Annotated in this window: 55 protein-coding genes, 1 tRNA gene and 1 pseudogene (1 of these 57 running past the window's edge); 8 read left to right on the plus strand and 49 right to left on the minus strand. The window is 44.7% G+C overall.

The features are described 5' to 3' along the window. From WAO38_RS11570 to gap, 3 genes are all read right to left on the minus strand, one after another. On the minus strand, positions 1-449 hold a 449-nt coding region (locus WAO38_RS11570; RefSeq protein ID WP_422237260.1), incomplete at its 3' end, for a triose-phosphate isomerase. A 124-nt stretch (positions 450-573) separates the two neighbouring features. Continuing rightward, positions 574-1,764 (minus strand): phosphoglycerate kinase, encoded by a 1,191-nt coding sequence (locus WAO38_RS11575; RefSeq protein ID WP_422237262.1) that lies wholly within the window; start codon positions 1,762-1,764, stop codon positions 574-576. A 65-nt stretch (positions 1,765-1,829) separates the two neighbouring features. Then, complete coding sequence (gap, locus tag WAO38_RS11580; RefSeq protein ID WP_422237264.1) at positions 1,830-2,834, minus strand: type I glyceraldehyde-3-phosphate dehydrogenase; 1,005 nt, start codon at positions 2,832-2,834, stop codon at positions 1,830-1,832. Between the two features lie 78 nt (positions 2,835-2,912). Between gap and nadD the strand changes: the two genes are divergently transcribed. Further along, positions 2,913-3,446 carry a nicotinate (nicotinamide) nucleotide adenylyltransferase gene (gene nadD, locus WAO38_RS11585; RefSeq protein ID WP_422237266.1) on the plus strand — a complete coding sequence of 178 codons (534 nt, stop codon included), beginning with the start codon at positions 2,913-2,915 and terminating at the stop codon, positions 3,444-3,446. Beyond that, positions 3,443-3,778 (plus strand): ribosome silencing factor, encoded by a 336-nt coding sequence (gene rsfS / locus WAO38_RS11590; protein WP_422237268.1) that lies wholly within the window; start codon positions 3,443-3,445, stop codon positions 3,776-3,778. Before nadD ends, rsfS begins: the two co-directional genes overlap by 4 nt. 181 nt (positions 3,779-3,959) lie before the next feature. Here the strand turns inward: rsfS and WAO38_RS11595 are convergent. From WAO38_RS11595 to mqnP, 4 genes are all read right to left on the minus strand, one after another. Next, a tRNA-Arg gene (locus WAO38_RS11595) sits at positions 3,960-4,036 on the minus strand. A gap of 59 nt (positions 4,037-4,095) precedes the next feature. Next, on the minus strand, positions 4,096-4,611 hold the full coding sequence (locus WAO38_RS11600) for a hypothetical protein (protein WP_422237269.1): 516 nt from the start codon (positions 4,609-4,611) through the stop codon (positions 4,096-4,098). After that, positions 4,608-5,129 carry a hypothetical protein gene (locus tag WAO38_RS11605; RefSeq protein WP_422237271.1) on the minus strand — a complete coding sequence of 174 codons (522 nt, stop codon included), beginning with the start codon at positions 5,127-5,129 and terminating at the stop codon, positions 4,608-4,610. Before WAO38_RS11605 ends, WAO38_RS11600 begins: the two co-directional genes overlap by 4 nt. Further along, the gene (gene mqnP, locus WAO38_RS11610) at positions 5,126-5,986 is read right to left on the minus strand and encodes a menaquinone biosynthesis prenyltransferase MqnP (protein ID WP_422237273.1); all 861 of its coding nucleotides are present in this window, start codon (positions 5,984-5,986) and stop codon (positions 5,126-5,128) included. The genes WAO38_RS11605 and mqnP overlap by 4 nt, the downstream gene beginning before the upstream one ends. A gap of 124 nt (positions 5,987-6,110) precedes the next feature. Between mqnP and miaA the strand changes: the two genes are divergently transcribed. Next, complete coding sequence (gene miaA, locus WAO38_RS11615) at positions 6,111-7,013, plus strand: tRNA (adenosine(37)-N6)-dimethylallyltransferase MiaA (RefSeq protein WP_422237275.1); 903 nt, start codon at positions 6,111-6,113, stop codon at positions 7,011-7,013. Here the strand turns inward: miaA and WAO38_RS11620 are convergent. The 28 genes and pseudogenes from WAO38_RS11620 to WAO38_RS11755 form a co-directional block, all read right to left on the minus strand. Continuing rightward, positions 6,999-9,356 (minus strand): tetratricopeptide repeat protein, encoded by a 2,358-nt coding sequence (locus tag WAO38_RS11620; protein ID WP_422237277.1) that lies wholly within the window; start codon positions 9,354-9,356, stop codon positions 6,999-7,001. The genes miaA and WAO38_RS11620 overlap by 15 nt on opposite strands. A gap of 23 nt (positions 9,357-9,379) precedes the next feature. Further along, positions 9,380-10,885: an NADH-quinone oxidoreductase subunit NuoN gene (gene nuoN, locus WAO38_RS11625; protein ID WP_422237278.1), complete on the minus strand. Its 1,506-nt coding sequence runs from the start codon at positions 10,883-10,885 to the stop codon at positions 9,380-9,382. Further along, positions 10,885-12,432 carry an NADH-quinone oxidoreductase subunit M gene (locus WAO38_RS11630; protein ID WP_422237280.1) on the minus strand — a complete coding sequence of 516 codons (1,548 nt, stop codon included), beginning with the start codon at positions 12,430-12,432 and terminating at the stop codon, positions 10,885-10,887. Before WAO38_RS11630 ends, nuoN begins: the two co-directional genes overlap by 1 nt. Positions 12,433-12,441: 9 nt before the next feature. After that, on the minus strand, positions 12,442-14,331 hold the full coding sequence (gene nuoL / locus WAO38_RS11635) for an NADH-quinone oxidoreductase subunit L (protein ID WP_422237281.1): 1,890 nt from the start codon (positions 14,329-14,331) through the stop codon (positions 12,442-12,444). 3 nt (positions 14,332-14,334) lie between these two features. Further along, entirely contained in the window at positions 14,335-14,640 is a 306-nt protein-coding gene (nuoK, locus tag WAO38_RS11640; RefSeq protein ID WP_422237283.1) for an NADH-quinone oxidoreductase subunit NuoK, read from the minus strand. Then, positions 14,640-15,218, minus strand: a complete 579-nt coding sequence (locus WAO38_RS11645) for an NADH-quinone oxidoreductase subunit J (RefSeq protein WP_422237285.1) — start codon at positions 15,216-15,218, stop codon at positions 14,640-14,642. The genes nuoK and WAO38_RS11645 overlap by 1 nt, the downstream gene beginning before the upstream one ends. Before the next feature lie 11 nt (positions 15,219-15,229). Beyond that, complete coding sequence (gene nuoI, locus WAO38_RS11650) at positions 15,230-15,850, minus strand: NADH-quinone oxidoreductase subunit NuoI (protein ID WP_422237287.1); 621 nt, start codon at positions 15,848-15,850, stop codon at positions 15,230-15,232. A 13-nt stretch (positions 15,851-15,863) separates the two neighbouring features. Next, complete coding sequence (gene nuoH / locus WAO38_RS11655; protein WP_422237289.1) at positions 15,864-16,853, minus strand: NADH-quinone oxidoreductase subunit NuoH; 990 nt, start codon at positions 16,851-16,853, stop codon at positions 15,864-15,866. Positions 16,854-16,856: 3 nt separating this feature from the next. Beyond that, the gene (locus WAO38_RS11660) at positions 16,857-19,343 is read right to left on the minus strand and encodes an NADH-quinone oxidoreductase subunit G (RefSeq protein WP_422237291.1); all 2,487 of its coding nucleotides are present in this window, start codon (positions 19,341-19,343) and stop codon (positions 16,857-16,859) included. Further along, complete coding sequence (locus WAO38_RS11665) at positions 19,340-21,592, minus strand: 2Fe-2S iron-sulfur cluster-binding protein (protein WP_422237293.1); 2,253 nt, start codon at positions 21,590-21,592, stop codon at positions 19,340-19,342. Before WAO38_RS11665 ends, WAO38_RS11660 begins: the two co-directional genes overlap by 4 nt. An 11-nt stretch (positions 21,593-21,603) precedes the next feature. Next, positions 21,604-23,640 (minus strand): FAD-dependent oxidoreductase, encoded by a 2,037-nt coding sequence (locus WAO38_RS11670; protein ID WP_422237295.1) that lies wholly within the window; start codon positions 23,638-23,640, stop codon positions 21,604-21,606. Positions 23,641-23,649: 9 nt separating this feature from the next. Then, complete coding sequence (locus WAO38_RS11675; protein WP_422237297.1) at positions 23,650-23,874, minus strand: NADH-ubiquinone oxidoreductase subunit E family protein; 225 nt, start codon at positions 23,872-23,874, stop codon at positions 23,650-23,652. A 13-nt stretch (positions 23,875-23,887) separates the two neighbouring features. Beyond that, complete coding sequence (nuoD, locus tag WAO38_RS11680) at positions 23,888-25,114, minus strand: NADH dehydrogenase (quinone) subunit D (protein WP_422237299.1); 1,227 nt, start codon at positions 25,112-25,114, stop codon at positions 23,888-23,890. Between the two features lie 9 nt (positions 25,115-25,123). Beyond that, entirely contained in the window at positions 25,124-25,930 is an 807-nt protein-coding gene (locus WAO38_RS11685) for an NADH-quinone oxidoreductase subunit C (protein WP_422237301.1), read from the minus strand. Further along, positions 25,930-26,439 (minus strand): NuoB/complex I 20 kDa subunit family protein, encoded by a 510-nt coding sequence (locus WAO38_RS11690; RefSeq protein WP_298691925.1) that lies wholly within the window; start codon positions 26,437-26,439, stop codon positions 25,930-25,932. Before WAO38_RS11690 ends, WAO38_RS11685 begins: the two co-directional genes overlap by 1 nt. Beyond that, the gene (locus WAO38_RS11695; RefSeq protein ID WP_295055046.1) at positions 26,421-26,810 is read right to left on the minus strand and encodes an NAD(P)H-quinone oxidoreductase subunit 3; all 390 of its coding nucleotides are present in this window, start codon (positions 26,808-26,810) and stop codon (positions 26,421-26,423) included. Before WAO38_RS11695 ends, WAO38_RS11690 begins: the two co-directional genes overlap by 19 nt. A gap of 316 nt (positions 26,811-27,126) precedes the next feature. Then, a complete protein-coding gene (locus tag WAO38_RS11700; RefSeq protein ID WP_422237360.1) occupies positions 27,127-27,534 on the minus strand; it encodes a CZB domain-containing protein in 408 nt (135 codons plus the stop codon). A gap of 45 nt (positions 27,535-27,579) precedes the next feature. Beyond that, positions 27,580-27,813, minus strand: a pseudogene (locus WAO38_RS11705) (methyl-accepting chemotaxis protein); the annotation flags it as partial. Positions 27,814-28,335: 522 nt separating this feature from the next. Then, positions 28,336-30,072, minus strand: a complete 1,737-nt coding sequence (locus WAO38_RS11710; RefSeq protein WP_422237304.1) for an ATP-binding protein — start codon at positions 30,070-30,072, stop codon at positions 28,336-28,338. Further along, on the minus strand, positions 30,069-31,616 hold the full coding sequence (locus WAO38_RS11715; protein WP_422237306.1) for a long-chain-fatty-acid--CoA ligase: 1,548 nt from the start codon (positions 31,614-31,616) through the stop codon (positions 30,069-30,071). The genes WAO38_RS11710 and WAO38_RS11715 overlap by 4 nt, the downstream gene beginning before the upstream one ends. After that, positions 31,613-32,800, minus strand: coding sequence for an OmpP1/FadL family transporter (locus WAO38_RS11720; RefSeq protein ID WP_422237308.1), 1,188 nt, complete (start codon positions 32,798-32,800; stop codon positions 31,613-31,615). The genes WAO38_RS11715 and WAO38_RS11720 overlap by 4 nt, the downstream gene beginning before the upstream one ends. Next, positions 32,797-33,648: a deoxyribonuclease IV gene (gene nfo / locus WAO38_RS11725; protein WP_422237310.1), complete on the minus strand. Its 852-nt coding sequence runs from the start codon at positions 33,646-33,648 to the stop codon at positions 32,797-32,799. Before nfo ends, WAO38_RS11720 begins: the two co-directional genes overlap by 4 nt. After that, positions 33,638-35,476 carry a P-loop NTPase fold protein gene (locus tag WAO38_RS11730; protein WP_422237312.1) on the minus strand — a complete coding sequence of 613 codons (1,839 nt, stop codon included), beginning with the start codon at positions 35,474-35,476 and terminating at the stop codon, positions 33,638-33,640. The genes nfo and WAO38_RS11730 overlap by 11 nt, the downstream gene beginning before the upstream one ends. Positions 35,477-35,571: 95 nt before the next feature. Then, the gene (locus tag WAO38_RS11735; protein WP_422237314.1) at positions 35,572-36,717 is read right to left on the minus strand and encodes a pyridoxal phosphate-dependent aminotransferase; all 1,146 of its coding nucleotides are present in this window, start codon (positions 36,715-36,717) and stop codon (positions 35,572-35,574) included. 34 nt (positions 36,718-36,751) lie between these two features. Then, positions 36,752-37,984: a hypothetical protein gene (locus WAO38_RS11740; RefSeq protein ID WP_422237316.1), complete on the minus strand. Its 1,233-nt coding sequence runs from the start codon at positions 37,982-37,984 to the stop codon at positions 36,752-36,754. Between the two features lie 36 nt (positions 37,985-38,020). After that, positions 38,021-38,548, minus strand: a complete 528-nt coding sequence (locus WAO38_RS11745) for a hypothetical protein (protein WP_422237318.1) — start codon at positions 38,546-38,548, stop codon at positions 38,021-38,023. A gap of 67 nt (positions 38,549-38,615) precedes the next feature. Then, positions 38,616-39,467, minus strand: a complete 852-nt coding sequence (locus WAO38_RS11750) for a patatin-like phospholipase family protein (RefSeq protein ID WP_422237319.1) — start codon at positions 39,465-39,467, stop codon at positions 38,616-38,618. A 49-nt stretch (positions 39,468-39,516) separates the two neighbouring features. Further along, on the minus strand, positions 39,517-40,533 hold the full coding sequence (locus tag WAO38_RS11755; RefSeq protein WP_422237320.1) for an aldo/keto reductase: 1,017 nt from the start codon (positions 40,531-40,533) through the stop codon (positions 39,517-39,519). 103 nt (positions 40,534-40,636) lie between these two features. On the opposite strand from WAO38_RS11755, the gene WAO38_RS11760 reads away from it, so the two are divergent. Together WAO38_RS11760 and WAO38_RS11765 are read left to right on the plus strand one after the other, a co-directional pair. Then, positions 40,637-40,969 carry a hypothetical protein gene (locus tag WAO38_RS11760; RefSeq protein ID WP_422237322.1) on the plus strand — a complete coding sequence of 111 codons (333 nt, stop codon included), beginning with the start codon at positions 40,637-40,639 and terminating at the stop codon, positions 40,967-40,969. Between the two features lie 62 nt (positions 40,970-41,031). After that, positions 41,032-41,931, plus strand: coding sequence for a DUF234 domain-containing protein (locus WAO38_RS11765; RefSeq protein ID WP_422237324.1), 900 nt, complete (start codon positions 41,032-41,034; stop codon positions 41,929-41,931). On the opposite strand, the gene WAO38_RS11770 is transcribed toward WAO38_RS11765, so the two are convergent. Continuing rightward, a complete protein-coding gene (locus WAO38_RS11770; protein WP_422237326.1) occupies positions 41,924-42,712 on the minus strand; it encodes a J domain-containing protein in 789 nt (262 codons plus the stop codon). The two genes, WAO38_RS11765 and WAO38_RS11770, sit on opposite strands and share 8 nt — an antisense overlap. A 52-nt stretch (positions 42,713-42,764) precedes the next feature. After that, positions 42,765-43,613 carry an N-carbamoylputrescine amidase gene (gene aguB, locus WAO38_RS11775; protein WP_422237327.1) on the minus strand — a complete coding sequence of 283 codons (849 nt, stop codon included), beginning with the start codon at positions 43,611-43,613 and terminating at the stop codon, positions 42,765-42,767. Between the two features lie 145 nt (positions 43,614-43,758). Between aguB and WAO38_RS11780 the strand changes: the two genes are divergently transcribed. Beyond that, on the plus strand, positions 43,759-44,505 hold the full coding sequence (locus tag WAO38_RS11780; RefSeq protein WP_422237329.1) for a flagellin: 747 nt from the start codon (positions 43,759-43,761) through the stop codon (positions 44,503-44,505). 55 nt (positions 44,506-44,560) lie between these two features. Here WAO38_RS11780 and argS read toward each other — a convergent pair whose 3' ends face one another. The 4 genes from argS to WAO38_RS11800 form a co-directional block, all read right to left on the minus strand. Beyond that, positions 44,561-46,141 carry an arginine--tRNA ligase gene (gene argS, locus WAO38_RS11785; RefSeq protein WP_422237330.1) on the minus strand — a complete coding sequence of 527 codons (1,581 nt, stop codon included), beginning with the start codon at positions 46,139-46,141 and terminating at the stop codon, positions 44,561-44,563. Between the two features lie 3 nt (positions 46,142-46,144). Then, complete coding sequence (locus WAO38_RS11790; RefSeq protein WP_422237332.1) at positions 46,145-46,384, minus strand: Sec-independent protein translocase subunit TatA/TatB; 240 nt, start codon at positions 46,382-46,384, stop codon at positions 46,145-46,147. A gap of 73 nt (positions 46,385-46,457) precedes the next feature. After that, positions 46,458-47,078 carry a guanylate kinase gene (gene gmk, locus WAO38_RS11795; RefSeq protein ID WP_422237333.1) on the minus strand — a complete coding sequence of 207 codons (621 nt, stop codon included), beginning with the start codon at positions 47,076-47,078 and terminating at the stop codon, positions 46,458-46,460. Beyond that, the gene (locus WAO38_RS11800; protein ID WP_422237335.1) at positions 47,075-48,664 is read right to left on the minus strand and encodes a hypothetical protein; all 1,590 of its coding nucleotides are present in this window, start codon (positions 48,662-48,664) and stop codon (positions 47,075-47,077) included. The genes gmk and WAO38_RS11800 overlap by 4 nt, the downstream gene beginning before the upstream one ends. 77 nt (positions 48,665-48,741) lie before the next feature. Between WAO38_RS11800 and WAO38_RS11805 the strand changes: the two genes are divergently transcribed. Next, the gene (locus WAO38_RS11805; protein WP_422237337.1) at positions 48,742-49,218 is read left to right on the plus strand and encodes a hypothetical protein; all 477 of its coding nucleotides are present in this window, start codon (positions 48,742-48,744) and stop codon (positions 49,216-49,218) included. On the opposite strand, the gene fliR is transcribed toward WAO38_RS11805, so the two are convergent. From fliR to rpsB, 8 genes are all read right to left on the minus strand, one after another. Then, positions 49,210-49,974, minus strand: a complete 765-nt coding sequence (gene fliR / locus WAO38_RS11810) for a flagellar biosynthetic protein FliR (RefSeq protein WP_422237338.1) — start codon at positions 49,972-49,974, stop codon at positions 49,210-49,212. The genes WAO38_RS11805 and fliR overlap by 9 nt on opposite strands. 4 nt (positions 49,975-49,978) lie before the next feature. Continuing rightward, positions 49,979-50,620, minus strand: coding sequence for an ABC transporter ATP-binding protein (locus WAO38_RS11815; RefSeq protein WP_422237340.1), 642 nt, complete (start codon positions 50,618-50,620; stop codon positions 49,979-49,981). Positions 50,621-50,663: 43 nt separating this feature from the next. Then, positions 50,664-52,703, minus strand: coding sequence for a CHASE2 domain-containing protein (locus WAO38_RS11820; RefSeq protein WP_422237341.1), 2,040 nt, complete (start codon positions 52,701-52,703; stop codon positions 50,664-50,666). A gap of 2 nt (positions 52,704-52,705) precedes the next feature. Then, on the minus strand, positions 52,706-53,302 hold the full coding sequence (locus WAO38_RS11825; RefSeq protein ID WP_422237343.1) for an OmpA family protein: 597 nt from the start codon (positions 53,300-53,302) through the stop codon (positions 52,706-52,708). Continuing rightward, on the minus strand, positions 53,303-53,731 hold the full coding sequence (locus tag WAO38_RS11830) for a FecR family protein (RefSeq protein WP_422237344.1): 429 nt from the start codon (positions 53,729-53,731) through the stop codon (positions 53,303-53,305). A 19-nt stretch (positions 53,732-53,750) separates the two neighbouring features. Continuing rightward, positions 53,751-54,455: a response regulator transcription factor gene (locus tag WAO38_RS11835; RefSeq protein WP_422237345.1), complete on the minus strand. Its 705-nt coding sequence runs from the start codon at positions 54,453-54,455 to the stop codon at positions 53,751-53,753. A 238-nt stretch (positions 54,456-54,693) separates the two neighbouring features. Then, positions 54,694-55,761 carry a translation elongation factor Ts gene (tsf, locus tag WAO38_RS11840; RefSeq protein WP_422237347.1) on the minus strand — a complete coding sequence of 356 codons (1,068 nt, stop codon included), beginning with the start codon at positions 55,759-55,761 and terminating at the stop codon, positions 54,694-54,696. A gap of 2 nt (positions 55,762-55,763) precedes the next feature. Continuing rightward, positions 55,764-56,540, minus strand: a complete 777-nt coding sequence (rpsB, locus tag WAO38_RS11845; protein WP_422237349.1) for a 30S ribosomal protein S2 — start codon at positions 56,538-56,540, stop codon at positions 55,764-55,766. A 303-nt stretch (positions 56,541-56,843) separates the two neighbouring features. Here rpsB and WAO38_RS11850 point away from each other — a divergent pair, with 303 nt between their 5' ends. Beyond that, positions 56,844-57,671: the 5' portion of a DUF3373 family protein gene (locus tag WAO38_RS11850; RefSeq protein ID WP_422237351.1), read on the plus strand. Its footprint extends 696 nt past the window's final position; only the first 828 of its 1,524 coding nucleotides appear in the window; its start codon is at positions 56,844-56,846; its stop codon lies beyond the right edge, outside the window.

The following is a 57,671-nucleotide window of genomic DNA, read 5'->3' on the forward strand; positions in this document are numbered from 1 at the left end:
GGATAGGAAAGGTCAATCCCTTCGAATTGCGCTTCAATATAGGCCATTAGTGCGGAATTCCCCTCTTCGCGTATTTCCAAAGGCTCACCGACACAATAAACGATCACAAATCCCTGCTCTGAATAAAAACGGAACTTTTCTGCAATCTGTTCTTGGGTCTCCCCCAGAACATGGCGGCGTTCCGAGTGTCCGATGAGAATAGTTTTGATATCAAACTCTTCGAGCTGCTCCAGTGCAATCTCTCCGGTATAGGCACCGTTGAGCGCGGGATAGCCGTTTTGAACGCCGATTAAAACGTTTCTCGGAAGATGCTCTAATGCGGTAAACGGAGGAAATACGATAACGGTATCCGAGATGTCGTTTGCACTGACGAATGATTCTACTACGGCCATATAGGCTCGTGTATCTTGACGCGTCTTGTTCGCTTTAAAGTTAGCACACAGTATCATTTAATTTCCTCTCTTTGTTCGGAATAACGCCGACGGAGCAAAGCCCCGCTCGGCTACGCTAACGCTGAGTTTTCTTCGGCAGAAAGCCCGCGCACAGCAAGCCGTGCATTTAATAATCATTGTTTTATTTCATCAACGGCTTGACACCGGGAAGAATCTTGCCTTCCAACAATTCCAGAGACGCTCCGCCACCCGTAGAGATGAACGTGATCTCCTCGTCCAAACCCACGCGCTGGACCAAATCGGCTGTATCACCGCCTCCAACCACAGTCGTAGCATAGGAATCCGCAACAAAATGGGCAATTTTGTTCGATCCGCGCGCGAAACGGTCCATCTCATAAACACCCATCGGGCCATTCCATAGAATCGTTTGGACATCGGCCAAAACCTGGCGATAAAGTCTCACAGTTGCCGGCCCGATATCCAGACCCATCCATCCTGAAGGGATCTCCTGAACACTGCATAATCGACTCATAGCATCAGGAGCAAATTTTTCTGCAGCAACCACATCGACCGGAAGATAAAATTTAACCCCGAGACGTTTAGCTTCATTCATAATATTGATCGCTTCATCAAGCAGATCGTCTTCCACCAGTGAGTTACCGACATCATGCCCTAATGCTTTGAGGAAGGTAAACGCCATCCCTCCGCCGATAAGAACTTTATCCACTTTCGGTAACAAGTTAATCAAGGCTTCAAGCTTGCCGGAAACTTTTGATCCGCCGACTATCGCGGCAAACGGTCTCACCGGCCGATCCAGCAGGGTACCGAAAAATTGGATCTCTTTTTGGAGTAAAAAACCCGCAGCTTTGTGTTCATTGTCAAAATACTGCGTAATTCCCTCTACCGAAGCATGAGCACGGTGACTTACCCCGAACGCGTCATTAATATAGACGTCTGCCATGGATGCCAATGCGCTGCTAAGTTCAGGATCGTTTTTCGTCTCCCCTTTTTCAAAGCGTAGATTTTCCAATAACAATACCTCTCCCCCTTTGAGTTCCGATGAAAGTTTTCGTGCACTCTCACCAACGACATCTTCCGCCATCTGAACCTCTATCTTCAGAAGTTGATGCAGGCGTCTGGCAATCGGAGCAAGTGAATATTTTTCATCCGCTTCGCCTTTCGGACGTCCAAAATGGGAAGCCAATATGATTGCACATCCTTGATCCAGACAATAACTGATCGTCGATAGTGCCGAACGGATACGACGGTCATCGGTGATATTGCCATAATCATCCATCGGGACATTAAAATCACATCGAATAAATACTTTTTTGCCTTGGATGTCACACTCTTTAATACCGAGCAACTGCATACTTTTCCTTCTTACTGTAAGATTGAATATTATTGGAACGCTATATTTTGCCTACTAAGAGGCACTTATTTTTGGCTGATATAAAGTGCCATTTCGATGAGACGGTTGGAATAGCCCCATTCATTATCGTACCACGCCATGATCTTAATCAAATTCCCGTCGATGACCTGTATCAAATCATCTGCCACTGTGGCACTGTAACTGGAACCGACAAAATCCTGCGAAACACGGTAACGCTCATCGACTTCTAAAATCCCCTGCATCTGATTATGTGCATACGATTTAAAAAGTGCACTGATCTCTTCTTTGCTCGTCGGACGCTTGACCAAAACATTTAAATCCACCATCGAGACGTCCGGAGTAGGAACACGGACACTTTGCCCGTGCAGCTTCCCTTCGAGATTCGGAAGGACGATACTGATCGCCTTCGCCGCACCGGTCGTGGTAGGAATCATATTGAGCGCGGCAGCGCGCGAACGACGCATATCACTGCCGTGAGCTGAATCAATGATTGCCTGCCCGTTGGTATAGGCGTGAATCGTAGTCATCAAACCTTTTTCGATTCCAAATGTCTCGTCGATGATTTTTGCAATCGGCCCGAGACAATTGGTCGTGCACGAAGCATTCGAGACAATATTTTCTCCCGCATACAACTCTTCGTTAACCCCCAAGACAAAGGTCGGAATCTCAGCATCCATCGTCGGTGCCGAGAGGATAACCTTCTTCACCCCTTTGTCCAAATGGTGCCGTGTTAAGGCACCGGTCAGAAACAGACCGCTGCATTCCAAGACGACATCAGCACCGAGTGCTCCAAAATCGAGATTCTCTGAACTTTTTTCACACAGGATACGAACCTTGTTTTTTCCGATTTGGAGGTATTCATCCTCCACAATGCCTGCATCAATATCAAAAGAGCCATGAACTGAATCATTTTGCAATAGATAGAGGATCATATCGATTGAAGCCATGTCATTAATCGCCACAAGCTCCACATCGGCACGCATAGCAATGAGACGGGTAACACAGCGGCCAATGCGGCCAAATCCGTTAATTGCAATTTTCAGCGCCATCACCTAATCCTAAACACAAAATAGAGGGTGATTTTACCAAAAATCGGTTATAATTTCGATTAAAAGAAGTTGAGGCTTATGAAGCTTGCACTCTACGGCGGAAGTTTCGATCCTCCGCATGCCGGACACGTCGCTATCGTTACGAAAGCTCTAAAGGCTTTACCGATCGATAAAGTCATCATTGTTCCCGCATCGCAAAATCCGTTCAAGCCCTCTGTTATCGCCAGCGGAGCGGTACGCTACGGGTGGTTAAAAGAAATTTTCAAACCCTATGAAAAAGTCGAAATCAGCGATTTCGAAATCATACAGGAACGGTGTGTCTATACCATTGAAACGGTCAAACACTACGTATCGATGTGCGATAAACTTTACCTCATAATCGGCGCTGACAATCTTGAAAAACTACGCGATTGGCACCGCATAGAAGAACTGGACACAATGGTACAGTGGGTCGTCGCTGCTCGAAGCGATATCCCTATTCCGGAAAATATGATTCGGCTCAATATCGACGTACCGATCAGTTCAACGGACTTTCGTTCCACGTTTTGCCCATTAGGGTTGGAACCGAATATCGAAAAAAACATTATTACATACTATAAGGAACACAAGTGAACCCACGAATTGAAAAAATCATTGGTATTCTCGACCAAAATAAAGCCGAAGCAATCGAAGTATTCGACCTTCAAAACAGCGACTATTTCGCCGATTACGTTATCCTTGCATCCTCATTGGGAGAGCGCCACACTATTGCTCTCCTTGACCATCTCAAAAGAGGGCTAAAGCCTGATGAGCAGTTTTTATACGTTGACGAAAGCGGCGACTGGGTTGCTATCGATTTGGGAGACATCCTTATCCATATCCTTACTCCGCAATATCGTGTCAAATATGATTTGGAAAGCTTTTTGGGTGAGATTACCGCACGAAAGAACAAACAACTCGCATAACTGCAACCGATGAGGCATTCGCCTCACAAAACACTCCGATATAAAATTCCGTCTACAATGTTCTTTGCTAAAATGGTACAATGAATTGCATAAGTATTGAAAATAAGCATACTACAGTTTTGGAAGTTTGTGAATAAATAGTTTGCAAGGGGATTTTGATTGTTTGAAGAAATCTCAAAGATGGTGCGCCCGAAGGAATTCGAATCCCTGACCGCCGGTACCGCAAACCGGTGCTCTATCCAGCTGAGCTACGGACGCATCTTTTAAAGAGAACGAAATTATAGCTCAAAAAGCTTAAGAAAGCATTAATGAGGATTTTAGCGCAGTTGGTTGATTTTTAGAACGAATTCTACTTCCGCTTTGGAGAGCCGCAGTTCTTTGGCAATCGTATCCACTTCAATCCCCTGATTATATCGGCTGATCACTTTCTCATCATCGAGTCCGCTGATCGACGTAGGCAGTGAGAGGTTGCGTATCCGCTCTTCGAGATAACGGAGACGATTTTCCGTCTTCTCTTTGTAGGCACTGAAACTCCCCTCGATTTGCCCGAGAGATTCAAGGATCGGCAGAGATATCTCGTTGACTTCCCGTCCGAGTTCAGCTTGCAATGAATGATGTTCACGCGGTACACTCTCTTGAAGAGAGGTAATGATTTCCAACTCTTGTTTCAGCCGTTTATCCATCATAAAAAGCTCGCGATGCAAGTCTTCGACCGCTTTGGCAACAGAACGGATTTGAGAGGAAACTTCCCCCTCTTTTGTAATGACATAATAAATAAGCCCTAAAATCATTGCGGCCAATACGACTATGGCAATTTCAATCGTATAATTCACTCTCGTCCCTTTAATTGTCGGATCATTACCCGCTCTCGTGCGGTCAGATAGGATGCCCACTCTCTTTCATCGCGATCATGCATTTGGGTAATTTTGGCTAATGAAGAATCAACCGCCTCAAAGAAAATCGCAATATCGCGCTTTGGATGTATCGGCATCTCTACGCGCCCATAATAGCGTTTACCCGGCTCCAATACCTCTTCGGTGAGTTTAAAGTGATCAAATCCGATACTCTCAATCATCGCCTCATTGATCAGAGAAAGGCGTGTCGGGGCACTCATCGTTAGGATCTGTTCGAGCTTATCCATCTTTCGGTACAATTCAACCATCAGGTTTAACATGACCGGGTCACTCTCAGAGGTCTCTCCTCGTGCTTTGGCAAGTTTGAGCCACTGTCCGATCGGATCTTCGTCACTCTCAGACATTTGATGGAATTCGCGTTCATAGTGTTCTAAATCATGCAATGCTTCATCGTATACCAAAGTAATCGGTGCATTGACCAGTCGTACATCACTCATAGGTTCACCTTATCCAAAATAATCAATCCGATAAATACAAATCCCAAATAACCGTTGACCGTAAAAAATGCCCGATCGATTTGGGTAAAATCACGGCGCACAAGATAATGTTCATACGAGAGCATCAGGGCCGAAAAGACAACTGCCGCAACAGCGAATATCCCAAGTCCCGCACTCACCACAAAAAGCCCCCAGAAGAGGATGGTCAAGATATGGAATACTGCGGATATTTTAAGTGTCGCAGCGCTTCCATAACGTGATGGGATTGAGTGTAAATCATTTGTCCGATCAAACTCCATATCCTGCAGCGAATAGAGCAAATCAAAGCCTGCAACCCAAAATACGACTCCGATACTCAGCCAAAACGACCATATTGGGACACTTCCCGTTACCGCAATCGCTCCGGCTATCGGTGCCAGACCCAATGAGATTCCCAAAACGATATGGGCCATTGAACTAAACCGTTTAAAATACGAGTAACTCAGCAAAACGATAAGAACCGGGAAGCTGAGATAAAAGGCTAAATCGTTGATAAAATAGGCAACTGCCATAAAGACAAGGGCATTGACAGTGGTAAAGATCGCGATCGACGGACCGTCCAACCGTCCGTCCACGCTGGGACGGCCGGCGGTACGAGGATTGTATCTGTCATAGGCACGATCGACATAGCGATTAAATCCCATCGCTGCGTTACGGGCGCTGATTGCGGCCAATCCCCCTAAAATAAGCAGTTTAAATCCGAACCAGCCATTTGCGGCAACGATCATCGCGGTAAAAATAAACGGAAGTGAAAAAACGGTATGCTGAAACATCACCAGTTCGTTAAAATCTCGGAGTCTTTTTGCCAATCGCTTCACATATTCCCTTTTCTTTCATTATGTCATTTATTTTATCGTATTTTATCTTTAAGGGTGCCTCCCTTAAAGCCCTCCGCTATCCAAGAAGGGGGTCTCGTATCCCTTTTGGGGTATAATTGCGTTTATGCAACAACTAGCGATAATCGGTTCCACAGCATCAGGCAAAAGTGATCTCGCCCTTGAGCTGGCCCTCACTTGCAATGCTCTTATCTTTTCCATTGATTCGCTGAGTATCTATAAAGAGATCGATATCGCATCGGCCAAGCCCTCCAAATCAGAGCTCGAAAAGGTAGAGCATTTTGGGATCAATCAGCTCACTCCCGAGGTAAACGCCAGCGTCATCACCTTTATCGATGAGTATTCGCGTATCCGTGAAAAAGCATTGGCTGAGGAGAAAAATATCATCATCGTAGGCGGAAGCAGTTTTTATCTCAAAAGTATGCTTGAAGGTCTTTCCCCTATACCGGCATACTCTGCAGATACGCTTGAGCGCGCAAAAATGATGCTGAGCGACTTGCGTGAATGTCACCGATTATTAAGCGAAATTGATCCTCTGTGTATGGAAAAAATTTCCCCGACTGATCCGTACCGGATTGAAAAAATGCTTCTGCTCTATTTGGAAACCAAAACTTCCCCTACCGAATGGTTCCGTTCACATGCACCTTCCCCGATTATTACCGGTTGTCCCGTCTTAAATCTGCAAATCGATCGTTCACTTTTACGTGAAAGGATTGCTTTGCGGACCCATAAAATGATTTCAACAGGACTGATTGACGAAGTCGCGGAACTGGAACGGATGTACGGGCGAGCTCCCAACAGTATGAAAGCGATTGGTATTATAGAGACATTGGAGTATTTGGATGGAAAAATAACGAAAGCGGAGTTAAACGAGCTGATCGCAACGCATACCGGCCAGCTCGCCAAACGCCAGCAGACTTTTAATACCCATCAGTTTACTTTAGCCGCCAGCGGGAGCAGCGAGTTGTTAAGAACCGCTGCCGAAACGATTTTATTACAAGAATCCTAAAGCATCTTTCGCGAGTTTGCCCCATGCCGAATCTTTATTGGCTTTGATGCTTGCCGTATAGGCGTCGCGCGCTCCGCGTTTATTCCCCAGCTTCTGCTCCACCGCCCCGATCAAATATTGTTGGCGTGAACGCTTTTCATCGCTCATTTTTCGGCGGTTCAAGGTTTTCAGAATTTTCAATGCATCGGCATCTTTTCCTAGGTTTTGGTACGATTGCGCCAGTGTGAACTCAATATAAGGGCTTTGAGTATAGCTTTTTGTCCGCTCTTGCAGCGCAACGACTTTGCGTGCATAATTCTGCGTCATCCCCTCATCTTTGAGCTTTTGTCCCAAACTCACCATCTGGGTATAGCGCTCAATATCTTTGAAATCGCTTCCGAATGCACCTTCAACCGATTTAATATATCGAATCATCCCATTGCTGTCACCAAGACGCTGGGCCGTATCAAACATGGTTCGGTAAATATCATTAAGGGGAGGATTTTTTTCACTCCCTAAGAGTGTTATGAGCTCATTTCCGCCTTTAATGACTGCTTTATACTCACCCAAGCCGAACTGTGTTTTCACCATTCTGGATAACCATACCTGACGTTCAGCAATGGATTTCGATTTCAAATGTCTTTGTGCTATTTTTTTAGCTTCGGCATACTGTGTTGTTTTCAACGCACAATTAAAGATATCTTCATCCCATTCACTGAGAAGTTTGATTTTATACATTTTTTGCAAGCTGAGCGCTTCGGCACATTTGCCTGCTTTCAACTCTGCTTTTTCTAAGCCGATCGCACTTTTCGTAATCAGGTCATTCGTTTCAGGGTAGTCGGCCGAATCCAAGTGATAAAGCTCAGTCTCTAAGTTTAGAACCTCTTGATATTTATGCTCTTTAAACAGAAGCTGCGCTTTTTTATAAAGAGCTTTGCGTCCTACGCTGTCGTTGCCGTAACGTTCAATCAGATCATCGTACTTTTTCATCTCTTTCGTCGTATTCTTGTCCCCGTCTTCGAAAAAGAGGGCATCTTTAGCATGCTGGACCTCTTCGATATGTTCGCCGAATTTATACGTTGAAAGATATTCATTCAATCGTTTTAACGCATCATTGCGTTTTCCGGTTTTAGCCAATTGCAATCCGAGGTTTTTAAGCAATATTTCGTGTTCAGGCAATTTTTTATCCGTTGTATTCAGCAAGGCTTCTGTAATACGTGCGGCACTGACAGGATCGCTTCGCTCCAGAAATGTATCGGCCAGGTTCAGTGCATTGTCACGTACTTCTCTAAAATAGCCAGGATTTGCCTGTGCTATTTTTTCAATGTATTGAGCAGATTTTTTGGTATTTCCACCATCCATTTCCATTTGCGCCAATCGAAATGCTGCTTGTGATGCAATCGCGACATCGCTGCTTGATGAGAGTGCTTTTTGGTAGTACCCAATCGCTTTTTTCGGTTCACCCGATGCTTCAAGCTGCTGCGCTTTATAAATCATCCCGAGAGGGGCATAGGGACTCTCGCTTTGTTCATCAAAAAGGCGATCAAAAAAATAATCGGCATCGGTACTCTGGCCTATTTTACTATAGGCATTAGCCGTATATGCCAATATTTCCGCTACGTTCGGGTCGGCAGAATAATCCCGTAAAAAGCGCTTTGAGATCTCAAGAAGTTTCTCAGACTCCTCTTTTTTATTATAAGAACGGATCTGATAGAGCATTAGCTCACTTTTGAAAACGGTTTTGGGATATTCTTTAAGGGTGTTCTCCGCGAGGTCAAGCACTTTATTGTAGTCTTTGAGCTCATACGCTTTTTTCATCTCCATATAGTCGGTTACGTCCTGTACCCGTGTAATTTTGATGGGGTTTCCTTGGAGATCCAGTCCCCCTACGAACGGACGGGTACTTTTATCCACTTTAACCGGAAAATTAATGGCAGACGCTGTTTGAGGGGTCAGTTTCAATAAAGGGAGTTTCTTTTGGTATCCGACAACACTCCAATGCAATGATTTTTTAACGGTATACTGATATGTCTGCGGCACTTTTGAAAGATCAAAAACAATCGGTATCAACTTCATTTTTGATTTTGGAAGAATGGTGATCGTATAGCCTTTCGCTGTCGTTGAAGAAGTCACGCTAAGCTGTGTATTGTTGATCGGTACAAAGGTCTGTTTCGGAGAAGAAGAAAAATAGCAGTCAATGCGTTTGGTTTCACCAAACTCATCGTCTGTTGCATTACAGGTAAACGGAGATGCGTTTTGAAGATGGAGGATACTGAATTTCTCCCCCTCTTCTTTACCGCTTTGAACGGAGAGTTCCAAGGCACAAAGGGGCAACCAGAAGCATAGAGCGATCCAGTATCTCAATTATTCCCCCTTTAGATATCCTTTTAATAGCCGCTATTATACACGAATAGCGTAATAACTTCCAACAGAGGATTAACAGCGAATACCGCGAAGATTGTCCCGACGACAGCAATCCCGATAATGGTTTTAAGAGAAAGCGAAGCATTCATAAAATAGAACTTCTCGTATCCGACCATCGGTTCTTTCATAAACATAAAGACAATCAGTTTAAGATAATAATATCCCGCGATCGCCGAGTTTAGTGCCATGATAAGTGCTAACACTGTGTATCCTGCACTTACGGCAGAACCGATCATATACATTTTACCCCAGAACAAACCAAACGGAGGGATACCGGCAAGTGAGAGCATAAACAAGGCCATCATTACAGCACCCATCGGCATTGTTTTTACCATGCCTGAGAATTTTTCATACGGATGGTCTGAGCTTTGTCCCGGCAAAAGATTCTTCTGACGATTAACCCACAACATCGTAAAGGCACCGAGATTGGTAAAGCTAAACAATGCCCAATATAAAAAGAGCCCCGTATTCGCCTGTGTCGTTCCGATCAAAATAGCCGCCATGACAAAACCGGCATGAGAAATAGAACTGTACGCCAACATCCGTTTGACATCGGTTTGCACCAACGCCCAGATATTGGATGCCGTCATCGTTACAACCACTCCGATGTACAAAATTACCTGGAGCCATACAACACCGCTGTGAACCAAGAATTCGAACAAACGCATTGCGACGACAAAACCGGCGATTTTCGGAACGATTGACATATATCCTGCCAATGCGGCAGATGAACCCTCATATACATCCGGTGTCCATGTATGAAACGGTACCATCGAGAGTTTAAATCCAAATGCTCCGATCATAAACGCCATAGCGATAAGCACATACCCGATATTGCTGTAATGGTCTTCCGCCAATACGGTCGCAATCTGGTTGATCTCAACCGAACCGCTGATCGCATAGAGAATCATTGAACCGAATGCGAAAAAGCCGGCTGCCAATGCACCCATCGTAAAATATTTTACTGCCGCTTCAAAAGATTTTGAGCGGTTGTGCAATGCGATAAGGGTATAAAGCGCCAACGATGCCGTTTCAAGACCGACAAATACCAAAATTAGGTTATCGGTAGCTACCATAAACTGGAAGCCCGCGATCATGAATAAAAAGAGGGCAAAATACTCCGGATAGTTATACTCATGGAACCGCTTGGACGTCAGTGCCAGAGGGATAAAGAGCATTGAACCCGCGACAATGATAATCTGAGCCAGGATTGCAATCCCATCCATCAGCATGACATCAAAGAACCCTAAAACGGTTCCGTTTTTAAGAAATAGACCTGCGAAATCGACCAAAGCACCCAAATCGAGTAACAAAAAGAGAAGACTGATCATTACGTATAACGTCTTGTTCAATCCGCCTTTGATCATATCGATCACTAAAATTACCAATGCACCGACGATTGCAATAAGCATCGGAGCTAAAGTCGCTAGATTCAGCGACGCTAACGAAACATTAATTGGCTCCAACATTAGTGCGCCTCCTGCATAGAAATCATCCCTTTTGCACCCGATAGATTCGGAATGCGCGCTTTTGCTTCGGCGCTTTGTGCTTTATCGTGCATCAATTGAATGACCGATTCGACACTGTTGTTGATAGGCCCCAAAACAGGTTTTGGGTAAATTCCAAGCCAAATTGCCACTATAACGAGTGGAATAAGTCCTAAAAGCTCTGTTCTATTGACATCTTTTAGATTTCGGTTTTCTTCGTTCGTCACCGTTCCGAAGAACATCTTTTTATACGCTGCAAGCATATAAATAGCCCCGACGATAATAGCGATTCCGGCTATCAGGGTAATCATATGAGATTGTTTGTAAAAACCAAGCAAACTCAAAAACTCTCCGACGAAATTAATTGTAAGCGGCAATCCGACCGATGCCATCATCATAATTCCGAAGATCGTCGCATAACGCGGCATAACCGAAGCCAAGCCTCCGAATTCCGACATCATTTTCGTATGGCGGCGGTCATAGATAACACCGACAAGCAAGAACAGTGCCCCTGAGACAACTCCATGCGCCAGCATCAAGAAAACCGAACCGCTTACTCCCTCAACGTTCAATGCGAACGTACCGAGGATAATAACACCCATATGGGATACCGAACTGTACGCGACAACTTGTTTGATATCTTCTTGGGCATACGCTACCATCGCGGTATAGATGATCATGATGATCGCAATAATCGCAATCGGGAACATGAAAAACACCGATGCATCCGGGAACATCGGCAATGAAAAACGGACAAACGCATAGGTTCCCATTTTAAGCAAAATTGCCGCCAAGATGACCGAACCGATCGTTGGTGCCTGACCGTGCGCATACGGAAGCCATGTATGGAAAGGGAACATCGGAACTTTGATCGCGAACCCTAAGAAAAAGGCTGCGAACAACCATAATTGAAAGTTTTCCGGCAAAATCAGACGGTACCATTCAAGAATAGAGAAACTCCACATTCCGGTCGCTTGGTAATAGAAGTACGCCATGAACAACATACCGACCAACATAACCAACGATCCGGTAAAGGTATAAAGGAAAAACTTGATCGACGCGTAAATACGTAACGGTCCGCCCCATGCACCGATGATATACAACATCGGAACAAGAGAAAGCTCCCAAAATACGTAGAACACGATTGCATCCAAAGCGGCAAAGACACCTACCATTGTCATTTCAAGGAACAACAACGTAATAATCAAATTTTTAAGATGACGTTTTTCGGTCAATGATGCAATTCCGATCAACGTAAAAAATGTTGACAAAATAATGATAAAGAGTGAAATCCCGTCGATACCCAAGAGATAATTAATCCCGAAAGCCGGAATCAATGGAATCGATTCCATAAACTGCATCCCCGAAACCATCGGATCATACGCATACCAAAGCCACAAAGAAAGGACAAATTCAATGAATGCAACGGCGATACCGTAAGCTCTCACACTGTCTTTTGTGACGACAAATCCGAGCATTGCAGCCAATGCCGGAAAGAAAATTAAAAGCGTTAAAATGTGATCTATCATCATTACTCCTTAAGCACCGACCGCGTTGTATCCAACGGTAAAGGCAACGGCAAGCGCCAATAAAACAACCAAACCGACAACCATCCAGCGAAGCATCGTGGAAAGATTTCCATTTTGGATATCACGTGTGTTCTCACCCGTTTTATAAATTGCGTTTGCAATCGTATCGACAGTCGCGTCAACGATTTTAAGATCAATCTGTTTCCAGGCAATTTTCGAGAGTTCCAAATACGGTTTAGAGAAAACCTCTTCATAAAATTTCGGAATGTAATACTGATTCCATAGCAATTTGTAGCCAAAACTGTTTTCCATTTTAGAAGTACCGTCCGGTACCGTCACATTGCTATTTGCATATTTTTTGTATGCAAATCCGATCGCCAGCATTACGAAAAGCTGCGTTCCGATCGTCATCAACCAATAGGTCGCTTCGCTATGAATATGGTATTGAGTCGATGGAAGCAAATTGGTCACTAATTGGTAATAGGTCATTTTAAATGAACCTGCAATAATGGCCAACAAAAGTAACGGACTCATCGCGACCAACATAAATTTATACGCTTCATGCGGGTGGATACCGAACAATTTGTATCGATCTTCTCCATGGAAAATCAATGCGACAAGACGGAATGAGTAGAACGCTGTCAAACCGGCGGTCAATAGCAACACCGTGTAAATAACATAATGATGTTCAACAAATCCGACCTCAAGGATCAAATCTTTGGAGAAGAATCCTGCAAACGGATAGATACCCGCCAACGCTACGGAGGCAAGGGTCATCATAATAAATGTCCCTTTCATCACTTTACGCAATCCTCCCATTTTAAACGGATCGAGTTCATCATGCATCGCGTGCATAACGTTACCCGCACCGAGGAACAGCAATGCTTTGAAAAATGCGTGCGCCATAAGGTGGAACAAGGCTACCCAGTACGCACCCAAACCGGCTGCTACAAACATATATCCCAACTGTGAGAGTGTAGAGTATGCAATGATACGTTTCATATCGCGGTTGACTAGGGCCATTGATGCCGCAAAAAGGGCAACGAAAGCACCGAGACTTGCGATAAAGAGTCCGACATTAGGGATCAGATCATAAATCGGATTGGCACGGACCACAAGATAAACCCCGGCGGTAACCATGGTTGCCGCATGGATCAACGCCGAAACCGGAGTAGGACCTTCCATCGCATCCGCAAGCCATGTGTGAAGCGGAAATTGCGCCGATTTACCCATTGCTCCGATAAAGAGGAAAATACCGATCCATGTGATTACGACCATCGGAAGACTTCCGATTTCTGCAAAGACAACATCGTATTGGAGAGACCCGACATTCCAGTAAATCATGAAAATACCGATCAACATCCCAAGGTCAGCGATACGGTTCATAATAAACGCTTCGTTTGCTGCCCATGTAGCCGATTCTTTGTGATACCAGAATCCGATGAGTCCCCATGAACACAAACCTACACCTTCCCACCCGATGAAAAGACCTGCAAAGTTGTCACTCATGACAAGAACCATCATCGAGAAAACGAATGCCGAGAGCCATGAAAAGAATCGGTTGAATCCTTTGTCATGATCCATATAGCCGATGGAATAAATATGGACAACGGTTGAAACGATGGTGACTACCATCATCATGACGACACTTACTTGGTCAACAACAAAACCGAAAGGAATGTACAAATCTCCCGTTGCCATCCATGTCATCAATTCAACATGTACCGTATGCCCGCCCATAACATAGCTGAGCAAAATTGCACTGCTCACAAATGAGGTAAACAACAATCCGGATGCAACGTATCCCGTCACATTAGTTTTGGCGGATGCACCAAACAACGCTGAGAACAATGAGCCTACCAGCGGAGCGAAAAGCGCGATATATAAATATAATTCCATAGCCTATCCTCTCATTGAATTCATTTGATCTAGGTCGATCTTACCGGTACGTTTATACCAAACGATGAGCAGACCCAGCCCTATCGCTACTTCAGACGCTGCAATCGCAATAATAAAAAATGCGAACATTTGACCGCTCAAGTCTCCGATATAATGAGAAATTGCGGCAAAGGCGATGTTTGTTGCATTGAGCAAAATCTCCGTAGCAAAAAAGAGCATCAAAAGATTTTTACGTCGCATAACCCCGATCAAACCGATCGCAAATAAAACACTTGATAAAACAAGATAATGAGTTAATGTAACTTCCATCAGTGCCCCCCTTCTTCTGATCTGTAACTGTCATCCATCATACCGATCTCTTCTTCTGCCATCAAAGTTAATGATTTATCCATTTTTTTACCGGCCAAAATAATCCCGCCGATCATGGAAACCAGCAGCATAACTGCCGCAAGTTCAAACGGAACCAGATATTTCGTAAAGAGTACCATACCAATGGCTTGGGAATTCCCGACATTTTCTGCAATTGGATACAACGCTTGAATGTTATTCGACACGATCGGTGCAACGAAAATCGCCACAACCATGACTGCTGCCAAAACGCCCAATACAAAAACGATTTGAGGATTGGTCCGTTTTTCAACAACATTGCGCGTCGTATCAAAAAACATCATACCGAATGCATAAAGAGCCATAACCGCACCGGTATAAACGATGATTTGGATTGCTCCTAAAAAATCAGCTCCCAAAATAAAGAAAAACGCTGAGATGAAAATCATCCCTGCAGCCATAGCCGTGATGGCATACAGCGCTTGAGATGTCATAACCGTGATGGTAAACATCACGATCGTGAGTGCCGCGAAAAGATAAAAAGCGATTGCTTCAAACATACATAGACTCCTTAATACGCCAACGGGGTCTTTTTGACCGACGCGTCGCTTCCTGGGATAATGGCTCCGAAGCCTGGGTATTCAGCTTGTTCACCCGCTTTTAACATATCAAGCGGAGTAAGCATGTCATCTTTGATCACAAAGTGGGCACGTTGTTCAGAGCCGTTTTCATAACGTCCTCCGTGAACGATTGCCAATTCCGGACATACTTCCGCACAATATCCGCAGAAGATACAGCGACCGAGATTGATACTGTACTCTGTGACCTCTTTGCGGCTGTTCTCATCGATACGGGTATCCATTCGGATACAATCGGAGATACAGATTTTTTCGCACAGTCCGCAACCGATACAACGTTCATATCCCGATTCCCACAAACGCAACAATTTGTGCACAGCCCGATAACGCGGTCCGATCGGAAGTTTTTCTAGCGGGTATTGAACGGTATGAATATCGAATTTAATCATCTCCCGCAATACGACCCACAAGCCGACAAACAATTCGCCTTTCAAGGCACGTTTGACAACTTGCTTAAACTTGTCCCATCCGGTCGTCGGATAGGTTTCAATATCGACGTAAAAGTAGGCGCTATTTTCGCTCACATTACGATCTTGAAATGGTTCTACATGCATATCCACAACCTCCTTAGAACATCATCACGATACCGGTGACAACTATGTTGACCACCGCAATCGGCATTAATACTTTCCAACACAACCACATCAACTGGTCAGGTCGGACATCCGGCCATGCAGCACGTGTCCAGAGGAAAAAGAAAAAGAAAAACGACACTTTAAGGAGCAATTGAATTGCTCCCGCAATACTGCCATCACCAAAACCGCCCAAGAAGATAATCGCGATTACGAACGAAATAAAGAACATGTTCGCATATTCACCGATGAAGAAAAGCCCCCAGCGCATACCCGAATACTCGGTTCCGAAACCGTCGATAATTTCATGGTCATTCGCAACAAGGTGAAACGGCGTACGTCCCGTCTCAGCAAATGCGGCAATCCAAAAAAGGATAAAGGCTACCGGCTGAGACCATACGATCCAGTTACCGATCCCGCCGGCTTGATAGTTATTGATGTCAATGAGCGACAACGATCCTACCATCATTAGCGGTGCCAACAATGATAATCCTGAAATGACTTCATACGAGATGAAGATAGCCGCACTACGTGCCGCAGAGATCAATGACCATTTGTTCGCCGATGCCATACCGCCCAGAAGCGGTCCGTAAAGTCCGATTGCCATTACCCCTAGCACATAGAGGATACCGACATTGATATCGGCGACAATCGGATGTACTGTGTATCCGAATACCGTAAACTGAGGCCAAAACGGGATTGCCGCTGAAGCCATGAATGCCGTTGCCGCCGTAATGACCGGAGCGATTTTGAAAATCGGTTTGACGACGTTTTGAGGGATAATATCCTCTTTCGTAAAGAGTTTAATTCCATCTGCCGCGACTTGAAGCAAACCGAACGGCCCAACGTGCATCGGTCCCAAACGGCGTTGCATAAACGCCAGCACTTTACGCTCGAAATAAGTCCCAAGACCCGCAAGTGCTGAAAAAACTAACAAGATGACAACGATTTTTATGATCGTCTCTATAATGAATGCTACATCCATGCTTTACACCTTTTGAATTGATACGCACGCAAAACGGTAACCGTCAAACAGTGCTTCAGAGTTGATAGCGGTATCAAATGTCGGAAGATAAGCGATATCTCCCTCTATTTTACCGTCTGTAATAATGCTAACGCTTAGCTCGCCGCGCGCCGTTTTAACCGTGACTTTATCCCCTTCATTCCAGCCGTTGGACTCCATAAGTGTTGTTGAAGCATAGAGACCTCCTGAGGCTTGAAGCTGATGGGATGCCGCTGTAAACGGTGAAAATTGGAGTACCGGATTGGCCAGGAAAACCACTTGATCTTTGATCGCTGCATTTGCATCAAATGCAGCTACCGTCTCATCACCGCTCACAGGAGTGCTCACGGTATCAAGCCGGTAACCGCGAACTTCTTCCCCTGCATTCGTATAATGATTTGGAAGCAGATCAAAATCGATAGCTTTGAAACCTGCATCAACCGGCAGTTCTGCCGTATAGCTGACGGTCAGTTTCGCACTTAGCCCCAGTGCGTTGGCAAGATCATTGAGAACATATCCGCCGTATCCGAGTGCCGCATTGGTCGGGTTAACCCGCTTGTCAATACTTGTCAAAGTACCCTCTTGCTGATTCATCGCAGGCATATCCAAATCACCGCCGCCGAGCGCACTGAGGGTAAAATCACCCGTAGTGTTGTATCCGATGGAGTAACTTCCGCGTTCACTGTCAAGATCACAGATCATCGCGACCCCGAGGGTATTGGAGAGGTTCGGGATCATGGTGACGCTGAATGCAGTATATTTTTCAATCAATGCGACGAGTCGTGCACAATTCTCCGCATTCGGATGAGTATAAAGATCCGGTCCGACCATCAGTGAAAAACGCTCTTTTTTCGCCAAGTATTTTGTCAGTACATCAGCAAAGTTCGCCGGTCCGTTCAAAAGCCCGAACAGAGCATTGTCGTCCACTTCAACCTCTTTGGAGACTTTCTTCTTGATTGTTTTGGTAACCTCTTCGCTCACCTCTTCTTCGATCCCGGTTTCTTCATTAAGTACTTTTTTAGTAACGGTTTCCGTCACTTTTTCATCTACCGTCTCTTCTACCGTAACCGTTTTCATCGTGTGGAAAGTCGCCAGATATTCGCGGATGGACGATGGCATCGCTTCTTTGTCCCCGAATAGATCGAGCATCAGATAAAGAGCTGCTTCTTCCATCATAGGTGCATGGTTGAACTGCGTCACATTTTTAGACATATCCGCGATAACCGGATCGTTGAGCGGGTGAAAATAGAGCCCCGCACCTTTGTTCATAGAAAGGGCGTTGTTCATCGCAAAACGGGCATTCGGGTTATCCGTTTTAAGAGCACTTCCGATGGAGACGACAAAATCGGATGCGTGTACTTCTCCCAGATCTCCGCCGTACAACGATTTCCCGCTTACCGCGCTGTAAGAGTGTAAGAATGTTTTCAACGCACGTGCTTCATCATTGATCAAACGGTATCCGTATTTCTCTTTCAGACGCTGAAGGATCAATGCCTCTTCATTGGTAATCGTAGAGGTAAAGGCTATCGTATCCGCTTTTTTAAATGCAGCGATCGCGGCATCAAACGAAGCCGTATCTTTACTCACGTCACGATTCTCAAAATCGTACCCGTATCGTCCCGCACCGCATAAAGAGACATAGTTCCACTCGTTTTTGACACGGTAGATTTTATTCTCAGGATTCTCGATAGAGGTATGCTTGATATCGTAACTCAGCTGACACCCTGCAGAACAGTGTGCACAGGTTGCCGGGATCTGTTTATGTTCCCATGCATTGGATGTGTATTGATAATCGGTACTTACCAACGCTCCGACCGGACAGACCGCGCTACATTCACCGCAGTTGGTACAATCAAGTGTATCACCGCCGTTTGGTGCGATAAGCGACTTATTGAGTTTATTCCACATCGAATAAGCATCTTTAGGCATAGACTCTTTAAATTCTGCTTCGATAGGATCCCCGCCGCGAGCAACGGTTGAGAGCGCCGCGTCTCCGATCATATCTTTACAAACGGTAATACAGCGCTCACACATGATACACAAGGCCGGATCATAATGGATAAATCCCCAGTCCTGTACCGGTTTATGGGTATCTTTAATGGCATACGTTTGCTCATCTACACCGATTTCAAGGGTGTAGTTTTGAAGTTCACACTCTCCCGATTGGTCACATACACCGCATTCCAACGGATGATTGACATCGTAAACTTCCATAATCGCGCGACGCTCTAATTCGATATTCGGAGTGGTCGTCGTAATGTCCATTCCCTCTTTGGCTTTGGCATTACACGCATAGACTTGTTTACCGTCTGCTTCCACCAAACAGATACGACACGCCAATGTCGGTGAGCATCGTGTCAAATAGCAAATCGCAGGGATAAAAATCCCATTGGCTCGCGCCGCATTCAGGATATATTCTCCCTCTTGCGTTTGGACAGTGCGACCGTCTATGGTAATCGTGATTTCATTCATGATTCTCTCCCAATCCTCATAATTTTCACCTTTTCAAAGCGGTATTGTTCATTCATTGCGCCGTATGCGACATCGTATGCCGGAACCAGCGCGATGGTCCCTTTAAGAGCCGAATCAAGTTTGAAAACTCGCTCTTGGCTCTCACCCGCAAATTCAATCTGAATTTTATCACCATCAGCGATTTTTGCGGCGGCTGCAAATTGCGCTGAACCGCGTAATGTTGTATCTTTTTCAAGCTGTGACGTTCGCGCGGTGTAACCGTTAAACTGATTGACAGGGTTGCAGCGATAAACAACGGTGCCGTTGAATTCCGGTAAATCTTCGATCTCTTCCAAAGAACCGCTGATTGCAACATCAATATTTTCGAGAATATATCCTCGATTATCTTCGCCGAGCGGACCGTAAAAGTTTCCTAAATCATCAAAAGACGACCCGTTAAACCCTTTTTCAACCGGTAACTGCGCAGTGTAGTCGATTGTATATTTTGCTTTTATATCTAAGGCATTTGCAATATCGTTGAGCGTATATCCCTCATATGCTACCGCAACATTGGTCGGAAGCACTTGCTGGTTGATACTGACAAATGTCCCCTCCTGTGAATTCAGAGCAGGGAGTTTGAGCATCACATCACCGACCGAGCCCATCGTATAATCACCTGATGCATTATAACCGACAACCCCTTTGCCGCCGTTATCGGCATCAAGATCACAAATCAGCGATACACCGATCGTATTGACACTTGGGGCAACAACAACGACAGAAAACTCCGTATATGTTTCAATCATTGCGCACAAACGGGCAATATTGGCTGAACGTTTGTGATTGAGTACATCGCTGCCGATGACCAGAGTCTTACGTTTTAAACGGGCAAATGTTTTCGCAATGCGTGCATATTCTTCGTCTCCGACATTCGACTCCGCGCACAGATATCCCTCATCCAGTTCTTCAAAATAGCTGCGGGTATCATCGCTGAGATCGGCACCTTGAAGAAGCGTTTTTGCCAACATCGCAACAACCCCTTCTTCGGTACCCACTTCGTATTTTGCGAATTGAGTGATAACGTTTTGAAGCAAATCATCTTCAATCGGGTGCATGTAAACGACTTTAGCCCCATTGTGTCGGGCCGCCGTCGTCATTGCGTAACGGACTATCGGGTTATCGGTAGTGATACGCCCTCCGATAACGATGAGTCCGTCACTTTGTTTAATGGCATCAAGACTTCCGCCGAATCCCATTTTTCCGCTGACAGAGCTGTATGCAGCCATGAAACTTTGGTAAGCACGGGCTTCTTCGTTGTAGAGTTTAATCCCCGTTTTTTCTTTCAGACGCTGAAGAATCATCGCCTCTTCATTCGTAATCAATGAACTAAATCGGATAGCTGAACTGTTTCGGATTGCTTCAACAGCTCTGTTAAACTCTGACCCATCCTTCTCGCTTTGGTGATCAAAATCAAACCCGAATCGCCCTGCTCCGCAAAGCGTTGTATGTTCGAAATCATTGGTTACCCGATAGATGCGTTCGTTTGCATTGCTCGTCGACGTATGTTTTACTTCGTACGTCAGAGAACACCCTGCTGAACAATGCACACAGGTAGCAGGAATTTGGCTAAGTTCCCAGGCGTTGGCAGTGTACTGAAAATCCGAGCTGACCAACGCGCCTACCGGACATACCGCGATACACTCGCCGCAGAATGTACAGTCGAGCACATCGCTGTTTTTCGGGATAACGGCCGATTTATATCCGCCGAATTGGAGCGTGATCGCATCATCACCGATAATCTCATTGCAGACATGAACACATTTTTCGCATAAAATACAAAGTGACGGATCGTAGTTGATCATTCCCCAGTGTTCTATCGTTCGATGCTGCTCTTTGGCACTGAAATGCTGTGCCGAAACCCCGAATTCCAAGGTTTTGTTTTGAAGATCGCATGCCCCTGATTTATCACATACGCCGCACTCTAACGGGTGGTTCACATCATACAGACGCATAATATTCGTCCGCTCTGTTTTCAAACGATCCGAATCAATGGTTACGGCCAACCCTTCCGTCGGAGGAGTCTGACAGCTGAGGATCAAACCGTCTGTTTTGTCTGTTTCCACTACACACAAGCGGCACGATGCACACGGAGTCGTTTTTTCCAAATAACACATTGTCGGGATATAGAATCCCGCTTTACGCGCTGCTTGGAGAATAGTTTCCCCTTTTTGCGCCGTTACGGGTTGATTGTTAATTGTAAATTGAATCATCCATCCCCCCTTTAATGTGCGACCATCGCGATGTAATAACAGCGCATGCAGCGCTCTGCTTCAGAAAGAGCCTCTTCTTGGGTAAAGCCGTATTTAACCTCGCGGTTATTGTCACGACGTTCCTCTACGGTAAGGACTTCACTGTGTTGACGCGGCAAGCCCGGAAGCCACCCTTGAACTTTCTCTTTTTTGTCATAGACTTTGAGTTTACGCAAATGGTCTTCCATAATCTCATCATCCAACAAGGTGATTTCGCCGGTTTGGACATAACGGGACATGACCGAAGCTGCACGTTTGGCTTGGCCGACCGCATTGACGATGGTCATCGGACCGTATTCACAGTCACCCGCCGCAAAAATACCTTTGCGTGAAGTCATGTAGTCTTTCCCGTTGGTTTTGATCGTTGCCCAAGAGGTACGTTCAATTTCCCACTCTTCAGGAATCAATTTCAAATCAGCGCTTTGAGATACGGCAGGGATCAAATAATCACATTCCATTTCAAAGGATGCCCCTTCGATTTTTTCCAAATTCGCTCTTCCGCCGTTCGGATCCGGAACCAGTTCATAGCGATCCACGATCAATGATTTAAGAACATCGTTTTCATCGTTCATTTGTGCTACGGCAGAGTGGAAAATAAACTCGACACCCTCTTCGACTGCTTCGTGGTACTCTTCATACGTCGTATTTTTAATGATCGTTTTCTCATCACGGCGGTACAGCATCACTACTTTTTTAGCATTCGCACGAATCGCACATCGAACAACGTCCATCGAAGTAAATCCGCCCCCGACGCACACCAACGTTTTTCCGGTCAGATCAACAAAATCTCTCGGAAGCATGTGACGCTTTTGATCGGCTTCAGGAACCATGATGTCGTATTTGACTTGCAGGTTCACTTTGTCCAAAAAGTCAATCGCGCCCCAATATCCTTGGATCTCCGGGCGTTCGTTGTCACAATAGACTTTTTTTGAAATACGGGTTCCGGTCGCTACCAGAGTCGCATCATAATCGTTTTCGAATTGGCGCATCATATCGGCGGTTACGCGTGTGTTGGTGATAAAGTTTACCCCTAAAGAACGAACCGCTTCAATATCTTGGTTGTACTTGTCAATCGGCATACGGTATTCCGGTACTCCGACGGCTACTTCGCCGCCGAGAACCGGAAGTTCTTCATAAACATCGACGTCAATGCCGTCCAGTGCCAAATAATAAGCACCTGTAAGCCCGGCAGGACCGGCACCGATAACGGCCACTTTTTTACCGATCGAAGGTTTTTGCTCGCTTGGATGGAAGAACCCGAATCCGTGATCGGTTTCGTAATCCGCTCCCAAACGTTTAAGTTCCATAATCGAAATCGGCTCATCCAGATTAGTACGTCGGCACTCCGTCTCACACGGATGAGGGCAAACACGTCCGCAGGTATGAGCCAACGGCATTGTTTGGCGTGTCGCCATCAGTGAATCGTCAAAACGCAGATCACGGATACCCTCGATATAGGCCGGAATATCAACATGGGCAGGACACGCATCCATACACGGAGCCGTGATTTTTGCGATGTAGTTGGTATCTTCCATATGGTAATGTTTCGAAGCTTTTTGCTCTACGATACAAGCCATAAAATCGGCTTCGAAATGGGTCATAAGGTCGAGTAACGGAGTTGGAACCGTTTTTCCGATCTCACATTTAGACGTTTCCTGCATCGTTTTGGAGACTTCTTTCAGGTGATCCATATCGGATACCGATCCCTCTCCGCGAGCGATTTTATCGAGTAAATCATACAGAATACGTCCGCCCCATCGTCCCGGTGCACAGCGGCCGCAGGCTTCAGAATAAACCTGATATTGTGCGGCATACTCTGTTGCCAGACGGACGACATCCACATCCGGGTTAAAGAGTGCTACACCGTCCCAGCCGATAAACGCTTTGGAATGGGCGTGTTCATTATATTCCAACGGGAGGTTATAAGCAGAATTTTCCCAAGCATCGTCACTTTTGCCGATGTTGTTGATTTGCTCGCCCCGCCACGTGGAGAAATAGACTTTACTCACAACGGTTCCTTATTTCTTGACCACAATGGTCCAGTCGGCTTCGTTAAACTTCAACGAATTCATGAGTTCACACCCAAGCTCTTTAACCAAATCAGCCGATTGTTGAATCGGGGTAAAATCACCAATTTCAAACAAAAAAATCAACACCTCACCCGGTGTTGCTTCTTCTTTGATGATGACGGACATGCGATCGTAAAAATTTTCTTTTAAATGACGTAAGTCGTAACGTTTCACTGCATGCTCCTTTTTAGCGGTCTACTTCACCGAAGACGATGTTGGTCGTCCCGATGATTGATACAACGTCGGGGATGTAATGGCCCGGCAACAAATCGGTCAAAATCCCGGTGTGCCAGAACGACGGTGCACGGAGTTTTAGACGGTACGGATAAGCGCCCCCTTGGCTGTTGATGTAATAGCCAAGTTCACCCTTAGGAGATTCCGTCGCGATATACACTTCTCCTACCGGAGGACGCATCCCTTGTGTCACGAGGACAAAATGCTGCATCAACGAGTAGTTTTGAGTCATGATATCGATTTTCGGTGCTGAAATATAGCTCGGCGCATGTGCCATCAACTCCGGTGACGTCCCCTCGTACATGTCGATTACCTGATAGAGGATTTTCGCGGATTCGCGCATCTCTGCCATGTAGAGTTTATAACGGGCATAGTTATCCCCTTTATCCGAAACAGGGACACTAAACTCGACTTCGTCGTAGAGTTCATACGGCTCTTCTTTGCGGATATCCCACTCGACACCCGAAGCACGCAGCATTACCCCTGAACATCCCCAGCTCAAAGCCATCTCAGTCGAAATGACTCCGACATTCTCCATACGCATCAACCAGATACGGTTACTGTCAAGGAGATCTTCGTAGTCTTTGATATTTTCCGGCAACTTGTCCAAAAATTTGCGTAAATCGGCAATAAAGTTATCCGGCAAATCGAGTGGAACTCCACCGATACGGATTGCGGCATGAGTCAAACGGGCACCGCAGTAATCTTCGATAAGGTCCATCAAATACTCACGTTCACGGAATGCAAACAAAAATACGGTCATCGCTCCGATATCAAGAGCCGTTGTCGCCAACCAGAAAAGGTGAGACATCAAACGGTTCGTCTCAAGCAGCATCATACGGATCACTTTTGCACGGCGCGGCACTTCAAGTCCGATAAGCTTTTCAACCGCCAAGGCAAACCCGTAGTTATTTGAGCTGGAAGCGATATAGTCCATACGGTCGGTAGTCGGCATGAATTCATTGTAGATCATGTTCTCCGCCATTTTTTCCATACCGCGGTGGAGATATCCGATATCCGGGTGGGCTTTCGTGATTTGCTCTTGCTGCAAATGGAGCATCAAACGTAACTGCCCGTGCGCTGAAGGGTGCTGAGGCCCAAAGTTCAAGATCAGTTCATTATCGGCACGGTCAAACGAAATGTTTTCATAAAAAGGTCTAAGTCTATTGGATTGTTGCATGAGTGATCCTTAACGATCGCGATCAGAGATCACGACGCTTTTTTCTGCGTCAAATTTTTGTACCATAAAGACACCGCCTTCTTCTTGATAGACAAGAGGGGTATCCGGTTCGCCTTGGCTGATATCGGCACCGCGCGGTACTTCGTGTCCCAATCGGGCGAAACGTTCGGTATCGTAGCGATCAACGCGTGCAGGGTCACGGTTTTCAGGCCCGATGATCTCACGTGCTTCTTTTCCGAAAATTTTATCGACTTCATACCATTGGGCAAACTCGTCCCCTTGAAGCGGATAAGTTTTACGAAGCGGGAATCCTTCCCAGTCATCCGGCATTAAAATACGTTTCATAAATGGGTGGTTGTTGACTACCACTCCGAACATATCGTACATTTCACGCTCTGACCAGTCAGCACTTCGGAAAAGTTTCTCGACGCTTTGGATCGATTCTTTCTCTCCGATTTTGCATTTGATACGTACACGTTTACGTTTCGACATACTGAGCATTTGGTAGAAAATCTCGAACTTTCCTTCCGTTGCCAACCAGTCGATCGCAGACATTTCTGAGAGCTGATTGTAGTCACAGACGGTTTTAAGAAGTTCTACAACGCCGTAATTGTCACAAGCATTGATCACAACGACCATTTGACCCACCTGGATATAGGCATCCAGAACATCAAACTTTGCTTTAATCGCTTCGAGATCCGCAGCGAATACCGCATCTTCGGCAACATCGCTCTTTGCTACCTGAGGGGCAACCCAATAACGGTCGGTGTAATAGGGTTTTTTCTGTACGTCGTCTTTAGGGGTGTAAGTTCTCATTACATCAACCTTTTTGGTTTTTGAGCACGTGATGCACTCTCTTTTCGGATTTTTTGCTGGAGCAATAAAACGGCATATTGCAATGTTTCAGGACGCGGTGCACAGCCCGGAAGATAAAGGTCAACAGGGATGACACGGTCAACCCCTTGAACCGTTGCGTAAGTATTGAACATACCGCCGGTATTTGCGCAGGATCCCATAGAGATAACCCATTTTGGCTCAGTCATTTGATCATACAAACGACGGATGAACTCCGCATGTTTTTTCGTCAATGTTCCCGCAACAACCATCAGTTCCGCTTGACGCGGAGAAGCACGGAAAATCGTACCGAAACGGTCGAAGTCATAACGGGATGCCCCTGAAGCCATCATTTCAATACCGCAGCATGCCAAACCGTACGTTAATGCCCAGATAGAGTTCGAGCGACCCCAGTTCACCACTTTGTCGATCGTTGTCAATGCGACGGGAAGTCCGCCGTCTTTAAGATAATTTACTTGATGTTGTGCCATTCGAGCGCCCCTTTTTTCCAAGCATAAACAAATCCGATTGCCAGCAATAGGATGAACATCATCATCTCTACAAAGCCGAACCAACCGAGTAATTTAAAATCGATTGCCCATGGAAACATGAAAACAATTTCGACATCAAACAATAAAAACAACAACGCGAACAGATAAAACTGCGTTGAAATACGATTCGGTTGCTTTGTCACTTCCGGTCCGCATTCGTAGACTGTAAGTTTTAGCTTTTCAGTATCTTTGGCCGCTAATGCGCGGCTGGCTAAGCGTGCAATAACCGTTGTGGCATAGAATGCTCCAAACGTTAACACAAACAGTACAAATACCCCAAAATAAGGATTTGCTACGTGGTAATGCTCCATAGTTCCGACCTTTTTGTGGTTGATAGCATATCCCCGCACAAAGTAATTCTCTGTAACGGTATACGGTTTTTGTAAAAACAGTTGTTGCACTATAACAAAAAGAGAATTAAACAAACCCTTATCCATGGGATATTTTCATATACTTGTAACGATAGGGAACATCTAAAAGAGGTCTCTTTGGGTTAAGTGTTATCTTTTGTAACAAAATAGAATATTATACTTCTAAAGTGTCACTAATTTCTACATTTATGGGAAAAAGTTATCTATGTTGTATAAAGAACATCTTGTTCTTTATACTCGGAAAGTGGGTGAAGAATTACTGTTTTTCCTGAAGCATCCGGTCAAGGGTTTCAAATACCCCGTCACTCGCATGTTCCATCTCTTCGAATACTTGGACAAATTTTTCCGAACCGATACTTTCTGTCTTCATTAAATCAAAGATTTTGTGGGTCGAGTTATGGACAATCGAATGCGGATTTTCAAGCGCTGAATAACTCGACGTTTTTTTGAAGAATTCTGAACCTTCTCCTTCGTAATACCATTTTCCTAAGCGGCAATTATGGTGATCGACAAAACTAAACTGCTCTTTTTGGGTGATTGCAGAGAGGTATGTATTCACCTTCCAAATAATGTGATCGAGTTTGGCCAAGCTCATGAAAACTCTTTCTGCCGTGTGTTCCGTACTCAAGAACGTTGTCCGCATCATTTGGGCATTGTATTCCATGTTGGTATTAAAACTTCCGATCGATTCATTGGACTCTTCAATACTCTCTTGAACCTGCTCAAATTTTTCTCCGATCGTCGTGACATCTTGCTTCATTGACTGAAGAGAAATATTGATTTCACTGATCGCTTTATCGGTCCGATCGGCAAGCTTGCGCACTTCATCCGCAACGACGGCAAACCCCCTGCCATGTTCTCCCGCGCGGGCTGCTTCGATCGCGGCATTCAGTGCAAGCAGATTCGTTTGATCGGAGATATCTTTGATCAACACCAAAATACTTGCCACATCCTGTGCCCGTTGTGAAAGTGCCTGCACCGTCTCCTTCGAATCTAATGCCAGCTCGGTTAACCCTTCTAAGGTTTTTGAAATTCCCGATGCTTTATGTCCAAGCTCAACAATATTTTCCAATAAAGAAGTCGATTGTGCAATGTTCTCTTTGGACGAGGCAACCGATGAGGCCATATTTCCCTGAACATCGACTAGATTTTTTTTGATTTGCTGATTTTGATAGGTCATCATTGCGGATGCATTGTCGCATTTGCTCGAATGTACTTGTTCGTGAATGAATGCTTCCCGTTCTCGGAGAGTCTCTGCTAAGCGCTGATTCTCTTCCTTAAGGGCAGTATTTTCTTTTTTAACGCTCTCTAATTCATTTTTTAACGCGGTATCGTCACCAAACCAACCCATATAATCCTCCGACTTTGCACGTTTTATATTGCTAATCAGTGATTATACTCCCTATTTTTCCTAAAAATAACGGATTGGTTCAATATAGGTCACACTGTGATATTTTTTTGATAATCAATTGTTTAAAAATCCCATCGATTTTTCCCCTTCAAAACTTCCGGAGCGCTCTTTTTGGATTTCTGCGATGAAGTCATCGAGTCTAAATGCCCCCTCTGCCCTTGCCGCGACCTGATAGGCTGTATTTTTGACAATGAGATTGATTTGTCCTCCCGTGAGAGGATAGGACGAGAGCTTATCGATATCAAACCCCTTCTCATACGGTGCATTGGTCGGAAGCATCATTTTCCACAAAATGAGACGCTGTTTTTGATCCGGTTTTTTGAATTCGATTTTGTAATTGAATCGGCGGGAAAAGGCTTGGTCGATATTTTCGAGCAAGTTGGTCGTCGCAATCAAAATCCCCTGAAATTTTTCTATCTGTTCCAAAAAGATGTTCTGCATCTGATTGTGCATCTGATCGGCAGAGGAACCTACTCCGGCAGAGCGGGCGGAGAGAAACTGATCGGCTTCATTCAACAGCAGTATCGGCTCTGTTTTCGTTTGACGTGTCAGATCCGTATAGGTATCAAAAATCTTTCGAACGTTTTTTTCCGATTCCCCGACATACATCGAAAGAATTTTGGAACAGTCAAAACTGAGCACTTGGCGCTTAAGCGATCGTGATAACGAATGCGCCGTAAGCGTTTTCCCGGTCCCCGGAGGGCCATAGAAAATAATCCGGGCATCGATTCCCGCTTTTTTATCCTTGATCCCCCACTCATGGAGACGTGCAATGACTTCGCGGTCCAGCTGACGCATCAGATTTTTAAGTGTCTGTTCCGTGCTTGGATTGAGAACGACATTTTCCAGTGACGTCGTCGGTTCGATCAGCTCAAAAATCTCCTGCTCTTTGATCAGCATATCGAGTTTGAGTTTACGTACTTTTTTCTTTTTCTGCGGATGCATGATCGATTGAAGTACCTCATCGACAATATAGAAAGCGCGTGAAATACCGCCGAAAGGATTCAGCATCTCTTCATAATCGATAACCTCTTCGTTGATCAAACGGGCACCGTCTTCAAGAAGTGCACGGTTTTTAATCCGCTCATAGTCATCAAAACTGATCAGATCGATGAGGGTATTCATCTCCCGCAAATTTCCCTCGGTTGCACTGTATTCCTCTTTGAGCAAGGCGAGGAAAATAACCTGTTCTTTAGGCTCGAGCTTCTTTTGTTTGAAAAAACGATCCAGAACGACATCCAGTGACGTCTGGGCAATACGCTCATCGATCCGTTTTTCAAGAAGATCGAGTTTGTTTTGGATACGGTTGATTCCGAGGGAGTGTTCGTTTCCACTGTGACGGATGACGGACATCTTTTGGTAGAGTTCGATACGGAAAAACTGATCTTGAAGATATTCCAAATGATCGGCGTAGGGTTTGATGTCCGGCAACGTCATTTCCAAAGATCCCTCTTCCAGAAGTTTCATAAAGACGGAAGTGACGGCAACCGGAGTGTTATAGAGTTCCAAATGGGAAAGCTCGCTGATTTTAATCGGGGTAAAAGAGTGATGGGTAATCCATCCCAGTTCCAGCAGCGTTTTCACTTCCCCGAAATGTCCGAGATACGAATAGTCTTCGGCACCGTAGAGTTCTTGGAGAAGTTCGGCAACGATAGCGTCTTCTTGAGACTGTAAAAATTTTCGGGTCAGAAGCTGTAATATTTTGGCCTCCTCCACCGTACATTTAAGTTGTGAAAAAATATGGGTTTTTTCGATAGAAGGGTTTTCTAAAAAGTCAATAAGATATTTCAATGGATTCCTTGTTGTTTTAATACCCGTTTGAGTACTTTGCCTGTGGCGGTTTTCGGCAATGATTCTACCACGGTAATGGTTTTAGGGATTTTAAACGCAGCCAAATGCTCTTTAAGCTGCGTTTTGATCGATGAGGGAGTTGTATTTTCATACCCTTCTTCCAGTTCGATAAAGGCGATAGGGACTTCCCCGCTGTGCGGGTCGCTCTGGGCGATGACCGCTGCGAGTCTGATGGAGGGCAAAAGCATCATCTGCTCTTCGATTTGGCGGGGATAGATATTAATCCCCTTGGAAATAATCAGATCTTTGATCCGATCAACGATATAAACATATCCCTCTTCATCTATTTTTGCGATATCGCCGGTACGCAACCATCCGTTTTGAATCGTCGATTGCGTGGCTTCGGGATTATTTAAATACCCCTGCATCACGCAATCGCCTCTTACGATCAGTTCCCCCGTTTCCCCGAACGGAAGCTCTATCATCTCATCATTGACGACTTTGACATCATACCCGTACAGCGGTAAACCGACCGAAAGATGTTTTTGTTTTTCGAGGGGGTTGATGGTTACTGCCGGAGAGCACTCGCTCAGTCCGTATCCTTCCAGCATCTTTGCGCGTCTGAAAGTCGCTTTGAATTTACTCAAAGTATCTGCACTCAGTGCCGACCCGCCGGAGATAAAACAGCGGATAGAGTTAAACCATAAAAAATACCATGGCAGTTTGGCGCGGATCAGCGCATTGTAGATATCGGGCACGCCCATAAAGATCGTTACCCGTTTTAAAAATGTTTGTTTGATGATATTGCTAAAGGGCAAGATCGCGGGGACAATCACAAACGATGCACGGACAAAAAACGGCAGTATCACCATGACCGAAAATGTAAAAGAATGAAACATCGGAAGATAAACGATAAAACGGTCACGCTCACGCAAATCAAACCGTTCTTTTGCCGCGATAAGATTCGAAAAAAGATTTCGGTTGCTCAGCATAGCTCCCTTAGGGTGCCCTGTCGTTCCGGAGGTGTAAAAGATCACTGCCGTATCATCAAGTGCGGCAGGTGATGGGGTATGGGTATGCAAATGGCCGGAGAGAATCTCATCAAATACCAAATGCTGAGAATTTTCGACAGGTGCCTGATCAATCCAGATCGTATGTTCAATCGATTCTATACATTCGCACAGATCCTCTACCTCTTTGGCAAACTTATACGCGGTAATCAGAACTTTTGCATTGCAATCGTCCAAAATATAGCGGTATTCCTCATTTTTGAGCATCGTGTTGATCGGTACCGTAATCGCCCCCAGTTTACTGATGGCAAAGACACTTTGGACAAATTCGGTGCTGTTAGGGCAAATCAGGGCGACCCTGTCTCCCTTGCCGACACCGATAAGTTCCAACGCACGGGCAGCTCTGTCGACACTCTCTAAAAATTCTCCATATGTAACATTCTTATCCTCAATAAAAATGACTTTTTTGGAACGCCCCTCTCCTGTAACGGCGAAAAGCATTTCATAAAAATTTTCATATGGATAGTGGATCAAAAGCGATACTCGATTCCGGCAGTGACAAGATACGCACGGGCATTGGAAAATTCGCCGTTAATGGTACTATTCATAACGTTACGAGCTTTTTTCATATCCACCAAACCCGCTAACCCGACATTCCAATGCGGATCGATTTGATACCGTCCGCCGAGAGAGACAATCCATGCATCCGAATCGGGAAGTTCATACCCCAATGTCGATTCGGGAACCGGAGTCTCATCATAGGCAACCCCTGCCATGGCAGTCCATTGATCGTATTGGTGGGTTAACCCGAGACGGTAAGTATTGGTATCTTTCCAGTTTTTAGGGATCGGTGTTCCAAACGCGACCGTTGCAGCGTTCACCGTACCGTCATAGTCAAAGTCAAGAGATTTGTACGCTGACCAATAGGTTCTCTCATAGACCGCTTCAACGGTAGTCCCTGTATCAAACGTATAGGCAGCCGCAACATTGAGCGTTGCCGGGAGCGGAATAGTTACACTTGCAAAACCGCTGTAAGTTGTGGCGATATAACGCAAATCTGCACTCCCCTCAACATCCAAATCGATCTTTGAACGATATGTGGCAGCCAATGAAATATTGGGTTGCGGTCGATAATTAAGAGCCAGGTTAAACCCATAATCGATCGAATCACCGCTCAAGTCACGTGAAACGGGGGTAGGCGTTGCATTGCTTTTTACGACTCCATCTGTTCGAACGATTCTAAATCCGGCACCCATGCTCATCGTATCACTTAAAGGTATCGCTATGGAAGGATTAAATTCTATCGTTTGCAATGAAAATTCTTCTGCACTTGCTTTTGCCGGTTGAGTACCCCATCGTTTCGATAATCCACCGGGAGCAACGATACTCAGCCCAAAACGTGCGCCGCTATCCCCTACTCTTTTCGAGCTGTAATGGAGAGTAGGAACCAAGAAATTCTCTTTTTTAGAGCTGTAATTCCCTGTCGTACCGGAGAAATCGATCGGACTCAGTCCGATATAGGTCGTATCAAATTCAAAAAGATTGGCATCATCGTTATACACCATCGCCGCAGGATTGTAATAGGCCGCGTCGGCCCCATGAGCATTTGCTACATACGCTGCACTCAGTGCGGTAGCATTGATCGAACTCTCGGGGATCGCATATCCGCCCGCCATAAGTGTCGCTGATGCGATAATTGATAATACTACAATTCTCATTTTTGCTCCATGCCATACAAAAGTTTAATCTCCTGAGCCCAAATCGTCTCATCGATCGTTTCCAATACCAGAGGGATATCATCCATACGCGGATCATTCATGATAAACCCGAATGCATCCAGCCCGATCTTCCCGCATCCCAGTGAATCATGCCGGTCGACATGACTCCCCAGATCAGGTTTGGAATCGTTGATATGCATCCCCATAAGATACTTAAATCCCACAATTGTATCAAACTCTCTCCATGTTGCATCATACGCCTCGCGTGTTCGGATATCGTAACCTGCAGTAAACATATGGCACGTATCGATACAGACACCGACACGGGACTTCTCCTCAATGCGTTCTATAATGGCACTTAGATGCTCAAATCTCCACCCCAGATTGCTCCCCTGACCCGCCGTATTTTCAATCACGAGAGTGACACCGTCGGTAACACGGATCGCTTCATTCATGCTGGATGCAATCCGATCGATACACTCTTCTTCGCTGATCTGTTTAAGATGGCTGCCCGGATGAAAGTTCAAACGATCCAATCCCAACTGAGAACATCGCTGCAGCTCATCGATAAACGCATCCAGCGATTTTTGCCGTTTTTCTTCTTCGGGATGACCGAGATTGATCAAATACGAATCATGGGGCAAGATGTGTTTGGAAAGAATGCCGCTTTTGGCAAGGTTGTCTTTAAAAAGTCCTATCGTTTCATCTTCGAGCGGTTTGGCTGCCCACTGCTTTTGGTTTTTCGTAAAAAGGGCAAACGCTTTCGCTCCGATCGCCATTGCGTTTAGCGGAGCGTTGAAAACCCCGCCCGAAGCCGAGACGTGAGCACCTACAAATTTATTCGACATTATTTTCCTTTTCCATGTGCTGTATTTGTTTTTCCATTTTTCGAACGATTTTTTCCTCAATACTCTGATTTAATCGTTTAAACCAAACCATTTTTATATTAACTGGCATGTTTTGTATATCAGTATTAATAGTTTCATAAACTATTTTCCAGAAATCTAATTCTACTAATAAAAGAGAATATTCACCCCATCCAACTTGGTCGTAACGTCCTATAAGCGTATTAATTACATAACGAAAATCTTTATTTTTTATACACGACAAACTCTCTACAAACATTTTTGGATCAATGTTTTGAAAAACTGGCAAACGGTAAAGAATGCTATCTCTGCTTTTTGAAAGCATTTCTTTAAAAAGACTAATATCATTTTCTTTCAAAATATTTAAAAGTTGCTCACCTTGCGATGGTAAATCTTCGTAAATCGTCTCTTTTGCTTTTTCTAAAAGATAATTTTTTATCTCATGGAATTCATCTGTTTCTCCCTGATGGTATCCCAATCCAAAAGCAGAATCATCAATATTAAAATCATCAACCGTATATATATTGTCCCACTTTTTTCGATTTGTATCGATATAAGTCTTCATGTCATGGAGAATTTCCATCTTGGTCTTAGAATAAAGTCCGTTTGCACTTAAATTCAGTAGTATCCCAGAAATATGCATGACTATTTCAGGAGTCAAATACTCACTATATTGTAATTTTTTGAGTGTATCCTCTAATGCATTTTTAAACTCATCTTCTTCCAGTTCTCGAAAATACCATAAGTTTATCCATTCTTCCCGTTCTTCTCTAAAAAAATAGCGACTTCTTTGTAAATCTTGTTTGATCCGTTCAGAAGGCAAGATTCCTAACGTAAAAAGATCAATCCAACTTTCCATAGACAATAATAATTCATACGACAAAAAACTGTATTTATGAAAAACTTTTTCAATCGGTGTTAATTCTTCATCAGTCTTTTCTTCATTCATCATTCTCCCAACACGCAGCATCGTTATCTCTTGAAGTGTCTGAATGTCTAATTTTCCGCTCTTGATCTCAAAGGTTAATGCAAAGAAAATTTGAATGATTTCTGTCATCAATTCCACATGATTTTTAAATTTTGATTCAAAATGATTTATCAACCGATCAAAATCCAATAAACCTTGGCGTAAACTTCTAAGATTGTTGTATCCAGCAGTTTCATAAACCGACTCGATGACAGATTGATTGTGTTGAAGTATCACTTTAGAATTTTTCAATTCATCTAAAAAAGTAGCGAAGGCGATCTTAAAATCTTGTTCAATCTGAAACGTTTTCCCGATAGTTTTTTCTTTAAAAAGAAGATATTTTTCATCTTCATTGAGTTTGTCTTCATCCGCAAGGAGAATAACTTTTTGCTTATGTTTTTCTGTCAAACCATTAATGTAACCATGTAGTTCTGTTAATTCTATATTTGCTCGTTCTAAATCATCAAAAATGAAAATGGCATTTTGATTGCCCGCTTGTTTTAAGGCCCATTCCATAGACATATCTATCAATTTAATACCCACAAATTTATTGAGTGCAAAACCAACGCTTTTAACAATTATCTTTACGTTATGGTGATTGTCTAAGCCGAATAATTTAAAAATAACTTTTTTATGAATGTCCTCTTTTGTTTTTAAACCAAATAGACTAATCTTTACTACATTATTTTTCTTTCTTCGATTTTCTATAAAATTTTCTATAAAAAATGTCTTTCCACTTCCCCATTTTCCAGAAAGCAATACAGCATATTCTGGCTTATCCAGTTTGATGTAATAATCTAAAAATTCGTGAATATGCTGATTTACTTTAGTGTTTTGTGCCAAAAGTCCACCCTAATTTATCTAACTTTTCTTTTTACTGGATTCCTGATCAAGTCGGAAATGACGAAAAGAAGCCATTTGTTTTCGAAAAGATTATATCACAGTCGTCGAATTCTCTCAGCCGCTTCTTCGAGAACATCGATAGGTTTAGAATAGCAAAAGCGGACCATATTTTTTCCCGCATCATCGTGATAAAAAGCCCGTCCGGGGACGGAGGCAACCCCGGTTTTTTCCAAAATCGCCATCGCCTTTTCATAATCATCATTCCCTATCACACGGCTGACATCGGTCATGACATAATAGGCTCCCATCGGAACACTCGGGATCAATCCTACAGAACGCAGCGCATCGCAAAAGATATCCCGTTTATGCTGATGGATTCGGGAGAGTTCGGTGTAATAACCGTCTCCCAGTTTTTCCAGCCCTTCCGCCGCTCCGATCTGCAGCGGTGCCGGGGCGCAGACATAGATAAGATCGTTAAACTGTGCCATCGCCTCGATCACCTCTCGGGATGAAATCGCGTATCCCAAACGCCAGCCGGTGATGCTGAAAACTTTGGAAAATCCCGACAAAACGACACACCGGTTTTGTAAACACGGAACACTGAGCGCCGTCACATGCACCGCACCGTCATAGAGAAAATGTTCATACATCTCATCGGCGAATACGATCAGATCATGCGCTTCGGCAAAGGCTCCTATCGCTTCTAGTTCCCCGCGTGTAAAGACTTTTCCGCTGGGATTGGCAGGATTGCAGATCACCATCGCGCGGGTTTTGGAAGTGACCACGGCTTCCAGGGCGCCGATATCGAGTTTCCATTGCGGTGCTTCGAGACGGACATACGTCGGTACCGCCCCTACGGATAATAAAGTGGAACGGTGATAACCGTAATACGGTTCAAATAAAATCACCTCATCCCCGGGATTGAGCAATGCCATACACGCCGTGTAAAATGCTCCCGTCGCTCCGTCACTCACCAGAACCTGATTCGGCTCGATTTCAACCTCGTAAAAGCGTTGCATCTTATCGGCAATGGCTTGGCGCAGACGCGGCAATCCCTCGGTGGGAGTATAGATGTTGACCCCCTCATCCATCGCCCGTTTGGCTCCCTCGATCACTTCCCGCGGGATTTCCAGATCACAGACCCCTTGTGCCATATTGATCCCCTGCACGGCATTGCAGGAGAGGGTCATTGACCTGATTTCCGATTGGGCAATCGTGCCGCTGCGTTGACTGAGTTTCATACGTTATTGCTCTCCTAGTGTCAAAAGAAGAGAATTATAACTTATCCCTCAAAAGCTTGATGAGAATTCCCAATAAAACGAATCCCGATCCGGCCAGCATAAGGACACCGGTTTGCCATAACAGGGAATGAGAAAATACGATAGCCAAGGCGACCGCAGCCAATCCGCCCAAAGCCAGTCTCCACTGCAGATTCGCCCATCGTTCAGGAAGAAGCTGATGAAGCATCGGAACGTCACGCTCATCGATGAAAGGGGCATACCGTTCAAACCATACTAGAAACGGAACAATCTTATATAAATGGGCCGTAATCAAAAAGCCTAAAAAACCGGCCGTTAAAAACCAAAAGGCCAGCAGAACCCCTTTTTCATCCCCGCTGAGAACACCATACGTTCCAATGCCCATAAAGAATACCAACGCTATAAACGCAACTGCGACCGAACGTTCCCATATATCGCTGTAACGACGTTTTTTGGAAGTAAATATGAGGTATACCTGAAACATATAGTATGTAACCGACCCGATCCCTAGCAGCAAGGCCGCCGTTTCAAGCCATTGGCTATGAAAAACGGCTGAACAAACCATCGTGAAGACCGAAGCCGCCATCATGTAAAAACTAATCGTGTAATCACTGTCGGCGGGCCGGTTGCAGGCGCCGAACATGGGGAGCAGTACGGTGCTTACCCCCATGATATTGATCATGATGTATCCGCCGAACAGCGCAAAAATGTGCCCCATCCGCCAATGAGAGGGATCTGATTCTATGCGCCCTGCATATCCGAGTGCCATCAGCACTCCGAGGCCAAGCCCGATTCCTAAAAAAAGGGTACTCCACTGCATCGAGCGGGTCACACTGGTTCGGCGACGGCTATAAGAGAGTGTTACGAACAGATTAAACGCGAATAGGCCCAAAGCAATAGCGATAATCCCTCCCCCGTAGGGAAGCAAGGAGAGGTCATAATAAAATCCGCCCACTAGAATCACCGTTCCCGTTCCCAAAAGCGGTCCGATCCATCCGAAAAGTTTCGGATAGCGGTGATGGATCTCTCCGACGACGACCGAAAGCTGTCCCATCGCTCCGATAATCACCATCATCACAAAACCGATGATGTACAGGTGCACCCAGCCGATCAGCCGGAAATCATGAATACTTATATCCACAGGAAGAAGCAAAAGAAGCCCCATCGATACGATATACAAGACAACAGCTCCGACAAAATAAGGGGCGATTAAACGCAGAGGGAGAGAAAAATCGGGTGAGACATTCATAAAGACTCTTTTTAAACCCGATTGTAACCTAGCAAATTACGGCAAAGATTGATTTGTATCAAGATTGCTGATTTTGATCATTAAAGCGTTCAGCCGGTCTTTAAAAAAAATATCATTTCCCTTGCGGCGATAAATGATATCCATCTCATCATTTCGGATCGTCTGGTAAAGGGTCCCTTGGCAGAGCTCTTCTTTATTGATTCCTCCGAAAATATCCGAACCTTGCAGAATACGGCGCATCGTGTCCTTTGGATAATCCGGGTACAGATACTCTTTAACAAATTTTTCTTCGCTCATACATCCGGAACTGACACACACCTCTTTATCGATGGAAATCTTCTCAACCGCCACCCCTGCGGTAAAAAGCTCCACTTCGACCGCTTCCCCTTCATGACGGATATATCCCGTATCGGCAAATTTGAGCTTCGGACTTTTGATGGTAATCATCTTCGGTTCGCTGATGGAATAATGTTTGGCAGAGCACCCACCAATGATCAAACCGAAAAAGGCCATCCCTAAAACCGAAAAATTAACTATATATGGAGCCATATTTCTATACATCATCTACTTACCTCTTATTTGATTATCAAGATTTCATCTTGTTTTTTATGCCATATTGAACTGTGAAACATTATTTCTCTCTAAAAATTTCATCACACAGCTCATACCCATATTGAATAATCTCGCGGGCACGGTTAAATTCAAATGTGCCACATAAGTTTCGGGGAATTTCGATTTCAATATCCGGCGGATAGGCAGCTAATTTCATTCTGGCGATCGTTCCTTGCATCGCGTCAAATGATTTATCCGCAATATTGTACATCCCATTTTCCAATGTCAACGCCTCCGGAAGCGTTAAATGGCTTAGATATTCTTTGAATATTGATGACGACTTACCTTTCACTTTTCGCTCAGGCAAAGAACAAGAGGGATCCATCGCTCCGCCCAGATTAACCGCTATTGTCAAATTGGTTTTATCGTGAAATGTCGGTGCGATCGGTACCGGGTTCAAAACGCCTCCGTCAATCAACAATCGGCCGTTATACGAATGCGGTGTAAAAAACAGCGGTAGTGAAATCGATCCGCGTATCGCATCTAAAAGTGGTCCTTCATTGAGCCAAACCTCTTTCTCGGCATGGAGATCTACCGCGACAGCCGTAAATTTGATATCCAAATCTTCGATGTTATAATCACCGACCAAATCATGCATCTTATTGATCAGCAATTCACCGGCAATCAACCCTCCTGAGCCTTTAAAATCAAGCAGTTTCAACATTTCAAGCAAATCGACTTCACATACCCATTTAGTATACTGATCCAATCTTCCTGCCGCATAAAAACCGCCGATCAAAGCCCCTATCGAACATCCTGTGATCGATTCAATCTTATAATTATGTTCTTCAAGCCACTGAATAATACCAATATGGGCCAAACCTCGGGCACCGCCACTTCCCAACACCAAAGATACTGTAGTCTGTTTCATTCATCTTCCTGAAAAAATCTACTGCGACGCATCTAGTCTCACCATAGAGCTAACCCATAGGATAGAGAATTTTTGCATGTACGGCATCCAGTTTTTGAAGTATTTCAGAACTTAAGGTCACATCCATCGCCGCCAGCGATGCATCGAGCTGTTCGGGAGTCGTCGCACCGATAATCGTGGAGGCGACGAAGTCAAACTGCTTGCTCCAAGCGATTGCCATCGTTACCGGATCCAGACCCGATTCATGCGCGATACGGAGATATTCTTGGGTAGATGCGAGCGTTCTATCGTTTAAAAAGCGTGCCGCCATAAGCCGCTGACGCTTGTTGGAGGATTTGATATAGTCACTGAATCGTCCGTGAACATCCATATTTTGATTGTATTTACCGCTCAGTACTCCGCCCCCCAAAGGCGAATACGGCAGAAGCGAAATCTTCTCTTCGCGGCACAATGCCCCGATTTCGGTCAAATCGCGGCGATTCAGGAGCGAAAAATTGTTTTGGATCGACTCGAAACGGGCCAGTTTTTCGTATTTGGAGACCATCAGCGATTTCATCGTCCCGCGTGCACTGTCGTTCGATGTTCCGATATAACGGACCTTGCCGCTTTGCACCAGCGCATCAAATGCCCGCATCGATTCTTCAATAGGGACAATCGTATCGGGCCAATGCATCTGATAGAGATCGATATAATCGGTACCGAGCCGCTTTAACGACCCCTCAACCGCCCGTTCAATATGAAACCGGTCAATGGCCGTGTACCCGTGACGGATCGGCGGGACAAACCATCCTGATGCCGCGCCCGCCACTTTGGTTGCAAGGATGAGACTCTCACGCGGTTTGCTCTTTAGCCATCGGCCTACCATCTCCTCTGTCAATCCGGCTAGTTTTTCTTCCGGCGGAACAGGATAGAGTTCCGCCGTATCGAAAAAATTCACCCTGCTCGCATACGCTTTATCCATAATTTTAAATGCCGTTTTTTCATCGCACTGCGACCCAAACGTCATTGTTCCCAGACAAATTGGCGATACGCGCAAACCGCTGCGCCCTATATATCGGTACTCCATGTTTGTCTCCTGCGCTCTTTTTGATATTGTACCTCATCGTCTCTTTGTCCCTCTAAAAAATTAAGTTATAATGCATGAACACAATTTTGAATGGGAGTTAACTATGTTGGATACGATTCGCAAAGCCCAAAAACAATTTCAAGAAATTCATAATCTGCTGAGTAATCCCGGCGATCGAAATAATGATTATTTCACAAAACTCAGCATTGCGACCGAAGAGGCTTATGTTCTCATGAATGAGGGCATGTGTGCCAATACTACCGTATGTCATGAATGTTCCGAACACCGCGATTTTATCCGTACCATGCTGGATGTTTTGGGAAATCTGGAAATCGACAACGGCGCTGCTGAGCTATATGCCGACAAACTCACCCAATACGCAAACCGGGTTAATGCTATCCTGAAAAATATTTCCACCGTGCTTTCTACTTTATAACAATATGCTTCTGCGCCGATACGGAGTCACCTCCTTAGAATCCGGTACGTTATAATTCACGGATGGATAGAACACTCATCAGCGAATTTTTCCACCGCAATATGCCGGCTGATATGGAACAGTGCATCGAACTGTTTAGTATTTTTGGCGGATACGATGAACCGATCAATACGGATGAACCTGTCGAGTCTCTTATTCTGCACCACATACTCGAATCATTCGAATCACACCGGGAATCCCTTCTCTCACCGCTCCAAAATGATTCTCTCTACCTCAATCTTCTCCATGCAATAGCGGTAGGTGACCGGCGGCAGGGATCGGCTTACCGCCGTGCCCGGATCGGGAAAGAACGCGGTAATGAAGCCTTTGAATTTTTACGCTACAGTGGCTACCTGACGTTAGAGCGTTCTCGTGAAATGCCTCTGCAGCGGGCTCATCCGAAGCAGCGGTTTAAAAAAGAAGTGGAGCACCACCGTATATCGCATAAATTTCGGTTTACTTCGCCGTTTTTACGCTTTTGGTTTGCCTTTGTGGAACCTTTTAGCCAATCCCTCCGCGAAGGAAAAACGACTCCGTTTTTTGATCATTTCCATACCCACTTCAACGCCTTTGTCGGCTTTACGTTCGAAGAATTATGCAATCTCTACATACGAGATATTTTAGCGCCGAAATTTAACAGCGACATTCTCGATTCGGGAAGCTATTGGGACCGTGAAGTGGAAATTGATCTGCTCACAGAAACGATGGAAGGGGAAACATGGGTCGGAGAATGCAAATGGACAAACCACAAGGTCAACAAAAAAGAGTTTCATAAACTCGACGAGAAATGCACCAAAATTTCTTTAGTGCCGGATAAAATATTTCTCTTTGCCAAACGGGGATTTTCCAATGAGCTCATGGATCTAAAAGAAAAACGGCTTTACCGTTTTTGTGCGGAAGATTTATCCGTCTTGACTAACTGACCGCCCGCAGGGCACCGTAAGCTTCTTGGAGAAGCTGAAACTTCTGCGTATATTTATTAATGATTTCAGGACTTTTCGTCTGAACGCGATCCGGGTGATAGCGCCGAGCCAGCATACGGTACCGTTTTTTTAAATCTTCCGGGGTAGAACCCATCGGGATTTCAAAAATTGCATGATAGCGGATCATCTTATCGATCGCATCATTTCCATGTCCCCATCCTCTGTAATTGCCGTACAATCGGCTCATAAAGGCATCATCATACTGGTAATTGATGACAAAATGGAGTACCTCACGGCGGTTGAGCGTTTTTTCAAGCCGCGCTTTCCCTGCCGCGCTCGAAACATCGATGAAAAGATCGGTAGCAGTAGCACTGAGCAATAAGGGGGAAAGCTGTTGTTTGAGATAGCGCATCACCCACGGGTTCGGAGTTATAAAGGTAAATTTGACACGATCGGGCCCATAAGCGTACAACTCAACATCAACGGTTTCACTTTTGCGGTAGGGTACTTCGATCCGTACCGCCGCGCTCTTGCATCGTTTCAATGAGCGGCTGTAAAACGATCCTGAAAGCTCATTGACTTTGGTGAAATGGTCACTGAGCGTCTCTAAAAACTCCTCTTTTTGATCCGAAGAGTTTTCATTGTTGAGTATTAGCACACCGTTGTCGAGAAAAAGCGTATTTTGAATATGATGATCGAAAAATTCTTCCATCCAAGGCTCTTCGAGGGTATTGGTTCCCCCCAGAACGAAGATAGCATTATTACGCAAAACAACTTTCACGGATAACCCCCGAACTGACTAGTTGTCTAGAAGGAGCAAAAACCATTCCTATTTAATTTTGTACAATCATTCCATAGCATTCCGGCCGGCGGTCACGGATGAGCCCCCAGTAGTGACGATGCTCGCGAATCGTCATAGGATCGAATTCGCTGTACAGGATCTCTTCTTGGTCCCGAGAAGCTTCTGCCACTTTTGCACCCGTGTGGTCGGTGATAAAGGAACTGCCGTAAAATGTCAGGGTACAGCTCTCTCCGATCTCTTCTCCGATACGGTTGGCGGCGATGACAGGGATAATATTCGCCGCAGAGTGCCCCATCTGTACCCGCTGCCAGTGGGATGCCGAATCGACACCGATTTCAGGCTCACTCCCGATCGCCGTAGGGTAAAAAATCATATCCGCACCCATCAACGTAAGAGAGCGGGCAGTTTCAGGAAACCACTGATCCCAGCAGATTCCGACACCGACGTTGCCGTAACGGGTTTCCCATACTTTAAATCCGGTATCTCCCGGTTCAAAATAGAATTTTTCTTCATATCCTGGGCCGTCAGGGATATGGGTCTTGCGGTAATTCTCCATCACGGTCCCATCTGCGTCGATCATCACGAGAGAGTTAAAGTAGCGTTCTCCGTCTTTTTCAAAATAGCTGATCGGCAGTACGACACCGAGTTCTTTCGCCAGAGAACTAAAGTGTGCAATGAGCGGATTATTTGCCAGCGGCTGTGCCCACTCAAAATATTTTTGATCCATATCTTTACAAAAATAGTATCCTTCGAACAGTTCCGGAATCAAAATGATATTCGCACCCTCACCTGCCGCCTCACGAACCATCGCTTCTGCTTTTGCTCTATTGGAACCTTTGTCCTCGCTCATCTGCATCTGTATCGCTGCGACTTTAACCATTCCCTGCTCCTCACACTCTTATCAATATCGAAATTATAGCATTGCTGCGACTCAGCGCAGATACGATCTATTTTTAGAACATTATTCTATTTTAATCTGTTCAATGCTATTCTAAATATATAAGAGCTTCGTAAAGGAAAATAAAATGAAGTTAGATGCCCTGTTCAATCCGCTTCCGCAAATGAATACAGAAGTCAACAAGAGAGATAAAGCTCTTGAAAAAATTGCTGCCGCTGTAGAATTAGGGATGGAAGACAGCGCTTCGCGTTCCATTGCCGATATGCTTCAAAATCAGATCTCCACAATGTCTCAAGGGCTTATGAATGCTAATGACGGTGTTGCCATGATGCAAATAGCGGGAGGGGCTCTTAATTCTTTAAATGATCAAGCTCAAACGCTCAGCGATCTGAGTGTCCGCTATAACAGTGCTACCCTTAACGAATCCCAAAAGCAAGGGCTTCAAAAGGAATTTAGCCGAACTGTGGATGCCATGCAGCAAAGTATTGACACTACCAGTTTTAACGGAAAAGCTCTTTTTGGCAGCAGTTCTACTTTTTCCTTAGGTGAATCTGCCATCTCCTCGACAATTCCCGCACTTTCTCCCTCTGCCCTTTCTATTGATAATCAAGATTCTCTCCAATCGTACAGAGACTCTTTGGCGCAAGCCGGTGCAGATATAGGCTCAACAACGAATGGCCTTATCAGCGCATCCAATACCCTGCTCAATCAAATCACGGCGACTTCTGCGGCCAAAAGTCAAATCGCCGATACCGATATGGCAAAAGCGGTCAAAGACTTTCAGCAGAACAATCTTATGCTCGATGCAAGCCAGCTTGCTGCAGCGCATCAGAGTAATGTACTCCAACAAAATATTACACGGTTACTGGGATAAAGGAAAAAGAGGGGATCGAATTGCGGAAAGGATTTTATCCCTTCGGCATTCTAAATTACATTCGATCTTTAGCTTGAATTCCGAGAAGTGAGAGTCCTGTTTTAATCGAAAGTGCGACAACAAGAAGAAGTTTGAGCAATTTCGCTTCATCTTCGGTTCCGATGATTCGGGTATCGTAATAAAACTTATGCAAACGTCCTGCCAATACTTTTAAATAATCAGGAAGTTTTTGCGCTTGGCGCGATTCGAATGCATCTTCAATGATTTCAGGCAATAGCAATGCTTCAAATAACAATCCATCCGCATCCGCACTTAAACCATGCAAATGTGACCCCATGATTTCATCCAAACTCTTTTCACTTTTGGCAATCAAGGTTTGGATACGGGCATGCGCGTATTGGATGTAATAGATCGGGTTTGAGCTGTCTTGACGTTTAAGCTCTTCGATATCAAACTCAAGTGCCGTGTCACATTTTTTGGATGCGAACATAAAACGCAATGCTTCCGCACCGATTTCTTCAACGACATCACTCATCAGGATAACGGTTCCCGCACGTTTGGACATCTTAAACGGTTCCCCGTCTTTGAGCAAACTGACCATCTGAGAGAGAAGGACTTCGAGTTTACCCGAATCGTAGCCCAAAAAGCTGATAGCCGCTTTTACACGGGCAATATAGCCGTGATGATCAGCACCCCAAATGTTGATGTAATCATCGTATCCCCGTTCAAACTTTTGGTTGTGATAGATGATATCCCCGGCGAGATAGGTCGGCCGGCCGTCTTCACGAACCACAACACGGTCATGATCATCTCCGAACTCCGAAGAACGGATAAACGTTTTACCCTCATTTTGGTAAACGCCCTCTCCCATTTTTGCCATGACGCGATCCCACTCACCATACAATGAGGCTTCCCCGACAAAAGTATCAAAATGAACATTGATGGCTTTCAAATCGTCAACGATTAAGGCTAAGATTTTATCTTTAGCCCACAGTGCGAGCTCTTTTTGACGACTTTCGTCACGAAGGGAATCCGCACCGAACAGCTCGACCGCTTCTTTGGCAAGGTCACTAAGGTATTCGCCGCGATAATATTTTTCAGGCCATTCTACCGTTTCACCCAACAGAGTACTGCGCCCTTCAAGCTGAAGGGATACACCGAGTAAATCGATTTGATTCCCTGCATCGTTGACATAATACTCCGCCGTCATATCATAACCCAAATGGCGCCCGAGTCTTAGCATCGTATCACCGTATACGGCACCGCGTGCATGACCGATATGCAATGGTCCCGTTGGATTCGCACTCACGAATTCAAGTAAAATGGAGCCATGTTTCTCATCACTCCCGAACTTTTCCCCATTGTGCAATGCCCAAGATGCATACTCATCCAAAAAGGCTTCAGAAAGACGAAAATTGATATACCCTTTGACCGATTCAACGGCACCGAATACTTCGGATTCATTAAAAGATGTTGCAATCTCTTCAGCTATCGCCATCGGCGATTTTCGGAGTTCTTTAGCCAGGGAAAAAGCGATGGGGGTAGAAAAGTGGCCGAAAGAACGATCTTTCGGTTTTTCGAGGATAACATCACAATTGAATTTATCGCGCAACAGCGCACTAACTCGCTGTTTCAAGGATTAAGCTTGAGTCGTAGTTTTTGTCTCTTCTACTTTAGTTGCTGTAGAAGATTCAACGCTTTTAGGAGCCTCAGTCGTTGTCGATGCAGTTGGTGCAGCATCTTCGTCTTTCATCTCTTTTTTGAAATTTCGGATACCTTGACCGATCCCTTTTGCAAGATCAGGAATTTTTTTCGCACCGAACAACAAAATAACAATTCCGAAGATTAATAATAATTCAGTTCCGCTTGGCATACTCATACTAAGAGTTCCTTTGATAGAAAATTTGGTAGGATAGTATAACGTATTTCCACTTATTCAGCAACGCGTTTGATCAGGAGGCTTCCCAGGATTGGACAAATTCGTTGATTTGTAACGTCGGTATTTTCATCCGTGCCGCTTTGGCGATCAAGACTAAAATATCGGCTGCCGCTTCTAACTTGTCGTTCACCACTAAAAAATCGTACTCGCTAATCCGCTGAACTTCCCGTTTTGCCATATCGATCCGTCCTGCGATTACCTCATCGCTGTCAGTAGAACGGTTGTGCAAACGGTGCTTCAGCTCTTCGAGCGTCGGAGTCGTAATAAAAACGGATGTCGTAATATCGCTAAGGCGATTTTTGACCGCATCGTGTCCCTGCACATCAATATCAAAAATCACCAGCTTGCCCTCTTTAAGTGCCTGCTTAACCGGACTGAGCGAGGTACCGTAGTAATTTCCATGAACGACCGCATACTCTAAAAACATCTCTTGATCGATCTCTCGTTTGAATTCTTCAATAGAAACAAAATGGTAATGAACGCCATCCACTTCTCCCTCGCGCATCGGGCGTGTGGTCGTTGAAATCGAAAAATAGGTGGGACCTATCTGGTCTGTAATTTTTGAGATTAAAGAACTTTTTCCTGCACCGCTTGGCCCGGACAAAACAAGTATCGCTCCACTGCGAAGATTCATGCGCCATTCCCAAAATTAATATTAATACTGATGTTCAACCCTTTAAGTGATTTCGCTACATCTTCATTCGAAAGTGCTTTCAAGAGTGCTTGAAGCGCTTCAACCCCTTCCGCATGAGTAGAAGCTTCAATCTCATCTAAGTCACCTAATTCTTCTTCTAATGCTTCATATGAAGCCGATTCTTCCATTACCTCATCCAGAGCCTCTGCACTCAGTGAAGTATCCCCTTCGCCGACATGAAGATCAATCTCTTCATCCTCAACTTCTTCGCCGATTGCCAATTTTAGCTGACGTTCGTCAAGCATGTCCAGCTCATCAAATCCTTCCCCCGCCTCTACTCCGGAGCCTTCATCCATATTCAGCTCTTCCATTAAACTCTCATCGAAATCAAGTCCTAACGTATCGAATTCTAACTCTTCATCAAGCGTTTCAGCTTCCAGTCCGCTAACAGCATCCTGGATTTGGGACTCTAAATCATCCAGTTCATTGTCTTCTAAAAGGGAATTCTTTTCCATACTCGGCAGAGTAGCTTCTTCGTCGAGTTCATCCTCTTCGGATGAGAATGATAATTCTTCATCTATCGTCCCAAAATCTTCTTCATCTTTAGACTCCGGAAGTGCTTCGATGTCCCCGAATGCTTCTTCATCGAATTCACCCTCTTCTGATAACAGCTCCAAATCCTCATCCGAAGCTCCAAAACCTTCTTCGGCTTTAGACTCCGCTAATGTTTCGATTTCACCGAATGCTTCTTCATCGAGCAAGAGCTCATTTGAAAAATTTTCTTTCATCTCTTCATCCGTATCATCCGCCAACAGATTCAGATCATCATCGCTAAAGTCAAATCCATTCGTCTCCAATAGCAGATCATCTACTGCTGTGTTCTCGCTAATTGCTTCGTTCGGAAGATCATGTTCCTCAAATTCATCTAGCTCACTCAGTTCATCCATTCCCTCAAGGTCATTAAACCCTTTGATGATAATTTCATCTTCTGAGTTTTCACCGTCACTTTCCGTATCATCCAAAAGATTTTGAACCTCTTGAACCTCTTCTTTGTCCAAAATGGCGGTAGGAATGAGTACTTCCTCAAAATCTTCAAATCTATCTTCGCCATAGATGTTCAGATCTCCGCTCAGATCAAAAGCATCCATATCGCTATTCTCTTCTTCCAATCCCGGCAATGTCTCTTCAAGACTCTTACCATCGGCAAGTTCATCTTGAGCCGGTCTTTCTTGCGCTGTTACACTTTGCACAGTTTCAGGCGAAGCAGCCAGTTTTCTCTCAATGTGAATCAACATATCCACCAGGTCAGTAGGGAGAAACGGTTTATTGATCACATTTTCAAATCCTGCGGGGACCGCTTTCCCGCGTGTTGCCATCAATAAAGTACCTCTAAATACGGCTAATTCTTTTAGAGTCTCAAATACCTCATCGCTGTAAAGAGCATCATCGATAACCAATAAATCGTATCTGCTTTCTTCTATTTCATTAACCGAGGAGATGATACTTAAGTCATCTTTCGTTTTTTGTGCACTGAGAGATACCAGTTTTCGGACAACCGGGTTATCGTTAAAAAGCAAAATTTTCATGATCGATACGACCCCTCTTTGTATGCCCTTGTTCTATCAAAAGCTAAATGGTATCATTGTAACTAAAAAAAAATAAAATGATAAAACTTCTTGGTCTTCTTTTTAGCTTTATTGCCCTTTATGGAGGAGAAATCCCCTTTCATACCCCGAATCAACACCACGATTTTATTTATCGGCTTAATACAACATTCAAAAGCGCTTCCCGTATTCTAATCGTTACTCCCTCATTGAACCATCCTGAATTGCAGAAAGGGATTTTAAATGCCGCAAAACACGGTTCTCGCATAACGCTGATTGTACAAGATCTCAAAGGAGCCCCGCTCTCCATGGTTCAATATGCGGGAGTTGATCTGTATACGTCTGCAGCCTCCTTGGACTCCAGTGCCATTATTATCGATGAGCACTTCGTCTGTACCCTCAATGGGAAAATCAATCAAGAAGATTTTGCTTTGAAACGCTCTTACATCCGGTGCAATGACAATCCTGGGGCAATTGAGGCAGTCCGTCATTCTCTTGAGTCTGTTCTAAGCTCCTCTAAACCCTACTTAGAATAATTTTTCCAGAAAATTGTACGCATTTTGGGTTTGGGCCGTAACGATCATCAGGGTTGCCCCCAATGTGGCCATCAAAACAACAAACGAAACAGCAATCTTAATCGGCATCCCGATGACCAGTAGGTTAAATTGCGGCATGGTTTTCATCAACATGCCAAAAATAATATCTGCAAGCATCGACAGTGCGGTAATCGGAAATGCAATCATAAAACCGACCACGAACATGTTAGCGGCAGCATGAATAATGTAGGCAAAAAGAGAAGGTGTCATCAAAAATCCCCCTAAAGGGACCGCTGCGATGGAAGCTGATGCGTATAAAAGTATCCAATGGTGCAGGTCAAAAACCAATAATATCATTAACGCCATCAGGGATAAGAACTGATTGATAATCGGCATTGAAACACCCGATTGCGGATCAATCGCCGAAGCCAACGAGAATCCCATCATAAACGATATTTGCCCTCCGGCAAAGGTAATGACATGGTAGGCCATCTGCAAGACGATCCCCACAGCCAACCCGAAAAGCATCTCACCTAAAACGGCAACCGTAAGGCTGAGGCTGTCAGTAGGAATATTCAGCGGAGGAACCGCACCGAAAAAAAAGACCGTAAAGAAAAAAGCCATTGCCGCTTTGATCGACATCGGGATATTCGCATGGGAGAAGATAGGAACGGCCATAAAAAGTGCGGTAAAACGGACAAAAAGCAAAATAAAAGCGATGGTCCGCCCTTCACTGAAGATTTCTGCCCAATCCATTCTTTTATGCCTGCTTCAATATACCGTTTTGCATACGATAGATATGATTGCAGCGCTCAGCCAACGACTCATCGTGCGTTACCAACACCATTGCGGCACGGTTTTCCTTCAAATAGTCTTCGAAAATCTCCATCACCTCGAGCGCTGTGGCATGATCAAGATTTCCCGTCGGTTCATCGGCAAAGATCAGACGCGGTTTTTTGGACATTACCCGTGCGATGGAAACGCGCTGCTGCTGGCCTCCGGAGAGTTCGGTTACTTTTTGTCCCATCACATGATCGATGCCCAATCGTTTTAACAAATCCGGATCGACTGTTTCTCCCGACAGCAGTGCCGCGACTTCGAGGTTTTCATATGCGCTGAACCCTTTAAAAAGATAATGGCTTTGATAAATCATACCCAGATCATTTCGGCGCAGCTTTACAAGCGCTTTATCATCCAGCTGATAGATATCATGGCCGAAGAGTTCAACTTTCCCTTTTAAAGGACGCAGAAGTGACGAGAGAATATGCATCAATGTCGATTTTCCGCTCCCGCTCACCCCGACAATAGCGATTGATTCTCCCGCTTCGAGAGTGAGTGAAATATCCTCAAATAACGGATAATCAAACGTATGGGATAAAGAGGTTGCTTTTAAAAGTGTCATAGGAGAATTATAGGGGAAAAGGTTTAAAAAATCTCTATTACGATCAAGGATCACTATGCAGAGGAATCCTTAGTGTAAATATTGCCCCATTATCAATGTTGGCCGCGGTAATCCTCCCACCCATTTTGGTTCGCACAATCGTATACGACATATAAAGACCGATGCCGCTCCCTTGCCCCTCCTCTTTTGTCGTGAAATACGGTTCGAAAATCCGTTCCATAACCTCCAGAGCAATTCCTCCGCCATTATCTTGTACACTTACCGCCCCATACGTATGATCTCCAAAAACGCGAATGGTGATGATAGGAGCTGAAATAGAGTTTTGGATCAATGCATCACGGGCATTTTGAAGCAGATTGATCATCACCTGCTTTAACTCGCTATCTGAACCCCAAAGGATCAAAGGCTCTTCACTATAATGGACATCTATCTCAATCGAATGCGATTCAAACATAGCCGACAACAGACGCAGTGATTGTTCAACCGATTCGTTGAGATCAAACGGAGTATTGATCTGATCGGGTTTGACAAAATTGCGAAAATCTTCGATCGTCTGCGACATAAAAAGGATCTGTTCCATCGATTCGGAGCTCATTTTTCGAAGATACTCACGGTCCACTTTGCCTGCACCATACGCATATTCGCTATCTTGAATAATCACTCCGAGCAGATTAAGGGGCTGACGCCATTGATGGGCGATATTATCAATCATCTCTCCCATAGCCGCCAGTTTGGATTGTTGAAACAACATCGCTTTTTGATAGGCGATCTCCTCTTCATTGCGCCCTATCTCTTCGATAAATCGCTTTTTGTTCCGATAATCGATAAAAAACATCAGCAACGCCAGAACGAAGAGATAAAGGAGTAACGGAACGATCAAATAACCCATGGAGGGGTAAATCCCCTCACCCCATAACCGATAGGTTATCCCCGATGCGATAGCCATTGCGATAAAAACAACCGCCAAGACACTCAAATAGCGCTTACGCCGCATGAGAAGGAGCAATCCCAAAGCGATCACACATGAGAGGATGATATTGAGTTTAGAATAAAGAGAGGGCTGCACTTTCACATCGCCGTTGAGAAGATTCTCTATCACGGTTGCATGGACATAGACCCCTGCGATCATTGTCCCATCACTGATCGTATGCCACGTGTCTAGCCCTAATGCCGTTCCTCCGATCAGGACGAATTTGCCCCGCAAACGAGAGGGGTCATACTCACCGCTAAGGAGATCGTAGGCAGAAACGCGTGAATAGCTCTCATGCGGGTAAAACGTCAGAAGTGCGTTACCTTCCCTATCCATCGCCGCGCGTTCAGTGGCTACTTCCAATCCCATATCCCCCCTAAACGCAGAAACGGGGAACGTCTGTGTAGTCGGCGATACCGAAGCGACAGCTGCGAGTCCAAGTGTAGGGATCAATATGTTTCGATGACGAACCAGCATCGAAACGCGACGAAATGTTCCATCACTGTCGGCAAGAGCATGAATGTGTCCGATTCCGCTAGCACGGTGCTGATACATCGGTATACTGCACACCAACGTGTCCATCGCATACAACTGATCCCACTCAAACGTGGAATACGCATTCACCAAATCGGGGACACGGCACCCGCCCCGCTCGCTGCTGCCATCGGCGAACACCGGCAATATGGTTTTGGTGTTCCCGATCGTATCGGCTAAAATCAGATCGTTATCCCTCAACTCTTTGGGGATACCCGCAAAACTTATATTGAGGTCCAATACATCTCGGTAATACGCTTCAATGGTATCGGGTGAGGATCTATCTTTTTCGGCGAAAATCATGTCCAGTACAACGGAAGAAGGGTTGGCACGGGATACGGTATCGATCAGTTTTGCGGTTATCATCCGAGGCCACGGCCATTGTCCGAACGCTTTTAAACTTTTGTCGTCAATCTCAACCACAATAGTAGCATCGGGTGTATGTTGGGGTGGAAATACGCGATTGAGTTGATCGTACAGTTTGTAATCAATATAAGTAAGCAGTGGGGTTTTCCACCAAAGCATATAATACAGAACCGTAGCGATCAACGCTCCCGTCGTTAACGATGCGGCTCTCATACTCAGCGGACAATCACTTCGACACGACGATTTTGAGGTTCTTCGACACCGTCAGGGGTTTGAATAATCGGATCATCTTCACCGTGTGAAGTGACCGAACAGTGTTCCAATGTTACATTTTGATCGAGTAGAAATTTTTCTACCTCTTTTGCCCGATCCAATGCAAGGATATAGTTTTTATCCGCATCTCCCGCACGATCCGTATGCCCGATAATATCAACCGCGGCAGGTTCTTTGGATCGAATTATCCGGATCACTTCACCTACCTGATCTTTGGAGGCTTGCGTTAGTTGTGCCGTCCCCGGTTCAAAATAAAAGAGGATAGAAGCCGCTTTACTCCCCAGCGCCTCTACCAACGCACCGTATCTTTCATTTATCTTGGAGGGATCCCCCTTTTCAACCGTAGAGGGTTTTTTCTCCGGCACACTGAGGGTCGTATAGTAGTAGGGCTGATCGATACTCACCGTTCCGGCATGAGTACTGACATCGATGGCATTATGCGCTCCGTCGTTTTCGAGCAAAATGATCGTCGTTTTAGGCCCACTCGTGATAAACGGCAAGGTCAAAATAAGGACACTCCAAATAACAAACGCTTCCATCTACTCAGCCTCTACCACAAATTTAGTACCACGAATCCCGACAATGCCCTGCGAGATTTTAAAATGGACCTTTTCTGGAGCCAATTTGCCGATTCTCCCCGATTCAAACGCGGCAGTTCCTTTGTGCAGTGTCACGTCAAAGGCAAATTTCTTTCGAGAAGGGGCAAAAAGATACTCATCAATTTCTAAAAGACTTTTAGGTCCAACTGAAAGAAGAGTACCGTCAAGAAACGACAATCCTATTAGTCCTTTTGTCCCGGTCTGAATAATGTCATGTTCTAGCAACACTCCCCCTTTTTGTGCCGGCACGATCTCTTTTCCCCTCTTTAGTATTACATCACCCTGAATACTCTTAATTAATGCCACCTCATCGGAAGCAATGACAGAAGCGGCAATTAGTATAGCAAAGGTAAATAATTTTACTTTCATTCAATCTCCTAAATTCAATCTACAAAACTGACGATAGACGATATCCCATCCCATAGATACTGGTCAGCGCCTTATCTGGGAGTTTTTTACGCAAACGCATAAACTGTCCACGAAGATTATCAGCATTGACGTCAATAGAATTATTGTAAAAATGATAGAGGATTTCATCCGAACTGCATACCTGCTCAAATTTTGCGATGAGGAGTTCCATTAAAAGAATTTCATACTTCGTTAATGCGATAGCCGTTCCATTTTCTAGCAAAAGCTTCTTATCCTTATCCCAGAACACCTCTTCACTGATCGCAATCATTGATGAAGATACGGCAGCGGAAGAATTATTATCTATTTTACTACATACCTTATAAAGCGTTTCAAACATCTGTGAGTACTCTATCGGTTTTGTAATAAACTGTGAGATCCCGATATTGATCAAATCAAGTAAATATTCTGCTTCGGCATATGCTGAGAGAATAATAATCGGCTGATCTTCACGAATGGAACGCAATTCTCTGGCAAACTCTACTCCGTTCATACGCGGCATACGAATATCGGAAATAACGATATCATAACACTTGTGTCGTGTAAGATACTCATGATATTTTTCAAGCCCTTCAATCCCGTCAGCAGCACTTTCTACAAAGTAGAAATACTCCCCTAACATCCCGGAAATCCGAGTCCGTAATGTCTCGTTATCTTCTACAAAAAGGAGCGATAATCGCTTCATTTTCATTAGTGCTAAATTCTCATTGCCCATAAATATTAGAATTTCCTATCTATTAAATAACAAAAGTATAATAACATAAATCAAAAAAGCTAACATCACATACTTAACAGTATCGTACTGTAACCGAACAATGTATTTGAAATATTGTAATAAAAGAATTTATAAGAAGTTTGAGAGGATGAAAAAGTGGCTCAAACTAATAGTTTGAGCCAAAATAGAAGAAAATAAGGTTTGGCGTTTACGCCATTTGAGCGGCAACTTCTTCTGCGAAGTTATCGACTTTTTTCTCCAGACCTTCACCGACTTCGTATTTAACGAATTCAACGATTTCTGCAGTTCCGCCGTGCTTCGCTGCTTCTTTGGTGATCGCTTCAGCTACCGTCAAAGAATCATCCATAACGTAGTTTTGATCCAAAAGTGCAAGCTCTTTGTCCAAAGTAGTATTGTCCGCTACGAAACGAGCCAATTTACCAGGGATGATGTTTGCCCAGATTTTTTCCGGTTTGCCTTCTGCCGCGAGTTCAGCTTTGATCGCCTCTTCAGCTGCAGCCATAACTTCCGGAGTCAATTGGCAAGCAGAGATATATTGAGGAACGTTTTTAAGCGGTTTTTTCAAACGTGCTAACTCTTCGTTCTCAGTTTTGATCGCTTCGATACGACCGATAGTTTCCGCTTCAACAAACGCAGGATCGAAATCTTTAGATGTCAATGTCGTCGGTTTCATCGCCGCAGCGTGCATTGCAACGTTTTTAAGCATCGGAGCCATAGCTTCGGCTACTTTTGCATCCGAACATTTTGCCGCGACAAGAACACCTACACGTCCGTTTGAGTGAACGTATCCGTTAACGCATCCGTTTTCACCTGCATTGAGGGTAACGAAACGGCGTACAACGATTTTTTCACCAATACGAGCTACTTGAGAAGTGAAATACTCTGAGAAAGTAGCTGTTTCGTATGATGTTTCATTCAACTCTTCAACACTGCTGACACCCGTAGTAAATACGTGCGCTGCTGTATTGCCGACGAGGTTAATGAAACCGTCGTTTTTTGCAACGAAATCGGTTTCAGAATTAACTTCTACCAGAGATGCCGATGCAAATGTTTCTGCAACTTTAAGACCCAAAAGTCCTTCAGCCGCTACGCGATCCGCTTTTTTAGCCGTTTGAGCCATACCGCGGTCACGTAAAAATTCTTTTGCTTTTTCCATGTCACCGTCACACTCAGTGAGGGCTTTTTTACAATCCATCATCGGCGCATCAGTCGCCGTGCGGAGGTCTTTTACCATTGCTGCTGTGATTTCTGCCATGATTATGCTTCCTCTGCTACAACTTCTTCAGTAGCTGCTTCAACCGCTGCTGCTTCAGGTGCCATTTCTTCTTCTGTTACTGCTTCGTCGTTTCCGCCGTTAGCAAGTGCTTTACCTTCATTGATCGCTTCAGCCATTTCTTTACAGAAAAGTTGGATTGAACGGATCGCATCATCATTACCAGGGATTGGAATGTCGATAACGTCAGGATCACAGTTAGTATCCAATGGTGCAACAACACGGATTCCGAGGTTACGCGCTTCTTGAACTGCGATGTGTTCTTTTACCGCATCGATAACGAACATCAAATCCGGCAAAGTTTTCATATGACGGATACCGCCGAGGTATGCAATCAATTTTTCTTTTTGGCGATTCATCATCAACGCTTCTTTTTTAGTCAAAAGGCCGATTTGACCGTTTGCTTGCATCTCTTCGATGATGTCAAGTTTACGGATTGATTTTTGGATAGTCGGGAAGTTAGTCAACATTCCACCCAACCAGCGGTTGTCAACGTATGGCATACCACATTTTTCAGCCGCATCACGGATCGCAACACGTGCTTGTTTTTTAGTACCTACGAAAAGAACTGTTTTTCCCTCAGCCGCTGCATCAACAACTTGCTGATATGCCGCACGGAAAAAACGCAATGTTTTTTGAAGGTCAATGATATAAATGTTTTTGCGGACACCGAAAATATATTTTTTCATTTTCGGGTTCCAGCGACGTGTTTGGTGACCAAAGTGTACACCACATTCCAAAAGGTCTTTCATAGTTACCATAAGTGGCTCCTGGGTTAATATTATTTGTTCTTCGTTTTACTTGGGCGGGCGCAAACAGAGCCGATGATACATCGGATGCACGAGAACAGCACGAATCGCTTGCGATTTTTTTCTTACGTCGTTAATCCGAGGAGAGAAAATCGGGCGAATTATACTGAAGCAGCACTTAATTTTAGCTGTGTTTAATATTTCCCAAACCGTCACGTTTTTATCACAGATTTTTCACTATTCAAATTACTTTTATATAATTTTTGTTAATATGACCCACAAGCAATGCATGGGCATTCAAAATAAGGAGAAATGATGAAACAACGGATTATAGGTTCAATCATCACTGCCGCGTTATTGACAACTAGCGCGTTTGCAGATGATACAATGATGCAGCGGTTCGAAAAAATGGAAAAAGAGATGGCTGCTCTTAAAGCTGAGATCAATGCTCTCAAAGCCGAAAAGGCTACCCTCAATACCGAACTTTCCAAACCCGCTGCGGCCAAACCTGCAGAAGTCGCTTCATCGGATGTCGCAAAGACTTTGGAAGATCTCCAAGACCAAATCAGTGATATTAATAAAAAGACCAACGGCAATACCCTCAAATGGGATGTTGATTTCCGTACCAGTGTGGATAATATCCATTATAAAATGGCCGATGGAAGCACCCAGAAAAATGATGCAGTTTTTAGTAACCGGTTGTGGCTCGGGATGAGCTATGCCGCGACAAAAAACCTCAGTTTTGTCGGTCAGTTAGCTTACAATAAAATTTTTGGCCAACGTGCCGCAACGACTCAAAGTTCAGCGATGGAAGGGTTTGACTGGGTCAGCGGCGAATCCGCTTATGATGATACATTGCGTGTCCGTTCAGCCTATTTCTTCTACACCGATGATGAACTCGCAGGTCTCGATGTCCCTTGGACCTTCAGTATCGGGCGTCGTCCATCGACAGAAGGGCACCTGATAAACTTCCGTGATGATGTCAAAGCGGCATCCCCGTTAGCTCATGCTATCAATGTCGAATTTGACGGAGCGAGTGCAAAATTCGGAATTGAAGAACTGACCGGACTTGACGGATCCTATTTCAAACTGTGTGCAGGCCGTGGTATGAGTGAGGCTGAACCAAGATTTGCTTCTACTCCC

The sequence above is a fragment of the Sulfuricurvum sp. genome (assembly GCF_049277495.1).
In the GTDB taxonomy this organism is placed as follows: Bacteria; Campylobacterota; Campylobacteria; order Campylobacterales; family Sulfurimonadaceae; genus Sulfuricurvum.

What these genes read in the sequence shown, in the direction of transcription:
- WAO38_RS11745 (WP_422237318.1), bottom strand. Translation starts at nt 38,548, where the DNA reads ATGATGTATAGAAATATGGCTCCATATATAGTTAATTTTTCGGTTTTA.
- WAO38_RS11665 (WP_422237293.1), bottom strand. Translation starts at nt 21,592, where the DNA reads ATGATTCAATTTACAATTAACAATCAACCCGTAACGGCGCAAAAAGGG.
- WAO38_RS11645 (WP_422237285.1), bottom strand. Translation starts at nt 15,218, where the DNA reads ATGTTTGAAGCAATCGCTTTTTATCTTTTCGCGGCACTCACGATCGTG.
- WAO38_RS11740 (WP_422237316.1), bottom strand. Translation starts at nt 37,984, where the DNA reads ATGAATGTCTCACCCGATTTTTCTCTCCCTCTGCGTTTAATCGCCCCT.
- rpsB (WP_422237349.1), bottom strand. Translation starts at nt 56,540, where the DNA reads ATGGTAACTATGAAAGACCTTTTGGAATGTGGTGTACACTTTGGTCAC.
- gmk (WP_422237333.1), bottom strand. Translation starts at nt 47,078, where the DNA reads ATGAATCTTCGCAGTGGAGCGATACTTGTTTTGTCCGGGCCAAGCGGT.
- WAO38_RS11760 (WP_422237322.1), top strand. Translation starts at nt 40,637, where the DNA reads ATGTTGGATACGATTCGCAAAGCCCAAAAACAATTTCAAGAAATTCAT.
- WAO38_RS11835 (WP_422237345.1), bottom strand. Translation starts at nt 54,455, where the DNA reads ATGAAGCGATTATCGCTCCTTTTTGTAGAAGATAACGAGACATTACGG.
- WAO38_RS11735 (WP_422237314.1), bottom strand. Translation starts at nt 36,717, where the DNA reads ATGAAACTCAGTCAACGCAGCGGCACGATTGCCCAATCGGAAATCAGG.
- nadD (WP_422237266.1), top strand. Translation starts at nt 2,913, where the DNA reads ATGAAGCTTGCACTCTACGGCGGAAGTTTCGATCCTCCGCATGCCGGA.
- WAO38_RS11685 (WP_422237301.1), bottom strand. Translation starts at nt 25,930, where the DNA reads ATGAGAACTTACACCCCTAAAGACGACGTACAGAAAAAACCCTATTAC.
- fliR (WP_422237338.1), bottom strand. Translation starts at nt 49,974, where the DNA reads ATGGATTGGGCAGAAATCTTCAGTGAAGGGCGGACCATCGCTTTTATT.
- WAO38_RS11690 (WP_298691925.1), bottom strand. Translation starts at nt 26,439, where the DNA reads ATGGCACAACATCAAGTAAATTATCTTAAAGACGGCGGACTTCCCGTC.
- nuoH (WP_422237289.1), bottom strand. Translation starts at nt 16,853, where the DNA reads ATGGATGTAGCATTCATTATAGAGACGATCATAAAAATCGTTGTCATC.
- nfo (WP_422237310.1), bottom strand. Translation starts at nt 33,648, where the DNA reads ATGTCGAATAAATTTGTAGGTGCTCACGTCTCGGCTTCGGGCGGGGTT.
- WAO38_RS11575 (WP_422237262.1), bottom strand. Translation starts at nt 1,764, where the DNA reads ATGCAGTTGCTCGGTATTAAAGAGTGTGACATCCAAGGCAAAAAAGTA.
- nuoN (WP_422237278.1), bottom strand. Translation starts at nt 10,885, where the DNA reads ATGTTGGAGCCAATTAATGTTTCGTTAGCGTCGCTGAATCTAGCGACT.
- nuoD (WP_422237299.1), bottom strand. Translation starts at nt 25,114, where the DNA reads ATGCAACAATCCAATAGACTTAGACCTTTTTATGAAAACATTTCGTTT.
- nuoK (WP_422237283.1), bottom strand. Translation starts at nt 14,640, where the DNA reads ATGGAAGTTACATTAACTCATTATCTTGTTTTATCAAGTGTTTTATTT.
- aguB (WP_422237327.1), bottom strand. Translation starts at nt 43,613, where the DNA reads ATGGTTAAAGTCGCAGCGATACAGATGCAGATGAGCGAGGACAAAGGT.
- WAO38_RS11820 (WP_422237341.1), bottom strand. Translation starts at nt 52,703, where the DNA reads ATGAGAGCCGCATCGTTAACGACGGGAGCGTTGATCGCTACGGTTCTG.
- WAO38_RS11605 (WP_422237271.1), bottom strand. Translation starts at nt 5,129, where the DNA reads ATGAGTGATGTACGACTGGTCAATGCACCGATTACTTTGGTATACGAT.
- nuoL (WP_422237281.1), bottom strand. Translation starts at nt 14,331, where the DNA reads ATGGAATTATATTTATATATCGCGCTTTTCGCTCCGCTGGTAGGCTCA.
- nuoI (WP_422237287.1), bottom strand. Translation starts at nt 15,850, where the DNA reads ATGCATGTAGAACCATTTCAAGATCGTAATGTGAGCGAAAATAGCGCC.
- WAO38_RS11695 (WP_295055046.1), bottom strand. Translation starts at nt 26,810, where the DNA reads ATGGAGCATTACCACGTAGCAAATCCTTATTTTGGGGTATTTGTACTG.
- miaA (WP_422237275.1), top strand. Translation starts at nt 6,111, where the DNA reads ATGCAACAACTAGCGATAATCGGTTCCACAGCATCAGGCAAAAGTGAT.
- WAO38_RS11780 (WP_422237329.1), top strand. Translation starts at nt 43,759, where the DNA reads ATGAAGTTAGATGCCCTGTTCAATCCGCTTCCGCAAATGAATACAGAA.
- WAO38_RS11790 (WP_422237332.1), bottom strand. Translation starts at nt 46,384, where the DNA reads ATGAGTATGCCAAGCGGAACTGAATTATTATTAATCTTCGGAATTGTT.
- WAO38_RS11830 (WP_422237344.1), bottom strand. Translation starts at nt 53,731, where the DNA reads ATGAAAGTAAAATTATTTACCTTTGCTATACTAATTGCCGCTTCTGTC.
- WAO38_RS11800 (WP_422237335.1), bottom strand. Translation starts at nt 48,664, where the DNA reads ATGAAAATTTTGCTTTTTAACGATAACCCGGTTGTCCGAAAACTGGTA.
- WAO38_RS11815 (WP_422237340.1), bottom strand. Translation starts at nt 50,620, where the DNA reads ATGACACTTTTAAAAGCAACCTCTTTATCCCATACGTTTGATTATCCG.
- tsf (WP_422237347.1), bottom strand. Translation starts at nt 55,761, where the DNA reads ATGGCAGAAATCACAGCAGCAATGGTAAAAGACCTCCGCACGGCGACT.
- WAO38_RS11630 (WP_422237280.1), bottom strand. Translation starts at nt 12,432, where the DNA reads ATGATAGATCACATTTTAACGCTTTTAATTTTCTTTCCGGCATTGGCT.
- WAO38_RS11805 (WP_422237337.1), top strand. Translation starts at nt 48,742, where the DNA reads ATGATAAAACTTCTTGGTCTTCTTTTTAGCTTTATTGCCCTTTATGGA.
- WAO38_RS11825 (WP_422237343.1), bottom strand. Translation starts at nt 53,302, where the DNA reads ATGGAAGCGTTTGTTATTTGGAGTGTCCTTATTTTGACCTTGCCGTTT.
- WAO38_RS11750 (WP_422237319.1), bottom strand. Translation starts at nt 39,467, where the DNA reads ATGAAACAGACTACAGTATCTTTGGTGTTGGGAAGTGGCGGTGCCCGA.
- WAO38_RS11765 (WP_422237324.1), top strand. Translation starts at nt 41,032, where the DNA reads ATGGATAGAACACTCATCAGCGAATTTTTCCACCGCAATATGCCGGCT.
- WAO38_RS11720 (WP_422237308.1), bottom strand. Translation starts at nt 32,800, where the DNA reads ATGAGAATTGTAGTATTATCAATTATCGCATCAGCGACACTTATGGCG.
- WAO38_RS11755 (WP_422237320.1), bottom strand. Translation starts at nt 40,533, where the DNA reads ATGGAGTACCGATATATAGGGCGCAGCGGTTTGCGCGTATCGCCAATT.
- gap (WP_422237264.1), bottom strand. Translation starts at nt 2,834, where the DNA reads ATGGCGCTGAAAATTGCAATTAACGGATTTGGCCGCATTGGCCGCTGT.
- WAO38_RS11660 (WP_422237291.1), bottom strand. Translation starts at nt 19,343, where the DNA reads ATGAATGAAATCACGATTACCATAGACGGTCGCACTGTCCAAACGCAA.
- WAO38_RS11700 (WP_422237360.1), bottom strand. Translation starts at nt 27,534, where the DNA reads ATGGAATACAATGCCCAAATGATGCGGACAACGTTCTTGAGTACGGAA.